47 protein-coding genes (2 of these 47 cut by a window edge) are annotated in these 57,671 nt (G+C 61.2%); 21 read left to right on the top strand and 26 right to left on the bottom strand.

Annotated elements, in window-relative coordinates:
• From B0D71_RS03875 to arnB, 12 genes are all read right to left on the bottom strand, one after another.
• On the bottom strand, positions 1-273 hold the beginning of the coding sequence (locus tag B0D71_RS03875) for a nucleobase:cation symporter-2 family protein (RefSeq protein WP_103393553.1). It extends 1,200 nt beyond the left edge of the window; 273 of the gene's 1,473 nt are visible here — the first part of the coding sequence; the start codon lies at positions 271-273; its stop codon lies beyond the left edge, outside the window.
• A gap of 97 nt (positions 274-370) precedes the next feature.
• Positions 371-1,078: an HPP family protein gene (locus B0D71_RS03870; RefSeq protein WP_103393552.1), complete on the bottom strand. Its 708-nt coding sequence runs from the start codon at positions 1,076-1,078 to the stop codon at positions 371-373.
• Positions 1,079-1,238: 160 nt separating this feature from the next.
• The gene (locus tag B0D71_RS03865) at positions 1,239-2,417 is read right to left on the bottom strand and encodes an MFS transporter (protein WP_103393551.1); all 1,179 of its coding nucleotides are present in this window, start codon (positions 2,415-2,417) and stop codon (positions 1,239-1,241) included.
• An 89-nt stretch (positions 2,418-2,506) separates the two neighbouring features.
• Positions 2,507-4,090 carry an ArnT family glycosyltransferase gene (locus B0D71_RS03860; RefSeq protein WP_103393550.1) on the bottom strand — a complete coding sequence of 528 codons (1,584 nt, stop codon included), beginning with the start codon at positions 4,088-4,090 and terminating at the stop codon, positions 2,507-2,509.
• 5 nt (positions 4,091-4,095) lie between these two features.
• Complete coding sequence (locus tag B0D71_RS03855) at positions 4,096-5,475, bottom strand: UDP-glucose dehydrogenase family protein (protein ID WP_103393549.1); 1,380 nt, start codon at positions 5,473-5,475, stop codon at positions 4,096-4,098.
• Positions 5,472-5,873, bottom strand: a complete 402-nt coding sequence (arnF, locus tag B0D71_RS03850) for a 4-amino-4-deoxy-L-arabinose-phosphoundecaprenol flippase subunit ArnF (protein WP_103393548.1) — start codon at positions 5,871-5,873, stop codon at positions 5,472-5,474. The genes B0D71_RS03855 and arnF overlap by 4 nt, the downstream gene beginning before the upstream one ends.
• Positions 5,870-6,214 carry a 4-amino-4-deoxy-L-arabinose-phosphoundecaprenol flippase subunit ArnE gene (gene arnE / locus B0D71_RS03845; RefSeq protein WP_103393547.1) on the bottom strand — a complete coding sequence of 115 codons (345 nt, stop codon included), beginning with the start codon at positions 6,212-6,214 and terminating at the stop codon, positions 5,870-5,872. The genes arnF and arnE overlap by 4 nt, the downstream gene beginning before the upstream one ends.
• A complete protein-coding gene (gene arnT, locus B0D71_RS03840) occupies positions 6,211-7,860 on the bottom strand; it encodes a lipid IV(A) 4-amino-4-deoxy-L-arabinosyltransferase (protein ID WP_103393546.1) in 1,650 nt (549 codons plus the stop codon). The genes arnE and arnT (B0D71_RS03840) overlap by 4 nt, the downstream gene beginning before the upstream one ends.
• Entirely contained in the window at positions 7,857-8,741 is an 885-nt protein-coding gene (gene arnD / locus B0D71_RS03835) for a 4-deoxy-4-formamido-L-arabinose-phosphoundecaprenol deformylase (protein WP_103393545.1), read from the bottom strand. Before arnD ends, arnT (B0D71_RS03840) begins: the two co-directional genes overlap by 4 nt.
• Positions 8,741-10,732 carry a bifunctional UDP-4-amino-4-deoxy-L-arabinose formyltransferase/UDP-glucuronic acid oxidase ArnA gene (arnA, locus tag B0D71_RS03830; RefSeq protein ID WP_103393544.1) on the bottom strand — a complete coding sequence of 664 codons (1,992 nt, stop codon included), beginning with the start codon at positions 10,730-10,732 and terminating at the stop codon, positions 8,741-8,743. The genes arnD and arnA overlap by 1 nt, the downstream gene beginning before the upstream one ends.
• Positions 10,729-11,748 (bottom strand): undecaprenyl-phosphate 4-deoxy-4-formamido-L-arabinose transferase, encoded by a 1,020-nt coding sequence (gene arnC, locus B0D71_RS03825; RefSeq protein ID WP_103393543.1) that lies wholly within the window; start codon positions 11,746-11,748, stop codon positions 10,729-10,731. Before arnC ends, arnA begins: the two co-directional genes overlap by 4 nt.
• Entirely contained in the window at positions 11,745-12,893 is a 1,149-nt protein-coding gene (gene arnB, locus B0D71_RS03820; RefSeq protein WP_103393542.1) for a UDP-4-amino-4-deoxy-L-arabinose aminotransferase, read from the bottom strand. Before arnB ends, arnC begins: the two co-directional genes overlap by 4 nt.
• Before the next feature lie 389 nt (positions 12,894-13,282).
• Here arnB and B0D71_RS03815 point away from each other — a divergent pair, with 389 nt between their 5' ends.
• Positions 13,283-14,221: a site-specific integrase gene (locus B0D71_RS03815; protein WP_103393541.1), complete on the top strand. Its 939-nt coding sequence runs from the start codon at positions 13,283-13,285 to the stop codon at positions 14,219-14,221.
• Between the two features lie 4 nt (positions 14,222-14,225).
• Here the strand turns inward: B0D71_RS03815 and B0D71_RS03810 are convergent, their stop codons facing one another.
• The 9 genes from B0D71_RS03810 to B0D71_RS03765 form a co-directional block, all read right to left on the bottom strand.
• The gene (locus B0D71_RS03810) at positions 14,226-15,296 is read right to left on the bottom strand and encodes an ABC transporter ATP-binding protein (protein WP_103393540.1); all 1,071 of its coding nucleotides are present in this window, start codon (positions 15,294-15,296) and stop codon (positions 14,226-14,228) included.
• Positions 15,293-16,891 (bottom strand): ABC transporter permease, encoded by a 1,599-nt coding sequence (locus tag B0D71_RS03805; RefSeq protein ID WP_103394019.1) that lies wholly within the window; start codon positions 16,889-16,891, stop codon positions 15,293-15,295. Before B0D71_RS03805 ends, B0D71_RS03810 begins: the two co-directional genes overlap by 4 nt.
• 3 nt (positions 16,892-16,894) lie before the next feature.
• Positions 16,895-17,908 (bottom strand): iron ABC transporter substrate-binding protein, encoded by a 1,014-nt coding sequence (locus tag B0D71_RS03800; protein ID WP_103393539.1) that lies wholly within the window; start codon positions 17,906-17,908, stop codon positions 16,895-16,897.
• Positions 17,909-18,346: 438 nt separating this feature from the next.
• Positions 18,347-20,068, bottom strand: a complete 1,722-nt coding sequence (gene arnT, locus B0D71_RS03790; RefSeq protein WP_103393538.1) for a lipid IV(A) 4-amino-4-deoxy-L-arabinosyltransferase — start codon at positions 20,066-20,068, stop codon at positions 18,347-18,349.
• 120 nt (positions 20,069-20,188) lie between these two features.
• Complete coding sequence (pmrG, locus tag B0D71_RS03785; protein WP_108724259.1) at positions 20,189-20,842, bottom strand: lipopolysaccharide core heptose(II)-phosphate phosphatase PmrG; 654 nt, start codon at positions 20,840-20,842, stop codon at positions 20,189-20,191.
• Between the two features lie 362 nt (positions 20,843-21,204).
• On the bottom strand, positions 21,205-21,762 hold the full coding sequence (locus B0D71_RS03780; protein WP_103393536.1) for a PqiC family protein: 558 nt from the start codon (positions 21,760-21,762) through the stop codon (positions 21,205-21,207).
• Positions 21,763-21,779: 17 nt separating this feature from the next.
• Positions 21,780-23,456 carry a PqiB family protein gene (locus B0D71_RS03775; protein WP_103393535.1) on the bottom strand — a complete coding sequence of 559 codons (1,677 nt, stop codon included), beginning with the start codon at positions 23,454-23,456 and terminating at the stop codon, positions 21,780-21,782.
• Positions 23,437-24,093, bottom strand: coding sequence for a paraquat-inducible protein A (locus B0D71_RS03770; protein WP_103393534.1), 657 nt, complete (start codon positions 24,091-24,093; stop codon positions 23,437-23,439). The genes B0D71_RS03775 and B0D71_RS03770 overlap by 20 nt, the downstream gene beginning before the upstream one ends.
• Complete coding sequence (locus tag B0D71_RS03765) at positions 24,090-24,686, bottom strand: paraquat-inducible protein A (protein WP_103393533.1); 597 nt, start codon at positions 24,684-24,686, stop codon at positions 24,090-24,092. The genes B0D71_RS03770 and B0D71_RS03765 overlap by 4 nt, the downstream gene beginning before the upstream one ends.
• A 419-nt stretch (positions 24,687-25,105) precedes the next feature.
• Between B0D71_RS03765 and B0D71_RS03760 the strand changes: the two genes are divergently transcribed.
• Positions 25,106-26,758 carry an arylsulfatase gene (locus B0D71_RS03760; RefSeq protein ID WP_103393532.1) on the top strand — a complete coding sequence of 551 codons (1,653 nt, stop codon included), beginning with the start codon at positions 25,106-25,108 and terminating at the stop codon, positions 26,756-26,758.
• 51 nt (positions 26,759-26,809) lie between these two features.
• On the opposite strand, the gene B0D71_RS03755 is transcribed toward B0D71_RS03760, so the two are convergent.
• From B0D71_RS03755 to B0D71_RS03745, 3 genes are all read right to left on the bottom strand, one after another.
• Complete coding sequence (locus B0D71_RS03755) at positions 26,810-28,111, bottom strand: NAD(P)/FAD-dependent oxidoreductase (protein ID WP_103393531.1); 1,302 nt, start codon at positions 28,109-28,111, stop codon at positions 26,810-26,812.
• Positions 28,108-29,196: a polyamine ABC transporter substrate-binding protein gene (locus B0D71_RS03750; RefSeq protein ID WP_103393530.1), complete on the bottom strand. Its 1,089-nt coding sequence runs from the start codon at positions 29,194-29,196 to the stop codon at positions 28,108-28,110. The genes B0D71_RS03755 and B0D71_RS03750 overlap by 4 nt, the downstream gene beginning before the upstream one ends.
• Positions 29,197-29,351: 155 nt before the next feature.
• Positions 29,352-30,710, bottom strand: coding sequence for a glutamine synthetase family protein (locus B0D71_RS03745; protein ID WP_103393529.1), 1,359 nt, complete (start codon positions 30,708-30,710; stop codon positions 29,352-29,354).
• Between the two features lie 162 nt (positions 30,711-30,872).
• On the opposite strand from B0D71_RS03745, the gene B0D71_RS03740 reads away from it, so the two are divergent.
• Positions 30,873-31,805 (top strand): helix-turn-helix domain-containing protein, encoded by a 933-nt coding sequence (locus B0D71_RS03740; protein ID WP_103393528.1) that lies wholly within the window; start codon positions 30,873-30,875, stop codon positions 31,803-31,805.
• Here the strand turns inward: B0D71_RS03740 and B0D71_RS03735 are convergent.
• Both B0D71_RS03735 and B0D71_RS03730 read right to left on the bottom strand, forming a co-directional pair.
• Positions 31,802-32,398 (bottom strand): helix-turn-helix domain-containing protein, encoded by a 597-nt coding sequence (locus B0D71_RS03735; RefSeq protein WP_103393527.1) that lies wholly within the window; start codon positions 32,396-32,398, stop codon positions 31,802-31,804. The genes B0D71_RS03740 and B0D71_RS03735 overlap by 4 nt on opposite strands.
• A gap of 177 nt (positions 32,399-32,575) precedes the next feature.
• The gene (locus tag B0D71_RS03730; protein WP_103393526.1) at positions 32,576-34,531 is read right to left on the bottom strand and encodes an oxidoreductase; all 1,956 of its coding nucleotides are present in this window, start codon (positions 34,529-34,531) and stop codon (positions 32,576-32,578) included.
• A 318-nt stretch (positions 34,532-34,849) separates the two neighbouring features.
• Between B0D71_RS03730 and B0D71_RS03725 the strand changes: the two genes are divergently transcribed.
• The 18 genes from B0D71_RS03725 to B0D71_RS03635 form a co-directional block, all read left to right on the top strand.
• Positions 34,850-35,899 carry an ABC transporter substrate-binding protein gene (locus tag B0D71_RS03725; protein ID WP_103393525.1) on the top strand — a complete coding sequence of 350 codons (1,050 nt, stop codon included), beginning with the start codon at positions 34,850-34,852 and terminating at the stop codon, positions 35,897-35,899.
• A gap of 128 nt (positions 35,900-36,027) precedes the next feature.
• Positions 36,028-36,816, top strand: coding sequence for a class II aldolase/adducin family protein (locus tag B0D71_RS03720; RefSeq protein WP_103393524.1), 789 nt, complete (start codon positions 36,028-36,030; stop codon positions 36,814-36,816).
• Between the two features lie 244 nt (positions 36,817-37,060).
• Positions 37,061-37,708: a TetR family transcriptional regulator C-terminal domain-containing protein gene (locus tag B0D71_RS03715; RefSeq protein WP_103393523.1), complete on the top strand. Its 648-nt coding sequence runs from the start codon at positions 37,061-37,063 to the stop codon at positions 37,706-37,708.
• 92 nt (positions 37,709-37,800) lie between these two features.
• Entirely contained in the window at positions 37,801-38,517 is a 717-nt protein-coding gene (locus B0D71_RS03710) for a response regulator (protein ID WP_103393522.1), read from the top strand.
• Between the two features lie 5 nt (positions 38,518-38,522).
• Positions 38,523-39,296 carry a substrate-binding periplasmic protein gene (locus tag B0D71_RS03705; protein ID WP_103393521.1) on the top strand — a complete coding sequence of 258 codons (774 nt, stop codon included), beginning with the start codon at positions 38,523-38,525 and terminating at the stop codon, positions 39,294-39,296.
• Positions 39,293-41,548, top strand: a complete 2,256-nt coding sequence (locus B0D71_RS03700; RefSeq protein WP_103393520.1) for an ATP-binding protein — start codon at positions 39,293-39,295, stop codon at positions 41,546-41,548. The genes B0D71_RS03705 and B0D71_RS03700 overlap by 4 nt, the downstream gene beginning before the upstream one ends.
• 208 nt (positions 41,549-41,756) lie before the next feature.
• Positions 41,757-43,181, top strand: a complete 1,425-nt coding sequence (locus B0D71_RS03695) for an amino acid permease (protein WP_103393519.1) — start codon at positions 41,757-41,759, stop codon at positions 43,179-43,181.
• Positions 43,182-43,614: 433 nt separating this feature from the next.
• The gene (locus tag B0D71_RS03685; RefSeq protein ID WP_103393517.1) at positions 43,615-44,406 is read left to right on the top strand and encodes an enoyl-CoA hydratase/isomerase family protein; all 792 of its coding nucleotides are present in this window, start codon (positions 43,615-43,617) and stop codon (positions 44,404-44,406) included.
• An 81-nt stretch (positions 44,407-44,487) separates the two neighbouring features.
• Entirely contained in the window at positions 44,488-45,648 is a 1,161-nt protein-coding gene (locus B0D71_RS03680; protein ID WP_103393516.1) for an acyl-CoA dehydrogenase family protein, read from the top strand.
• 18 nt (positions 45,649-45,666) lie between these two features.
• Positions 45,667-47,766 (top strand): acetate--CoA ligase family protein, encoded by a 2,100-nt coding sequence (locus tag B0D71_RS03675; protein WP_103393515.1) that lies wholly within the window; start codon positions 45,667-45,669, stop codon positions 47,764-47,766.
• 10 nt (positions 47,767-47,776) lie between these two features.
• Complete coding sequence (locus tag B0D71_RS03670) at positions 47,777-49,384, top strand: 5-guanidino-2-oxopentanoate decarboxylase (protein ID WP_103394018.1); 1,608 nt, start codon at positions 47,777-47,779, stop codon at positions 49,382-49,384.
• A 132-nt stretch (positions 49,385-49,516) separates the two neighbouring features.
• Positions 49,517-50,707, top strand: a complete 1,191-nt coding sequence (locus B0D71_RS03665) for a pyridoxal phosphate-dependent aminotransferase (protein ID WP_103393514.1) — start codon at positions 49,517-49,519, stop codon at positions 50,705-50,707.
• Complete coding sequence (locus tag B0D71_RS03660) at positions 50,700-52,115, top strand: aldehyde dehydrogenase family protein (RefSeq protein ID WP_103393513.1); 1,416 nt, start codon at positions 50,700-50,702, stop codon at positions 52,113-52,115. Before B0D71_RS03665 ends, B0D71_RS03660 begins: the two co-directional genes overlap by 8 nt.
• A gap of 99 nt (positions 52,116-52,214) precedes the next feature.
• Positions 52,215-53,816: an ABC transporter substrate-binding protein gene (locus B0D71_RS03655; protein WP_103393512.1), complete on the top strand. Its 1,602-nt coding sequence runs from the start codon at positions 52,215-52,217 to the stop codon at positions 53,814-53,816.
• Positions 53,817-53,981: 165 nt separating this feature from the next.
• Complete coding sequence (locus B0D71_RS03650) at positions 53,982-54,941, top strand: ABC transporter permease (protein WP_103393511.1); 960 nt, start codon at positions 53,982-53,984, stop codon at positions 54,939-54,941.
• A 3-nt stretch (positions 54,942-54,944) separates the two neighbouring features.
• Positions 54,945-55,772, top strand: coding sequence for an ABC transporter permease (locus tag B0D71_RS03645; protein WP_103393510.1), 828 nt, complete (start codon positions 54,945-54,947; stop codon positions 55,770-55,772).
• Between the two features lie 2 nt (positions 55,773-55,774).
• Positions 55,775-57,421 (top strand): ABC transporter ATP-binding protein, encoded by a 1,647-nt coding sequence (locus tag B0D71_RS03640; protein ID WP_103393509.1) that lies wholly within the window; start codon positions 55,775-55,777, stop codon positions 57,419-57,421.
• Between the two features lie 9 nt (positions 57,422-57,430).
• Positions 57,431-57,671, top strand: partial view of an NAD(P)H-dependent oxidoreductase gene (locus tag B0D71_RS03635; protein WP_103393508.1) — the start only. Its footprint extends 470 nt past the window's final position; only the first 241 of its 711 coding nucleotides appear in the window; the start codon lies at positions 57,431-57,433; its stop codon lies off the right edge, out of view.

Genomic DNA, 57,671 nt, shown 5'->3' with positions numbered 1-57,671 from the left:
GCACAACAGGCCGGAGCCCACCGGGCCAAAACGCCGCGCTTGCACGAAGGTGCCCAGGCCGGAGACGAACAGCGCCATGCTGATCAAGTAAGGAATTTCGCTTTGCAGGCCCAGCGCGCTGCCCATGATCAGCGTCGGGGTGATGATGCCGACAAAACTCGCCAGCACATGTTGCAGGGCCGCGAAGACGGTGGCGGTCAGGTGCGGGCGGTCGTTGAGGCCATAGATCAGGTCATTGTTGCGTGGCGCGAGGGATTTTTCGGAGGCGGTCATGTCGGTTTGCGTGCCAGAAGGCGGGCCGGGTCAGAAAATGGAGGCGCAGGATGCCAGAACCGCCCGGGCGCGGCAAAAAATCCTCTAAAACAGTGGTTTACAGTCGTGGAGCGAACACTTCGCCGACACTGCGGCGTTTGGCGTGCAATTGGCTGGCCTGGATCAACTGTTCAAGGTCCTCGGGCGTGACGTCATAGAACGCCTCCATGTCAGCCAGCGCCAGCTTCAGGTCATCGGCGGTGATGGCCTGACTGTCGACCGGCGGGTGATCGGCAGGAATCCGGGCCACCGGCTCGCTGGCACTCTTGGGGTAACGAACGCGGGTCAGGTTGTTGTAGGCCAGGGCGCAGAGCAGCATCGTCGCCGCGCTGAGCATCACCGGTTCAATGGCTCTCCAGTCCAGGGCAATGGTTGCCGGATCCGCCAGCACCAGGGTCAGGGCCAATGCACCGGCCGGTGGATGCAGGCACCGCAGCCAGCACATCAGGATCAACGCCATGCCCGCCGCCAGGCAAGCGCTACCGAGGGTTCGGCCCAATACATGGGCCACCAGCAAGGCGATCACCCCGGCGCTCAAGTAACCGCCGAGAATCGACCAGGGTTGGGCGAGCGCACCCGAAGACACGGCAAACAACAACACCGCCGATGCCCCCAGCGGACCGATCAGGTGCTGGGCCACCTCAATGCCAAACACCTGGCTACAGAGCCACACGCTGAGCAGCGTCCCCAGGGCCATGCCGATGGCGGCGCGGCTCCATTCGGTGGGGCGGGTATTGATGGCGGCGGGCAACCAGCGAGCAAGCATTCTAAAAAAACTCCAGCGCGGAAAAAACGAGTCAAAAAAAGGGCTTAGCTGGGAAACCCAGAAAGCCCTTGAAGGTGTTCCAACTGTTGGGGGAGGAACGCAGACAGTGTGCCGGTCAATTAAGACGCTGACAAATTCATATTAATGAGCTTTTAGTGCATTAATGTTGATGTAAACCCGATCCACGTCCACTCATGAAGCACAGTATTCCGCCCAAGCCAGCGAGCGCACTCAAGGCATAAAACATCGTCGGTGCGGGTGTGTGCATCAGTAAAAAGCCGCTGATCACCGGGCTCAGGGCGCCACCCAGCGCGGCAAGGTTCTGTGCGCCGTAGTAACTGCCGCGCAGTTCTTCGGGGGCCAGTGTATCGACGAACAGGAACTCGGCCGGGTAAATGATTATTTCACCGAGGGTGAAGATAAACATCGCCACGCACCAGCTCACCAGGCTATCGGCCAGGCTGAAGCCAATCAGGCCAAGGATGAACAGGCCTGTGCCGGCCACAATCCACTGACGCAGTTGCTCGCGTTTGAGAAAGCGTCCGACCTGATATTGCAGAAGGATCACGCTGATGGCATTGCAGGCCAGCAGGGCGGCCATGACATCCATGGTGTGTTTGGAATCACTGGTCACCAGCAAATACTGCGACAGGTAAAACGTGAAGCGTCCGTGCACCACGGTACTGAGCAGGCAACCGGCGGTGAACATGATCAGGGTGCGATCATTTTTCAGGGTGATCAGGGTTTTGAGAAAGCTCTGCGTCTGACCGGCGACAGAGGCACGCGCCGGATCCTTCGCGATCCCGGTCATCAGGAAAATACTGAAAAAAGCGATGGCCGCAGCTAACAGGAACGGCGCGCTGGTAAACAGGCCTGCAATCACTACGCCAAGCATCGGCCCGACAGCGTAGCCAATGTTGGTCAGGGTATAGCTCAAGGAAAACGCCTTGGCGCGCTGACCCATGGGCAGGTTTTCACTGAGAATCGCTTTGGAACCAATCAGGAACAGCGCCGACGCGGTTTCAGTGACGATCAGGGTCATCGTGGTCAGGTAAAGGTTTTCGGCGAATGTCAGCAGCACCAGGCCGATGGCACTGGAGAGCATGGCGAGGATCAGCAGCCGGCGTTTTTCGAAGCGATCAATGATATAGCCGCCATACAGGGAGAGCAGGGTGGCGACGAACACCGCAATGCCGAGCAGCAGGCCAACGTCCTGCTGGTTGAGGCCAAGCTTGTCGCTGACGAACAAGGTGAGTAAAGGGCTGGTGATGGCGCGGCTGACGACGATGGTCAGTGAGCAGATCAGCAGGCGGCGGATGAGGGGGGAGTAGGTGGTCACGGCGTGAATGTCCTTATTCGATCAGGCCGGCATCAGCCCGACCGTGAGCGCTACTCTAGCAGCCGGACACTCGGTCGTTGCTACGGGATTTACTTCAGGTGCAGCAGCACGAAATCATTCTTGTCGAACCGCCCGCTCAGCACTGGCGGTAATGCACCAACAGTCGTGCCTTGTAATGCCTTGTAGGCGTTCAGGTCCATCATCAGCCACGCCGGGCCTTTCAGGGTTTCGAGTTCCGGTGGGGAGTCGGTGAAAACCGGGTGCAGGTCCTGTGGGATGTTGACCATGAACTTGATGGCCTTGGCGTCTTTGCCCATCCCGTGCATGACCAGCGGGGCCGGGTCGTTTTGCACGAGCTCAAACGACTCGTGGCTGAAGGTCCGGGTGTCGTAGAGCTGTCGCTGGACGGGTTCGAATTGCAGGATATAGAACGACCAAAGTGCCAGAACCGCGCAGATAGCCAGTGCCTGCGCGCGCCAGCGGGACCGTTTGAGGACGGCCACGGCGACCACTTGCAGCAAGCCGAGAATGATGAACAAAGAGGTGAGGTGAGCCACTTCTTCGGGAAATTTTTGCCGTATGACCAGCAATGCCACGATCAGCAGGCTCGGGATCAGCAACCACAGTCCCTGCATCAACCCCCGCAGCCAGGCAAACAATCGGTCTTGAGTGGCATAAAACGGATACGCCGCCACGATCGCCGCCATGGGCAACATCGGCAGCAGGTATCGGGCCTTTTTCGCCTGGGGGACGGAAAGGCCGACCATCACGATCAACCCGGCTGCTACGCAGTACTGCAATAGGCGCGAGGCCGGCCCGGCTTCCCGCGGACCGGATAACGCAACAGCCCCAAGCGCCAGCACTGCCAACGGCCAGGCCAGCGCGTAATTGCCCATAGAACTGGTGAAGTAATACAACACACCGCTGCTGCCTTCACTACCGTCCATGCGCCCCATGAACTGCATGCGAATCACGTCTTGCAAGAAGGCCGGGCCGCCGCTGACGTCCGCCAGCCACAACAACAGCCCGACGCACACCGCCAACAGTAGGGATGCCAGTAATCCGAAGATCAGCAACCGCCGCCATTGGCGATTGAGCAGGAAATAGCTGCAGAGCATTCCCGTAGGAATCACCAGGCCAATGGGTCCACGAATCCAGAAGCCCAGCATCAGCAAGGCAAAGATCAACACCCAGCGGCGCGGTGCCGCGAAGTGATCGGCGGCATAGCCCAGGTAGAACACGCCGAAGGCAACGGCCGCGAGCATCAGGTCGAGGGAAACGGCGCGGGTTTCAGTGATGAAGGTGTTGGTCAACAGCAGCAAGGCGATGCTCAGCAGCGCCCAACGTGTGGAGTAGGGTGCCAGCAGGCGGTACATCAAGGTGACGATAATGGCGGCGGCAAAGGCGCTCGGCAGCCACGCGCTCAGGCTGGTGACTTGGTCGAAGGGCAGTGAGAGCAGCCAGATGAATAGTGTTGGAAGTCCTGAATAGTCTGCGTAGGGCTGGCCATAGGTCGTCGGAAAAAACGACGGGCCGTTGCGCAGCATCTCTTGGGCGAACAGCACGAAGCGTGAATCGAAGCCGATGGCCGCTTGCTGATACATCCCGGCGCAGAACAACAGCAGCGCCAACAGACCCAGCGCGAGGGACTGTCGGCGGATTTCGGGGGGCATGAGGTTCAGGCGACCACGGCTTCGGTTAACCATTGCTGGTGGGGCATCGGCAATTTGCGCGATTCGCCACGGCCGATCGGGAAGTAGGTGAAACCGATACGTGCCAGGCGGTCCGAGTCGTACAGGTTGCGGCCATCGAAGATCACCGGTGCGTTGAGTCGCTGGCGGATAAACTCGAAGTCCGGTGCCTTGAACTGTTGCCATTCGGTGCAGATGATCAGTGCATCGGCACCGGACAAGACTGATTCGGGCGTACCCATGAGCATCAGTTTCGACTCATCGGGATACAGCTTCTGGGTTTCCTGCATGGCTTCGGGATCGAATGCGCGGACATTCGCCCCGGCGGCCCACAGCGATTCCAGCAACACCCGGCTCGGTGCATCGCGCATGTCGTCGGTGTTTGGCTTGAACGCCAGGCCCCACAAGGCAAAGGTCTTGCCACTCAAGTCGCCTTTGTAGAACGCGTTGATGCGTTCGAATAACTTGTGTTTCTGTCGCTCGTTGATGGCTTCCACCGCTTGCAGCAGGTCGCTGGAGCAATGGGCCTCTTCGGCGCTGTGGATCAGGGCGCGCATGTCCTTGGGGAAGCATGAGCCACCGTAGCCGCAACCGGGGTAGATAAAGTGGTAGCCGATACGTGAGTCGGCGCCGATGCCCAGGCGTACCGATTCGATGTCGGCACCCAGGTGTTCGGCCAGTTCGGCGATCTGGTTGATGAAGCTGATCTTGGTCGCCAGCATGCAGTTGGCGGCGTATTTGGTCAGCTCGGCGCTGCGCAGGTCCATGAACATGATGCGCTCGTGGTTGCGGTTGAAGGGCGAGTACAGCTCACGCATCACCTCGCGCACTTCTTCGCGCTCGCAACCGACGACGATACGGTCCGGGCGTCGACAGTCGGCCACGGCCGAACCTTCTTTCAAGAATTCCGGGTTGGAGACGATATCGAACTGCAACAAGCGCCCGGCACTGAGCAGGCATTTGTCGATGTGTGCACGCAAAGCGTCGCCAGTGCCGACCGGGACGGTGGATTTCTCCACCAGGATCGCCGGCTGTTCACGATGCCGTGCTACCGCTTCGCCCACCGACATCACGTAACGCAAGTCCGCCGAGCCGTCGTCCCGAGACGGTGTACCGACCGCGATGAACAGCACCTGACCGTGCTGGACCGCAAATTTTTCGTCGTTGGTGAATTGCAACCGTTTGGCGTCAAGACCCTCGCGTACCAGGCTGGCGAGTCCGGGTTCGAAAATACTGACGTGGCCCTGCTGGAGCAGTTCTACTTTTTTCTCGTCAACGTCCATGCAAACCACGTCGTGGCCGACTTCCGCCAATACCGCTGCCTGCACCAGGCCAACATAACCGCTACCAAACACACTGATTTTCATGGGGCACTCCTTTGTTCGGGCGCACGAGCAGGTCGAGAATTGATGATGATCACGCCGAGGATGACCAATGCCACGCCAAGGCTTTTTGTCAGGCTGAACGATTCGTTGAACAGCGGCAGGCTGGCGGCCAGCAGATACACCAGCGCGTAGCTGATGCTCAGCAACGAGTAGGCCCGGCCTAGGGGCAGGTCCCGCAGGGCGGCGAGCCAGCAGAACATCGACAGGGCATAGGCGAAGACGGCCACGAGCACCACGGCAACGGCGCTCAGGTTGATCTGCGCGCTGAGCCATTGTTCGGGTTGTGGCAGGTGACTCATGCTCCAGCGCATGCCCAACTGGGCGGCGCTGACCAGCAATACGCTGCCCAGTGCGAAGGTAATACCGCGAGTCGGGTTCATGCGTGTTGCCCCAGCAATGCCACGCCGCCGATCACCAGTGCCACACCCAGCCAGTGGCGGCGGTCGATGGTTTCGTGGAACACGAAACGCGCAACCAGGGTGATCAGCACGAAATTCAGGCTCAGCATCGGATAGGCAATTCCGACTTCCAGGCGTTGCAGCACCAGCAGCCACACCAGCAGGCCCAGCCCCAAAGAGGCCAGGGCCAGCCAAAGCCAGGGCGAGCGCAGTTTGTCCGTCCACCCGGAAGATTTGCTGCGCCAGCTTTCCACTGCATATTTCTGGGCGATCTGGCCCAGGCAGGTCAGCAGGCAGGCGACCAGTAGCAATAGCAGGCTCATGGTGTCGCCTGAGGAATAATCAAAATCACCAGATTGCCTTGTTCATACCGCTTGCCCTCTTTGGGCAATTGTTCAAGTTCGCGCAACTCTTCTTCGCCCTTGACCCGCATGACCACACCCACCGAGCCTTGCTGGCGGGCATCGTTCATCCACTGTTGCACCTGATCGGGGTCGACGCGCTGTTTAAGCGAGTCAGGATAGGCAAGGCCATATTTCAATTCGCCTATCGTGTTGAAAAAAGCCACTTCTGGCTGTTTCACCCGCCAGGACAACGCCGACGCGGCCCCCAGATCGTTGCTCAACAATTTGGCACTCTGGCCGAGCTCCTGGGCGTGATCGAGGATGAACTGGTCAGGCGTTTTATTGGCGACGACGGAATTGGGCAGTCCGGCCGGTAGCACGCCGACGAACAGCAGGCTGCCGAAAGCTGGGGCAGCCCAGCATTGCAGCGGACGGAAGGCTTGTAGCAGGTTGGCCATGATCCAGCCGATCAAGCCGATGAACACCAACACCAGGTTGTGCAGTTCATGATTGTAAATCGGCTTTTTCAGTTGCAGATAAACCAGGGCCAGCAGGGTGATCACACCCAGCACCAGGTTCAACAGGCCGTTGATGCCCAAGACGCGACCTTGTTCCAGCTTCAATCGGTCAGCCAGTGCATGGCCGAGCAACAATGCCAGAGGCAGCAGGCACGGCAGGATGTAGGCCGGCAACTTGCCCTTGCTCAGACTGAAGAAGAACAACGGCATCCACAGCCACAGCAGCAGGAAGGCGATATTGGACTGGCGCCGGGTTTGCCATGCCTGTTTCAGCGCTGGTGGCAGCAATGCAGCCCAAGGCATGCTGAATGCCACCAGCAACGGCAGGTAGTACCACCATGGTGCGTCATGCTGGGCATCGTCCCCGGCAAAACGGCGGATATGTTCGTGCCAGAAGAAGAACCGCCAGTAGTCCGGCTCCTGGGCGTGCACGGCCAGCGCCCATGGCAGGCTGACGGCAATGGCGACCACGACCGCCACGGGACCGTAGACCAGCAGTTCACGCCAGCGTTTTTGCCAGATCATCCAGGGCAGGGCGATCAGCACCGGCAGCAACCAGGCCAGGAAGCCCTTGGTCATGAAGCCCATGCCGCAGGCCAGGCCCAGCCCCGCCCACGCGATCAGGCGTTGAACGCGTCCGACGCTGTCCAGCGCAAACCACAAGGCAACCAGGCTCAGATTCACCCAGAAGGTGAATTGCGGATCGAGGTTGGCATACCCCGCCATGGCGGCAACGACCGAGAAACTCATGTACAGCAATGCGCAGGCAAAACTCTTGCGCGGTTCGTTCCACATCCGGCGGGCGACCAGGTAGCACAGCAGCACGCTCAAGCCGGTGCTCAGTGCCGAGGCGAAGCGCACCCCAAAGAGGTTCTGGCCAAACAGCGCCTGACCGATGGCAATCATCCAATAGCCGGCCGCGGGTTTTTCGAAATAGCGCACGTCCATGAAATGCGGCGATACCCAGTTACCGCTCAGGAGCATGCCCTGGCTGATCTGGGCGTAGCGGGTTTCGTCAGGAATCCATAAGCCATGACTGCCCATTGGCAGCAGGTAGGCCAGCGCCACCATGGCCAGCAATAACGGCAAAGCCCAGCGTTTGCTCATGCGCCTTGCACTCCCAGCCAGCCTTCGCGACCGTCGAGCGCACCGCGTACCACGCGGCCAATCGGCAAACTGTCAGGGGCCTCGGGCAACAAGTCGCCCAAGGGTTGAAAACGGATGTCGCGCTGAAGTGCATCGGTCAGCAGTTGACGGAAATCGTTGGCCATCAGAATCCCTTCTACCTCGGCATGGATCGTGTAGACATTGAGTTTTCCCGGGGTGAACCGGTCCAGGATGAAGCTGTTGAAATCCTTGGCGGCAACGGTCGGCCCGACCACTTCGTCGAAGGTCGGCAGGTCCACCGGGATTTGTGTTGCACCCAGGCGACCATCGGCCAATCGCGGCTGGAACAGGCTCTGGCCACGACAATCGCTGTTGTAGCGAAAGCCGAACCCCTGCTTGGCTTCGATCACACGCTCGTCGGCACGCCAGCCGGCGGACGCCGAACAGGTGATCTTTTCGCCGAGAATGTCGCTGAGGGTGTCCACGCCACGGCGTATCTGTTCGACCAGTTGCGCGTCGCTCCAGCGCCCCGCATTGGCTTGCCAGCCGTGATGATCCCAGGCGTGCAGGCCAACTTCATGCCCGGCATCCCGGGCCTGGCGCATCAAGTGCCCCAGGTCGCGGCCGATCGGTTTTCCAGGCCATGCGGTGCCGGCCAGCAGAATGTCCCAGCCATATAGGCCGGCTGCGTTGGAACGGAGCATTTTCCAGAGAAACTGTGGACGGATGAGGCGCCACAAGTGGCGCCCCATGTTGTCCGGCCCGACACTGAAGAAGAACGTTGCCTTGACCTGGGCTTCATCAAGGATTTCCAGCAAACGCGGCACCCCCTCACGGGTGCCCCGGTAGGTGTCGACATCGATCCGAAGGCCTGCCTGCATCAACGCTTGTCCGCGATTTCGAGCATGGCTTCACGCAAGAAGAAGTCCAGGGTGTTGCCGATGGTTTCGCTCATCTCAACGGTCGGCGTCCAGTCCAGCAGGCGCTTGGCGTTGGCAATGCTTGGCTTGCGGTGCGACACGTCCTGGTAACCCGTACCGTAGAACGCCTTGCTTTCGATGTCGCGGAAACCGGCGAATGGAGGGAAGTTGGCGCGCAACGGGTGAGCTTCGAACTGACGCAGCAGTTCTTCGCCCAACTGACGGATGCTGGCCTCGTTGTCCGGGTTGCCGATGTTGATGATTTGGCCGTTGCAGACATCGTTGTCGTTGTCGATGATCCGGGCCAGGGCTTCCACGCCGTCGGCGATGTCGGTGAAGCAGCGTTTTTGCTCGCCACCGTCGAACAGGCGAATTGGCGTACCTTCCACCAGGTTCAGGATCAACTGGGTAATCGCCCGGGAGCTGCCGATACGGGCCGAATCCAGGCGATCCAGGCGTGGTCCCATCCAGTTGAATGGACGGAACAGAGTGAAGTTCAGGCCTTTCTGGCCATAAGCCCAGATGACGCGGTCCAGCAGTTGCTTGGAGACCGAGTAGATCCAGCGCTGTTTGTTGATAGGACCGACCACCAGGTTGGAGCTGTCTTCGTCGAAGTTGTTGTCCTGGCACATGCCATAGACTTCCGACGTCGACGGGAAGATCACGCGCTTGTTGTATTTGACGCAGTAGCGAACCAGTTTCAGGTTCTCTTCGAAGTCCAGTTCGAATACACGCAGTGGGTTACGGGTGTATTCGATTGGCGTCGCGATAGCCACCAGCGGCAGCACCACGTCGCACTTCTTGATGTGGTACTCGATCCACTCGGAATGGATGCTGATATCGCCTTCGACGAAGTGGAAGTTCGGGTGGTTGCGCAGGCGCTCGATCGCGTCCGAACCGATATCCAGGCCGTAGACTTCGTAACGGTCGTCGCGCAGCAGGCGCTCGGACAAGTGATTGCCGATGAAGCCATTGACGCCAAGGATCAGCACGCGGGTGCGACGCGGGGCACGACCGGATTCGGCGCCGCGCAGCACGGAACCGTCCACCAGGCCCAGTTCGTTGGCCAGTTGCGGACCGCTCAGGTAGAGACCATTGTCGTTACGTTGGCCGGCGTTGATGATCAGTGAGTCTTGACCGCAGGCGATGCGCAGCGGGTTGACGCTGATGACACGGCCCGGCGCCAGGCCTTCGTTGCCCTTGGCGACTTCAGCGCTCCAGACAATCAGCTTGTGCTCGCCCACGGCGCAGAAGGCGCCCGGGTACGGCTGGGTCACGGCGCGGACCAGGTTGAACAGTTCTTCGGCCGGTCTGGCCCAGACCAGTTTGCCGTCAGCCGGGGTGCGACGACCGAACACGGTGGCTTTGGATTCGTCCTGTGGTGTTTCGCTGATTTTGCCTTGTAGCAGCGCTGGCAAGGTGTCACGCAGCAGGTCAGAGGCTGTCGTGCGCAATTTGCCATGCAGGCTCAGCGCTGTGTCGCTGCGCTCGATCGCGACCTTTTGCTGGGCGACGATGGCGCCCGCATCGGCGCGCTTGACCATGCGGTGCAGGGTCACGCCGGTTTCCGTTTCGCCGTTGACCAGCACCCAGTTGGCCGGTGCGCGACCACGGTAGCGCGGCAACAACGAACCGTGCAGGTTGAACGCGCCTTTGCGCGCCGTGGCCAGCAGCGCTTCGCTCAGCAGGTTGCGGTAGTAGAAGGAGAAGATGTAGTCGGGATCGAGTTTGGCGATGCGCTCGATCCACAGCGGATGGTTGGCATCTTCCGGTGCATGCACGGCAATGCCGTGGCGGGCGCATAGCTGTGCGACGGAACCGTAGAACGCGTTCTCCTTCGGATCGTCGGCGTGGGTGAACACCGCAGTGATCTCAAAACCGGAGGTGAGCAGGGATTCGATGCCGGCACAGCCAATATCGTGGTAGGCGAAGACAACAGCTTTTGCGCTCATGAAGGAACCTGATCTGAAGACGTGGAAGAAAGGCCGTCGACGGTGACAACGGAAGGAGGGGACGCGGGCTGGCTGCGCAGCACCTTTTCAATGAAGAAGCGCGGGCGTGCGCGCACGTCGCTGTACATGCGGCCCAGGTATTCACCCAGCAGGCCCATGCCGATGAATTGGCCACCAGTAAAGACGAACAGCACGGCGAACAATACGAACGTGCCACCACCGGCCCAGCCGGCGCCGAACACCAGGCGCAACAGGATCAGCGCGATGGCGAACAGCATGCCCAGTGCCGCCATGCCGACGCCGACGATGCTCAGCAGTCGCAGTGGCGTGGTAGTCATGCAGGTGACCAGGTCGAACATCAGGTTGATCAGGCGCATCGGGCTGTACTTGGAGTCGCCGTGTTCACGCTCGGCGTGGGTCACGATGATTTCCGTGGTGTGGCGGGCAAAGCTGTTGGCCAGGATCGGAATGAAGGTACTGCGTTCACGGCAGGCGAGCATGGCATCGACGATGGTGCGTCGGTAGGCGCGCAGCATGCAGCCGTAGTCGCTCATGGCTACTCCGGTAGAGCGTTGCACGGCGAGGTTGATCAGCTTCGAAGGCCAGCGGCGCAAGGCCGAGTCCTGGCGATTGTTGCGCACAGTCGCGACGACGTCATAGCCCCGTTCAGCCTGCTCAACCAACCGAGGGATTTCTTCCGGCGGGTTTTGCAGGTCGGCATCGAGGGTGATGACGACATCGCCCTTGCACTGTTCGAAACCGGCCATGATCGCTGCGTGCTGGCCATAGTTGCGGTTGAGGATCACCGCCACCACCGGGCTGCCTTCGCGGGAGGCGGCGTCTTCCAGGATCTGCGCGGAGTCATCACGGCTGCCGTCGTCGACCAGCACGATTTCGTAGGCATGGTGCAACTGCTGACAAGCGGCTTCGGTGCGCCTGAGCAATTCAGGCAGGCTTTCCTGTTCGTTGTAGACCGGAATGACGATCGAAACGAAGTTGATTGGGTAGGGTCTCAAAGGCTTTTGTCCATGCAGTTTTCAATGGCGCCGACGACGCGCTCGACATCATCGGTGGTCATGTCGGGGAATAACGGGATCGAACACAGGCGCGCCGAATTCCATTCGGTGTTGGGCAGGTGCAGGTTGGGGTAACGTTGGCGATAGTAGGTGTGCAGGTGTGTGGCGATGAAGTGAATACCGGTGCCGACATTCTGCTCCTGAAGGGCTTTCATGAACGCTTCGCGATCCAGCCCGCACTGCTCGGCGTCGATGCGCAGGATGAACAGATGCCAGGCATGTTGTTGCGAATAAGCGGGGATGGCCAGCGGTTGTACCGGCAAGCCTTCCAGACGCTGCAAGTAGGTCTGGGCCAGTTGAGTGCGCCTGGCGTTGATCTCGTCCAGGCGCTCCAGCTGCACCAGGGCGATGGCCGCGTTGATGTCGGCCAGGTTGTACTTGAAGCCGGGCTCGACCACCTGGGCCTGGGGCTTGCGGCCGTGGGTCAGGCGATCATAGGCATCCACCCCCAGCCCGTGAAACTTGAGCATGCGCACCCGCGAAGCCAGGGTTTCATCGTCGCTGACGAACATGGCGCCTTCGGCGCAGGTCATGTTCTTGATCGCGTGGAACGAGAATATCGCCGTGCCCCTGGAGCCGACGTGCCGACCTTTGTAAAGAGTACCTGCGGCGTGTGCGGCGTCTTCGATCACGGCAATGCCGTGTTTGTCGGCCAGGGCGTAGAGTGGATCGAGATCGAATGCGGCACCGGCGTAATGCACCGGGATGATGGCTTTGGTGCGCGGCGTGATTGCAGCTTCGATAGTGGCCACGTCGGTCATCAACGTGTTGCGGTCAACGTCGACGAACACCGGCGTGGCACCCAGCAGGGTGATCATGTTGGCGGTGGACACCCAGGTCTGCGACGGCGTAATGACTTCATCGCCGGGACCGATGCCCAATGCCAGCAGGGTGATATGCATTGCGCCGGTGGCCGAGGAAAGTGCTACGGCATGTCGGCAACCGACGTAGTTGGCAAAGTGTTCTTCCAGTGCCTGGTTCTTCGGCCCGGTAGTGATCCACCCGGACCGCAATACTTGCTCTACGGCAGCGATTTCTTCGTCACCGATACTGGGGCGGGAAAATGGGAGAAAAGCCAGACTCATGGGCACCTCGGGGCTGTAAACGTAAATAGCCTTTGAGGCTAAAGGGATCCAGAAATCAGCTTAGACGCTAAATCAGAACCTACATCAAATCAAATAGTTACCGGTTAGCGGTAAAAAACTGCATCGGTTGACTTTTTTCGCCATGGGCGGCAGGTTGGACGTCCGTTCGGGTAGCTTCGACGTTATAGAAGGTTATGCCCGATTTTGTGAAAGGACCATGAAAAAACGGTTGGGAAATCGTTTATCTGAAAGCTATTAAGCTGCTGTTCAGACTTCCGACGTTTATGGTAGTTCCTAGGAAAAATCCTACGACTGTAATGTCTTTTACTTCATCGTTATTTCACTTCTTAGTTGTTTAATTGAACTGTTTTTATTCAAGGCCGTTTCGTTTGATTGACTTACCTGTAGCCGATTCACGCACACCCCTCACCAATCCGCTGACCCTGTATCTGGCGCGACTGGCGCCGTCCAGCCAACTGACCATGCGTTATGTGCTGCAGGATGCCGCTGATCGCCTGGGCTTCGAAGACCAGGATATCGAGGAGATACCCTGGCACAACCTGCGACCCGAGGACGTGATCGCGCTGGTGGCCACTTTGCGCACTGACGGCTACGCGCCGAACACCTCCTCGCTGTATGTCAACGCGGTGCGCGGGGTGATGAACGAGGCGTGGCGCATGAGCCTGATCTCTCAGGAACATCTGCTGAAGATGCGTTCGGTCAAGGGCATTGCCGGTACACGGCTGTCACAGGGGCGCAATCTCAGGCGAACGCTGATCCAGGAGCTGATGGCGGTCTGCGCTGCCGATCCGCGGCCACAAGGCCTGCGGGATGCAGCGATCATCGGGATTCTGTACGGTTCGGGGATGCGCAAGTCCGAATCGGTGAACCTGGAACTGAACCAGGTCGATTTCACCGAGCGCAGCCTGCGGGTGACCGCCAAGGGCAACAAGCAGTTGATCAAGTACGCCCCGGCCTGGGCCTTCGCCAAACTTGAAGCCTGGCTTGAATTGCGCCGTTCGTTGCTCAAGGAAGGGGAGTCGGACGACCCGTTCCTGTTCAACCGCATCCGCCGTGGCAGCCACATCACCCGTGAACGCATCACCAAACATGCGATTTACTACATCGCCCGGCAGCGGGGCGCGCAGGTCGGGGTGAAAATCATGCCCCACGACTTCCGGCGTTCATTCATTACCCGGGTGATCGAGGAGCATGACTTGTCGATTGCACAGAAACTGGCACACCACAGCAACATCCAGACCACGGCCAACTACGATGTGCGCGACGACAACGAGCGACGTCGGGCGGTGGATCGATTCGATCTGTGAACGACTACATCTCGCTCAGTACGTGGGCGTGGCCAATGGTCGAGACCTGAACCGCGCTGCCGGCCGGTGGCGCATACATGCCTGAACTGCGCACCAGCAATGATCGGCCCGGTTGCTCGCGGCTGGTCAATGACTGAAGTTCCACTGTCAGCGTGCAAGTGTTGCCGCTGAAGTCCCGATCGGTGACCACGGCCCGGCAACCACCGGCATCCGGGTCGCTGGGGAGGATGCTGGCCAATTGCAGCTGTTCGGGGCGCAGCATGATCTGCGCCGAGCTGTTGTTGCGGTGGTTGTTGACCGGGATCCGCCCGAGGTCGCAATGGGCCCAGCCGGCCTCGATGCGGGCGGGCATCACCACGGCATCCCCCAGGAACAGGGCGGTCTGTTCGTCTTCGGGATAGCGGTAAAGGTCCAGCGGGTGCCCTGACTGGACCAGGCGGCCATGGCGCATCACCGCCAACTGATCGGCGAACGACAGGGCTTCACTCTGGTCATGGGTGACCAGAATGGTGGTGACGCCCGCGTCCTCCAGCAGCCGCGCAACCATCTTGCGCATCGCGGCGCGCAATCCGGTATCGAGCGCCGAGAACGGCTCGTCCAGCAGCATCAGCCGTGGCTGCTGCGCCAGGGCTCGGGCCAGGGCCACCCGCTGTTGCTGGCCACCGGACAATTCGTGAGGCCAGCGCGCGGCCATCTTCGCGTCCAGCGCCACGCTGTCCATCAGTTCGGCGACGCGCTGGTGTTTCTCGGTGCCCTTGGTCGACAAGCCGAAGCCGATATTCGCAGCCACGGTCATGTGCGGGAACAGTGCGCCGTCCTGCGGTACGTAGCCGATCAGGCGTTGATGGGCCGGCACTTCGTGGGTGCCGTCGACCAGGGTCTGGCCATTGAGCGAAAGACGCCCGGAATCGGGGAATTCGAAGCCGGCAATCATCCGCAGCAAGGTGGTTTTACCGGAGCCGGAAGGGCCGACGATAACCGTGCGGCTGCCGCTGGGCACCGACAGGCTGACGTTGTCCAGGGCGCAATGGGCGCCATAGGACTTGTAGAGGGCATTCAGTTCGAGAGTGTTCATCGGCCAGCCGTTTTTTTCGATTGGTGATAAAGAAGTCCGGTCAACGGAAGCGACAGCACAACCATCAATAAGGCATAAGGCGCTGCGGCCGCGTAGTCGATTTCGCTGGTCAGGGCCCAGAATCCGGTCGCCAGGGTGCGCGTGCCGTTCGGGGCCAGCAGCAGCGTGGCGGTCAGTTCGTTGGTGATCGCCAGGAACACTAGCGCCGCGCCGGCGGCCGCCCCCGGTGCGGCCAGGCGCAAGGTGATCAGCCACAGGGCCCGGGCTGGTGAGCGGCCAAGGCTGCGGGCGATGTTCTCCAGTTCCACCGGGGCCTGGGCAATGCCTGCACGCAGGCTCACCAGGGCACGAGGCAGGAACATCAACAGGTAGGCCAGCAGCACGGTAAAGGTGGTCTGGTAAATCGGTCGGGCGAAATGGATGGTGACGGTCACCAGCGCCAGCGCCACGATAATTCCGGGCAGGGAGCTGGTGATGTAGTTACAGCTTTCCAGCACCCGTTGCAGTCGGCCGGGGTAGCGGATCGACAGCCAGGCAATTGGAATTGCCGCGCAGGTGGTCAGCGCTGCGCCCGCGATACCGAGCAACAGGGTTTGCTCCAGGGCGGGCAACAACTCGGCCATGTCCCAGACTTCCACGCCGCCAGCGATCAGCCATTTGCCCAGGGTGATCAAGGGAACACCGAGGGCCAGGGCGCAGGTCGCGATTTGCAGCGTCAGTGAGAGCAGGGTGGATGCCAATTTCAGTCGCACGACCCGTTGCTCCCGGGCGCTCCCCGAACCGACGCGAGCGTATCGTGCCGAACCCCGGGCGGCGGATTCAGCCGTCAACATCGCCAGGCAGCACAGCGCCAGCACGCTGGCCAGCATGTGCGCTGCCGCACCGTTGAAGGTCGATTTGAACTGATCGAAGATCGCGGTGGTAAAGGTGTCGAAGCGGATCATGGCGTACAGGCCATACTCGGCCAGCAGGTGCAGGCCGACCAGCAAGGCGCCACCGCAGATCGCCAGGCGCAATTGCGGCAGGACCACTCGGAAAAATACCTTCCAGGGTTTGAGTCCCATGGATTCGGCGACGTCTTCGATGGCCGGGTCGAGTCGGCGCAGGGTGGCCGCTACCGGCAAGTACAGGAAGGGGAAGTAGGCGATGACCGAGACCAGGACGCCGGCAAACAAGCCGTGAATCGGCGGCACCAGGCTGACCCAGGCGTAGCTGTGAACGAAGGCGGGCACCGCCAGCGGTGCGGTGGCCAGCAACGACCACCAGCGCCGTCCGGGCAAATTCGTGCGTTCCGTGAGCCAGGCCAGCGTCACTCCCAGCGCCACGCACAAGGGAATCGTCAGCAGCACCAGCAACACGGTGTTGACCAGCAGTTCTCCAACCCGAGGGCGGAACACCAGGGTCACGACGGTCGACCAGCCTGTCTGCAGGGACACGCCAATAACATAAGCGACCGGTAGCAGTGCCAGTAATGAAACCAGCACCGACAAACCGATCACCCATACACCGCCACGTCCCGCAAAGACTCCGCGGGATCGTCGACGCAAATGTGCGGGTGTCGCCTCGGCGACACCTGCAGGCAGGGTTTCAGGCATCAATTAGAGCAGTCCGGCCTGTGTCATCAGCTCTACGGCTTTTTTGCTGTCGAGTTTCGAAGCATCGACAGTCGGCGCATCGAGTTGATTCAGAGGCACCAGTTTAGGGTTGGATTCAGCACCTTTGCCCACGGCGTATTCAAACGACTTGCCGTTCTTGAGGATTGCCTGGCCATCCTTGCCGGTTACGTATTTGAGGAACGCCTGGGCCTGTTCCTTGTGATTGCTGGAAGCGAGGACGCCACCGCCGGAAATGCTGACAAACGCACCCGGATCCTTGTGCTTGAAGTAGTACAGCGCTGTGTTTTTGCTGTTTTCGCCAGTCTTGGATTGATCGACCAGGCTGTAATAGTGGTAGATCACGCCGCTGTCGATCTGTCCGGCATTCACCGCTTTGAGTACCGAGCTGTTGCCACGGTAGTTGGAGTAGTTGGTTTTCATCCCTTTGAGCCATTCCAGCGTGGCGGCTTCACCCTTTTGTTCCAGGATGGCAGCGACAATGGCTTGGAAGTCAGCACCACCTGGCGACGCCCCCCAACGTCCTTTCCAGCTCGGACCGGCCAGGTCCATGATCGATTTCGGCAGGTTTGCTTCCGACAGTTTGCTCGGGTTGTAGACAAACACCGTGGAGCGCGCGGCAATGCCGATCCATTTGCCGTGGGCCGGGCGGTAGGCGGAGTCAACCTGCTCCAGCGTGGTTTTGTCGACCGGCGCAAACAGCCCGGCGTTGTCGACCAGCACCATGGCCGGGGAGTTTTCGGTCAGGAATACGTCCGCGGGGGAGGCGGCACCTTCCTGCACGATCTGGTTGCCCATCTCGGTGTCATCGCCGTTGCGCAAGGTGACGGGAATACCGGTCTCCTGGGTAAAACCCTCGACCCAGGCCTTGGTCAGGCCTTCATGTTGCGCGTTGTACACCACGATGCCGACGGAGTCAGCGGCATAGACCTGGCCAGCGCTCAGCAAAGCGGTGGCCAGCAGGGCTTTTTTCAAGAACGAAGGGATTTTGGGCGTCATTCTGCGGGCTGCTCCTGGTGCATTTTTTGAAAGTCATGCGCATTGAAACGCCAGTTAACCAATGCGAATCATTTGCATGTTTTGAATTGCAGGGAATGTAGAGATCCAAATGAGAAAATAACGTCAAAAAAACCGTTAATACATGTAATTGTCATTCAGATTAGCAGTGCTGTGCCGAATGTGGTTCTACTCGTCGATCAAACGATGTCGTCGATCAGAATATGGCGCTGTCCCCGGCTGTCTTTTGTCGCACCCTCGGCGCACCTGACGGTGCCAGTTGCTGCTGGTCGCCGCTGGGTTCACCAAGGTTGCGAAAGGATAGCTCGGTGATGGCCATTGCGCCGGGGATCTGGTCCATCCGTTTCAACTCGTCGTCGTCAACGGCCCAATCGAGGAGCCTGTAGCGGATGCCTTGCCGGCTTTTTTGCGTCTTGCCTGTCAGGGCTGGCTTTGCGGGAAGATCAGAACCTGCAGGTTGCCGCGCTGATAACGCTTGCCGTCGATGGGCAGCGCTTCGACTTCCTGAATCTCATCGACGCTGTTGACCCGCATCACCACCCCGACCGAGCCCTTTTTACGCGCCTCGGTCATCCACCCCCCGACGTCTTGCAGGCTCACTTTGCGCGAGGTCGCGGCGGGATCCTGAAGGCCGTATTTCATTTCACCGACGACATTGTAGAGCGCCACCTCCGGTCGCCTGGTGAGCCACGACAAGGCCGATGCCGCACCCAGGTCGTTGCTCAGCAACGAGGTGGTCTGGTTCAAGCTGTCCAGATGCTCGGAGATAAACCGGTCGGGCATCTTGCTGTCGACGATCTGGCTCGGCATGGCGGCGGGAAGCAGTGCCACCAGTAGCCAGATGCCGAGGGCCGGCATCGCCCATAACGTCAATGGCCGCAGGATTTGCAGGGCGTTTGCGATGATCCAGCCCAGCAGCACGATGAATGCCAGGGACAGGCTGAACATCTCGGTATTTTCGAAGATTTCCTGGCTCAGTTGCAGGTACAACAAGGCCGCCAGGGCTGTCGTGGCGATGACGACATTGAGCCATCCGTTGAAGCGAATCGTCCGTTCCCTTGCCTGTTGCAGCAGGCCGGTCAGTGCATCGCCCATCAGCAGCGCCAGCGGCAACAGGCACGGCATGATGTAGGTCGGCAACTTGCCGCTGCTCATGCTGAAAATCGCCAATGGCAGCAACAACCAGAGCAGGAGAAAACCGCTGACGGGCTGATGTTTGTGTTTCCAGGCCCGGATGAATGTCGCCGGCAACAACGCCGTCCAGGGCAGGACAGAAACGCCCAGCATCGGCAGGTAGAACCACCACGGACGGGCGTGTTGCGCATTGTCGGCGGCGAAGCGGCGTATGTGCTCGTTCCAGAAGAAGAAATTCCAGAAGTCCGGTTCCTGATAGTGAATGGCCAATGCCCAGGGCAAGCAGACTGCCGCGGCGACCACAACGGCCAGAGGCCCGTAACGCAACAGTTCACCCATGCGTCGCTGCCAGAGCATGTAGGGCAGGGCGATGACCGCCGGCAACAACCAGGCCAGAAAGCCCTTGGTCATGAAGCCCATGCCGCAGGCAATGCCCAGGATTGCCCAGGCACTCATCCGGGCACGCGTGGTGCGGCTGTCGATGGCAAACCACAGGGAAACCAGGCTCAGGTTGACCCACAGGGTGAACTGCGGATCGAGGTTGGCGTACCCGGCCTGGCCGGCAATCAGCCCGAAGCTCATGTACAACAGTGCGCAGGCAAAGCTTTTGCGCGGATCGCCCCAGAACCGGCGGGCAATCAGCCAGGTCAGCCACACGCTCAGCCCGGTACTCAGCGCTGACGCGATACGGACCCCGAACAGATTGTCGCCAAACACCGCCTGGCCGATGGCAATCATCCAGTACCCGGCAATGGGTTTTTCGAAATAACGAAGGCCCATGAAGTGCGGCGAGACCCAGTTCCCGCCCTGCAGCATTTCCTGACTGATCTGGGCATAACGGGTTTCATCGGGAATCCACAGGCCGTGGCTCATCAGCGGCAGCAAGTAGAACGTCATGAACGCCAATACCAGGGCGAACGGCATCCAGCGCTCCTTGGCAGGTGTCGTTGGGTCGTACAGGCGGGAAGAATGGCCAACAAAATCTGGCAGTGGCTGATTTGACGTCATGTCTCGACCTTGGCGCTGAAATGGCTGGTTGAAGAGTGATGTACAACTTGCAAGAGAGAAAAGCGGGATGATATTGAACGGCGAGAAGTTAATTCGTACTTCTCGCTGTTTGTTCAGCTGTTATTCAGTCAACTTCGATGTAACTTGTTGCCAAAGTTGTTGCTGCGTGATGAGCCCGTCTTTTTCTTGTCGCAGGGTATTCCAGTCCTCGGCATTTACAATGCCGAGGACTTGCAGTTGCCCGTTACCATCGATGCGGACAAACAACGCACTACCGTATTCGGCGTCCTTCGTCACATGTTTCAGGCCGGCCTGCTTTTGAAAGTCAGCGATGCAACCGCTGTGGGTCACCAGTATCAGGTTGCGATGGGCCACCTTGTGCGCCACGACATCGTTACGCAGGGTCGTGCCGCAGGTCGCCAGCCACTCCTGGGTACGTGGGTCGCTGTTGAACATGTAATGCGCGGTCTGCACTGTGCGTGTCAGCGGGCTGGTCAGGATGTCAGCCTGCTTCAGGCCCAGGCGTGCCAGGCCTTGGCCAACCCCAGCGGCCGCCTCACTGCCGACACGGGTAATACCGTCAGGCGGGCCCAGGCAAGGATTGCCGGAACGGTCGCACCGCTCGGTATGACGAACCAGCACCGCGATCTCGCCGGCACTCCATTGTTGCAGCAGTTGGGCCCGGACTTGTGCACCTTCCTCGGCCAGGTTGGTCAGGGATTTCGGCCACAGGACAAAGCCGGTGACCAGCGCGGCGACAGTCAGTGCAGCCATGGCGACGATCGATTTAGGCAGGCGCGAAGACGGTTTACGCGAAGCGAAGTTAAACAAGTGTGTTCACCCGTTGGAGCACCAGGGAGTATGCGGTTAAACAAAACCTGGAACAGCGCAATGAATATCCGCCGAATTCAGCTTCGACGAATTAATTGCACCCAAAGTTAAATGTGCGCAGGTGTCGGAACGGTGAACGGAATGTGAAAAAGTTGCTGAGGGGGTTGCGGCGGATAATTAGTCAACTACTGGAAATTGTTATCTTTTGCTCTTGCGTGGGATGGCAGCGCGAAACAGGGAGGACCTGAGGGATAGGATTAACGGCGAACTTGTCGCCGTTAATCCGGGAGGCAGGAAAAAGGCATTCAGGGCGAAGTGCAACTCGGCTGTGATCGGGTGGCAGCCTGGCTGATCAGCGCGGCCAGGCGTTTGACATTGTTTTGCTGGGCCAGTACCAGGTCGTCGATGGTTGCGCCTGACGGCGTTTGCAAGGTGCTGCGGCAAATCACCCGCGCCGTGTCGCCTGTGTCGGCACTGCGCAGACGCCATCGCACGTCCATCAGCGCGTATTGACCGGGGACCGAGTCAAAACGCTGCACATCGACCCGCACCGAGTGTTTGCCTTGTACAGGACTGTTACTCAGTTGATCGGCCAGCGCACTGCGCAATTCGTCCACAAGGGGCGCGCCCCACCATTGGGTTTCCAGGATCGCCAGGCCACCGTTGCCTTCGCGGATGACAATCTGTGCACGATCGACCTGGGGCGGCACGCTGACCGTCTCAATCTGAATCACTCCGACAGTGGCCCTTGAGTGATCACCCACCTGCTCCGGAGTCAGGGTGTGGAATTGAATCGGATCACTGCGGCAAGCGGCGAGCAGCAACAGCGCGGTGACCAGTGTGAACTTCAGCGGAAAAGCCATGGTTGATGCTCCTGTGTTCAATTGCGCGGTGGCCCTTGCAGATCCAGCGGCGCGGCATTGTTCGGACGGCCGCGAATCAGCGACTCCGGATGCCGCCCCAGGTAATCCGAAAGATCACGCAAGGACCTCGACGTGCGTCCCAGTTCATCCAGGGTCTGCCCCAGTTTTTCCCGTTGCGGCGAGTCCTCGGCCAAGGTCGAACTGGCGGATTTCAGGGTCGAGTTGGCGGTCTCCAGGGTCTTGCTGACTTCCGACAGGGTGGATTGCACGCCAGGCAGGATCTTGCCGTTGAATTGCATCATGCCTTTACGCAGTTCGACGAGATTGCCATCGAGATTGCCGGCGATTCGCTCGATCGGCAGTTTGTTGATCTTGTCGACCATGGCTTCGAGTTTTTCTTGCAATTGCTCGAGGCTGCCCGGGATGGTCGGGATCATGACCGGACGCGCTGTTGCATCGAAAGCGACTTTTTCTGCCTTGGGGTAGAAATCCAGGGCGATGTACAACTGGCCGGTCAGGAAATTGCCGGTGCGTGCCTGGGCACGCAAGCCGTTGTCGATAAAGGTGCCCATCAGCCGCACGCCCCCAGCCTCGTCATTGGGGTCATGATTGAGTGCCTTGAGCATTTTTATGTGGGCCTGGCCCAGGCGTTGCGGATAAATCACGATGCCGACGTTGACTGGAAAGCTGCGTTTCTTTTCGTCGTAATCCAGATTGACCGCCACCACCTTGCCGATTTCCACACCGAGGAATTCCACCGGAGCATCGACCTTGAGACCGCGCAATGCCTGGTCGAAGCGCATGGCCAGGTACTGCGGCTTGCCGTTTGGCGGGGCAAGGGCGGTCTGCTGGTCTTCGAACAGTTCGTAGGCGTACTCCGCGGCGGCCGGTTTATCGTCAGGGCTGTAGTCGGGTGCGCGGAAGGCAATGCCGCCCACCAGCAGGGAAGACAACGATTCGGTCTTGACCGCAAAACCGTTGGCGCCGACGTTTACGTCAATGCCGCTGGCGTTCCAGAATCGGGTGTTTTCGGTGACGTACTTGTCATTGGGCGCATGGATGAACAGCTCGATGTTCACGCCCTTGCCATCCGGGTCCAGCGCGTAGGCCACCACCTGGCCCACCGGGATCTTGCGGTAGTAGACCGGGGAGCCGATATCCAGCGATCCCAGGTCCTGGGTGAACAGGGTGAAGCGCTTGCCCGGCTCGCCGTAAGTAATGGGGGGCGGGTTTTCCAGCCCTTTGAAATTTTTTGCCCGGCCATTGGCCTGGCCGATATCGGCACCGATGTAGTCGCCCGACAGCAGGGTATCGATACCGGACACGCCGCCAGCACCAATGCGTGGCCGCACGACCCAGAACTGTGAATCCTCGCGGGTAAAGCTCTCGGCCTGCTTGGCCAGTTTGATGGTGGCGTTGACACTCTTCTGGTCGCCGCTCAGTTCCACGTCCGAGACATGACCAATCACCACATTACGGTATTTGACCTCGGTTTTATTCGCGGTCAGGCCGTCCCCGGTCTTGAACGTGACAACGATGGTCGGGCCTTGCTGCAACATGCTGTGAACCACCAGCGATATACCCACCAGCACCGCTACGATCGGCACGATCCAGACCAGCGAAACGCTGAAACGGCGGGTCTTGATCGGTGCCTGCCCGGGGGCTTGCGGCCCTTCAGTGGCTTGTGACTTCATCCGTGACCTCCTCATTGTGTGGGTTTCCCCGTTCTTTATCCCAGATCATGCGGGGATCGAAACTCATTGCCGAGAGCATGGTGAACACCACGACCAGACCAAAAAACAGAATGCCCGGGCGCGGTTCAATGTCGGCCAGCGCCTGGAATTTCACCAGCGAGGCCACCAGGGCGACCACGATCACATCGAGCATCGACCAGTAGCCGATGACCTCGACGAATCGGTACAGCGTCGAGCGCTCTTTACGTGCCCACTCGCTGTCGCGTTGCACAGTCACCAACAGCAATGTGATGGCGACGAACTTGATGCCCGGCACCGCGATACTGGCAATGAAAATGATCAGGGCGATGTCCCAGGCCCCGGCCTCCCAGAACTCCAGCACGCCGCTCATGATCGTGCTGTCGGCACCGTTGCCGACCATTTGGGTGTTCATCACCGGCAACAGGTTTGCCGGGATGTAGAACACCAGGGCCGCGAGCATGTAGGCCCAGGTGCGGGTCAGCGAATTGGTTTTGCGCCGGTGCAACGGTGCACCGCAACGCTCGCACTCGTGAGGTTCGTCAGTCATGTCGCAGGCGAGCCCGCAGGTATGACACAGGCACAGGTTGAGCTCGTCGGCGTAAGGAGGCGTGCTCATACCATGTCCCACAGTTCGCGAATGTCGCGCCCGGCAATGCGGATCATCATCAGGCTCAGTACCGCCAGGGCGAACAACCCTATGCCGGGCAGCACATCAAGCAGTCCGGCGAGTTTGATCACCGCGACCATGGCGCCCAGCAGGCAGACTTCGAGCATGCTCCAGGGCCTCAAGGTTTCCAGCCAGCGCATGCAGACCTTGAAGCCGGGCGCGCGTTGCCCGCAGAGGGCGAAGCCCAGCACCCAGATCAGCAGCAGCAACTGGAAGATCGGCGCGATGATCATGGCGATCGCTGCCACCATGGCGATGAAGGTGATAGGCCCCATGCTCAGGGCCAGCACCGAGTCCCAGAGTGTTGCGCTGTTTTTTACGCCTTTGAGGTTGATGCTCATCACCGGGTAGAAATTGGCGAAAATCCAGAGCATGAGCGCGGTGAAGGTCAACGCAAGACGTTGCTCCACCGTGAGGCCGTTATAGCGCTGAAGCACGCCGCCGCAGCGTGTGCACAAGGTTTTCTGATGTTTGGCGAGCGTGACTTTGTGGTAAACGCTGTCGCAGTGCTCGCAGATGATCAGCTGATCGGTAGTTGCCATGGGACAAGCTCAACAAGTGGCAGGAAGTTCAGAGCACCCCCTCAATATAGAAGTGACTTGCGATTGAGCAAATAGAAAGTCAAAACAAGGACACAGCAAGCACAACACGCCAGCGGATCAGGTCCGATCGGCAGTTCACATTGTTCGCCTCACGCTTGGCGCAACGACCCACTTGGTGCGTCATGTGACAAAAGCGACGAGCGACCGGGAAATCCACTGTCGGCCCTGCGCGCATCAAAAAATAACGGGCTAGGCTTTTGCGGGTGCCTTGAGTAGTGACGGGAGTTCTATTACCGGGTCAGTTGTCCTCCTTGAACTTTCCAGGGGCATGGTTTGGGGAAAACTCATCAGGGTCCGGTCATTGACTACCTCATGAACAAGTAGTCGACCAGGATTCCGCCGATAAAAGGAAGGTCAACATGAAAAGGCTCCCGCATCGCTCCAGGTTATTCATTGCCTGTTCGTTATTGATAGCACTCAACGGTATCGCTCAAGCCGCACAATCGGAAAAGCCCAATATCCTGTTCATCGTTTCCGATGACACCGGTTACGGTGATCTGGGGCCGTATGGTGGCGGTGTCGGCCGAGGCATGCCGACCCCCAGCATCGACCAACTGGCCGCTGAAGGTACGACCTTCTACTCCTTCTATGCGCAACCGAGCTGCACACCCGGTCGCGCCGCCATGCAGACCGGACGCATCCCCAATCGCAGCGGCATGACCACCGTGGCTTTCCAGGGCCAGGGTGGTGGTTTGCCGGCCGCCGAGTGGACGCTGGCCTCGGTGCTCAAGACCGGCGGCTACGAGACCTACTTCACCGGCAAGTGGCACCTGGGTGAAGCCGACTATGCACTGCCCAATGCCCAGGGCTACGACGTGATGAAGTACGTCGGCCTCTATCACCTCAATGCCTATACCTACGCCGACCCAACCTGGTTCCCCGACATGGACCCGGATACACGGGCAATGTTTGCCCAGGTGACCAAGGGTGCACTCTCGGGCAAGGCCGGGGAGAAGCCGGTCGAAGAGTTCAAGATCAACGGCCAGTATGTCGATACACCTGTCGTCGACGGCAAGCCCGGTGTAGTCGGCATTCCGTTCTTCGACAGCTATGTCGAGAAGGCCGCACTGGAATTCCTCGACACCGCCGCCAAATCCGACAAGCCCTTCTTCATCAACGTCAACTTCATGAAAGTGCACCAACCGAACCTGCCCGCACCGGAGTTCGTCCACAAGTCGATCTCCAAGTCCAAGTACGCCGATTCGGTGGTCGAACTGGATACGCGCATCGGCCATATCCTGGACAAGCTCAGGGCACTGGGCCTGGATAAGAACACGCTGGTGGTCTACACCACTGACAACGGTGCCTGGCAGGACGTTTACCCGGATGCCGGCTACACGCCATTTCGTGGCACCAAGGGTACCGTGCGCGAGGGCGGTAACCGGGTCCCGGCGATCATGGCCTGGCCCGGAAAAATCAAGCCAAACGCCAAGAACCACGACATTCTCGGCGGTCTCGATCTGATGGCGACCTTCGCCTCGGTGGCCGGTATCAAGTTGCCGGAGAAGGATCGCGAAGGTCAGCCGATCATGTTCGACAGCTACGACATGACCCCTGTGATCACCGGCACTGGCCCCGACCCACGTAAAGAGTGGTTCTACTTCACCGAAAACGAGTTGTCGCCGGGGGCGGCCCGCGTAGGCAACTACAAGGCCGTGTTCAACCTGCGTGGCGACAATGGTGTACCGACCGGCGGCTTGGCCGTGGACACCAACCTGGGCTGGAAAGGGGAGTCGAAGTACGTGGCAGTCGTACCGCAAGTCTTTGACTTGTTGCAAGATCCACAGGAGCGCTACGACATCTTCATGAGTAACGTTACCGAGCGCACCTGGACCATGGTGCCGATCAGCCTGGCGATCAACAAGCTGATGCAGACCTACATCAAATACCCGCCACGCAAGCTGCAAAGCATGGGCTATGACGGGCCGATCGAATTGTCCAAGTATCAGAAATTCCAGTCGGTTCGGGAGGATTTGCAGAAGGAGGGCGTTAACATTCCGATGCCGCAATAGGCCCTACGGGACACCTGAGGCGAGGGTCGACTCGTCTCAGGCGCCCGCTGGTCAACCCAGCATTTCCCGCATCCGATACCAGAACATGCCAAGGGCCAGCAACGGCGAGCGCAGGGCGCGTCCGCCGGGGAAGGTCATGTGCGGCACGGCGCTGAACACGTCGAAGCCTTTGCTGTGTCCGGCATGGATCGCTTCGCCCAACAACTTCGCGCACCAGTGGGTTACGTTCAGGCCATGGCCGGAATAGCCCTGGGCGTAGAACACGTTGGGGTGCTGGCTCAAGCGCCCGACCTGCGGGAAGCGGTTGGCCGAGATGCCGATCATGCCGCCCCACTGATAGTCGATGCGCGCATCGGCCAGTTGCGGGAACACCTTGAGCATTTGCGGGCGCATGTAGGCAGCGATGTCCGCCGGGTCGCGCCCGGAGTAATGACAGGCACCGCCGAACAACAGGCGCCGATCCGCCGAGAGCCGGTAATAATCAAGTCCGACTTTCTGGTCGCACAGCGCGACGTTGTGCGGGATCAGTTTTGCAGCGGCTTCTTCTGACAAGGGTTCGGTGGCGATGATGTAGCTGCCCGCCGGGAGCACCTTGCCACTGAGCTTCGGTTCCAGCTCTTCCAGATGCGCATTGCAAGCGAGCACCAACGTACCGGCACGCACGGTGCCACCGGCGCAGCGCACTTGCACGGTGCTGCCATGGATCAGTTCCAGTACCGGGCTCTGCTCGAAGATCTGCACGCCAAGGGACTCGGCGACTTGCGCTTCGCCCAGTGCCAGGTTCAGCGGATGCAAATGCCCCGAGCCCATGTCCACCAGGCCGCCGGCGTAAACGCCGGAGTTCACCACCTGCTCACGGATCTGGCCAGGTTCGATCAAGCGGGTTTCATGGGCATAACCGGACTCAAGCAGTTCGGCGTGCTCGGCCTTCAACCCGGCAAAGTGTGCCGGGGTGTTGGCCAGCTCGCAGAAGCCCCAGCGCAGGTCGCAATCGATGCCGTGCTCGCGGATGCGATTGGCCACCACTTGCACCGACTCGGTCCCGGCGTACTCAAGGTACTGCACGCCATCGGCGCCGATGTGTTTGGCGAAACCACTGACATCATGGCCGATACCCCGAATCAACTGGCCGCCGTTGCGCCCACTGGCGCCCCAGCCAATCCGCCGGGCCTCCAGCAGGACCACCGAGAGCCCGCGCTGGGCCAGCTCGATGGCGGTGTTGATGCCGGTGAAACCCGCGCCGACCACGCAGACATCGGCCACAAGGTCCGAGGCCAGCGCGGGGCGCTGTCTCATGCCCTTGGCGGACGCCGCGTAATAGGAGTGGGTATGTTCCTTGGTGTACTGGTTCATTTGTTGGACTTCACTTTGCTCCACGAGCGGGTCATCAGGCGCATGATCGACTGCGGCGGCGTGGTGGAGATGTAGAGTTTGTCGAGGACTTCCTGGGACGGATAAACCTCGGGGTTGCTGACCAGCTCAGGGTCCATGTACTGCTTGGCGGCCGGGTTCGGGTTGGCGTAGCCGACCGACGCACTGACCTTGGCAATCACTTGCGGGTCCAGCAGGTAGTTGATGAAGGCGTGGGCTTCCTTCGGATTGCTGGCGTCGGCGGGGATGGCCAGCAGGTCGAACCACAGGTTGGCGCCTTCCTTGGGAATGGCATAGGCGATGTTCACGCCGTTCTTGGCTTCCTTGGCGCGGTTGGCGGCCTGGAATACGTCGCCCGAATAACCGAACGCCACGCAGATGTCGCCGTTGGCCAGGTCCGAGACGTACTTGGAGGAGTGGAAGTAAGTGATGTAAGGACGGATCTGCAGCAACTTGGCTTCGGCCTTCTTGAAGTCCTCAGGGTTTTCGCTGCGCGGGTCCATGCCCATGTAGTTGAGAACTGCAGGGAATACTTCGTCCGCCGAGTCCATCATCGACACGCCGCAGGCGCTGAGCTTCTTGATGTTTTCCGGTTCGAACAGCACGGCCCAGGAGTCGATCTTGTCGATGCCCAGCACAGCCTTGACCTTTTCGACGTTGTAGCCGATGCCGTTGGTGCCCCACAGGTACGGCACCGAGTGCGCGTTGCCCGGATCGTTTTTCTCCAGCAGCGTCAGCAGTTTCGGGTCGAGGTTCTTGAAGTTCGGCAGTTGCTCGCGATCGAGCTTGAGGAACGCGCCGGCCTTTACCTGGCGGGCGAGGAAGTGGTTGGACGGCACCACCACGTCATACCCGGTACGACCGGCAAGCAGCTTGCCTTCCAGGGTTTCGTTGGAATCGAATACGTCGTAGATCACCTTGATCCCGGTCTTGGCCTGGAAGTCGGCGAGGGTGGTTTCGCCGATGTAGTCGGTCCAGTTGTAGACGCTGACCTGTGGCTGAGCCTGGGCAACGGCGCTGAACAAGGCTGCCAGGGCGAGCGGGACGACGGATTTCAATAGACGCATATCGATACCTTCTTGGAATTATTGGGATCTATAGGAATTCACCACACCCCTGTAGGAGCTGGCTTACCAGCGATGGCGGCCTGTCAGGCAACAACAATGTTGGATGTGCCGGCCTCATCGCTGGCAAGCCAGCTCCTACAGAGGATGTCGGGGACTCAGACGCTGAGCATCAGGAACTCACGCTCCCACGAACTGATCACGCGCTTGAAGTTCTCGTGCTCGGCGCGTTTGACCGCGACATAGCCCCGCACGAACTTGCTGCCCAAGTAGCGGCTGATGGTGTCGCATTCTTCCATCTGGGTCAGGGCGTCCTCGATGGTGATCGGCAGGCGCAGGTTGCGACGCTCATAGGCGCGGCCCTGTACCGCGGCACTCGGCTCGATGCGCTCGACCATGCCCAGGTAACCGCACAGCAGGCTGGCGGCGATGGCCAGGTACGGGTTGGCGTCGGCGCCTGGCAGACGGTTTTCCACGCGCATCGCGTCCGGACTGGAGGTCGGCACGCGCAGGCCGACGGTGCGGTTTTCTTCGCCCCATTCGACGTTCACCGGTGCCGAGGTGTCCGGCAGGAAGCGGCGGAACGAGTTGACGTTCGGCGCGAACATCGGCAGCACTTTCGGGATGTATTTCTGCAAGCCGCCGATGTGATGCAAGAACAGCTCGCTCATGTTGCCATTGGCATCGGCAAAGATCGGCTGGCCGGTGGCAATGTCCACCACGCTCTGGTGAATGTGCATGGCGCTGCCTGGCTCGTCGCCGACCGGCTTGGCCATGAAGGTGGCCGCCACGTTGTGCTTGAGCGCCGCTTCACGCATGGTGCGCTTGAACACGGTGATCTGGTCAGCCAGGTCCAGTGCGTTGCCATGACGGAAGTTGATTTCCATCTGCGCCGGGCCGTCTTCGTGGATCAGCGTGTCGAGGTCCAGGCCTTGCAGTTCGCACCAGTCGTAGACGTCTTCGAACAGCGGGTCGAATTCGTTGGCCGCGTCGATGGAGAACGACTGGCGACCGCTTTCGGCACGGCCCGAACGGCCCATCGGTGCCTTGAGCGGCAGATCAGGGTCTTCGCAGCGCTGGGTCAGGTAGAACTCCATTTCCGGCGCGACAATCGGCCGCCAGCCTTTGTCGGTGTACAGCTGCAGGACTTTTTTCAGCACGTTGCGCGGCGACAGTTCGATCGGGTTGCCGAACTTGTCGAAGGTGTCGTGGATCACGATGGCGGTCGGCTCGATGGCCCACGGCACCACATAAACGGCGTCGGCATCCGGCTTGCAGACCATGTCGATATCGGCCGGGTCGAGCAGGTCGTAGTAGATGTCGTCGTCGACAAAGTCCCCGGTTACCGTTTGCAGAAGGACACTTTCCGGCAGGCGCATGCCTCGCTCATGCAGGAACTTGTTGGTCGGTGCAATTTTGCCGCGTGCAATGCCGGTCAGGTCGCTGACGACGCACTCGACTTCGGTAATCTTGTGATCTTTCAGCCAAGTGAACAGCTGATCGAAAGGGACATTCATAAAGACCTCGTTATTGGTTTTATTAACGCCAGGAGAGACCGGTTTCATCCGCCGGACACTTCCCCTGTAGCGCGTTGAGGTCTATCTTGGGCGAGCCTTGCGGTTCCATCTATCCACTTTAAGCAGCACAAAGCGCACCAAAAGAGTGCGTAAGGTCGTCCCATGACAGGTTCCAATTCACTCCAGGTCCAAGCGTTCAACACCGCCGATGTCGCCGAGCAAATCCGCGCCACACCGGGCTGGACACAGCATTACCAACAGATGTCGCCGGGGCATTTCGCGGGTTTGGTGCGTTATCTGGATCTGCAGGGCGTGGAGATTTACGAAGAGTCGATGAACACCCGCGTCGAGCAGAATTTCAGTGCGCCCCAGGGTTCGCTGTCGTTCTGTTTCGATCGCGGCGACAACGCGCTGTACGTGTTGAATGGCGAAAGCCGCAACATCTGGATCACCCCGGAGAACTACCAGGAAATCGCCGTGGTGTTCGGTCCGGAGTTCGTAAAGCGTCATAGCCTGGACATCGCCCGGCTCGAAGGGCTGTTCCTGGCGCCGCTCAACTCCCAGCAGAACGCGCTGTTCTGCCGTTGGCTCAGCGGAACCTTGACGCGGCTGTCGCAGACCTTCGATCCGCCGAGCCGCGAAGCGCTGACCCAGCAACTGCTGGAAGATTGCCTGTTCATCCTCGACAACGCCTGTGTCGGCCTCGACCAGGGCGCATTGCAGCGCCGTGCCGGAGAGCGGGCGATCATGAAACGGGTGGGGGAATGGGCGGCAGATACGCCGGAAGAACACCTCAACCTGCTGGAACTGTCCCAGGTTGCCGGGGTTTCACTGCGCCAGTTGCAGCACGCGTTCAAGACCTACACCGGCATGGCGCCAACCCAATGGCTGCGCCTGCGCCGGCTCAACAGCGCCCACCGCGAATTGCTCAGCCGCACGCCGACGCAAACCACTGTGGCTGAAGTGGCCATGCACTGGTCGTTCTGGCACCTGGGGCGATTCTCCAGCAGCTATCGCGCGCTGTTCAAGGAATTGCCGAGCGACACCCTCAAGCGTGCGAGCGTCTCGCAGCCAACCGGGCGCGGCCGACGTTAAAACGTCGGCGGCGTAATCACCCAGATCACCACCGCATCCACCTCGCCGGGATTGCCGTAGCGGTGCGGTTGCTGGCTGGAAAAGCTGAAACTGTCGCCTTCATTGAGCTGGAAATGGCGTTCGCCGACCCACAACTCGAAGCTGCCGGACAGCAGGTAACCGGCTTCTTCACCGTCGTGGCTGTAGCTTTGCTGGCTGTAAGTGCCTGGCGGGAAACGCGAGTGGAGCATTTCCAGTTGGCGATTGGCTTGCGGGGTCAGCAACTGGTCGACGATGCCGTCTTCGTAATGCACGTTCAGGCGGCTGTGCTTGCGTACCACGATGCCGTCGTCTTCAGGTGCGGTGACCGCTTCACTGGCGAAGAACCACTGGATGGTGACGCCGAGACTGCGGGCAATGTTGAACAGCGCCGGGATCGATGGATAAGCGAGGTTGCGTTCCAGCTGGCTGATGTAGCCGGCGGTGAGTTCGCTCTGTTGCGCCAGCTCCGCCAGAGTCATGCCCCGGCGTTTGCGCAGGCCGCGAATGCGCGTGCCGAGGAAATGCGGTTCGGCGCTGCCTGATGCGGGCTGGGTCTTGCTGTTGGTGCTCATGAAGGATTCCGAACCGGGAAGGGGACCAGACCCCCTGTAGGAGCGAGCCTGCTCGCGATGGTCGCTAACGATAACGCTGGAAGCCTGACACCCAGCGGTGTTCTCGGGTCCATCGCGAGCAGGCTCGCTCCTACAGGGGGTGGTGTTAGCCGTTAAGACCCCGGAGTATAAACAGCCTCAGAGCTCCCACGCGACCTTCAGACCTTCATAAATCGCTTCTTCGGCGGTGCGCGGCGCCAGGCAGTCGCCGATGCGGCGAAACTCCACCAATCCTTGCAACTCGGCGCCCAAGGTATCCAACGGTTGGTGCCCCTGGCACAGCACCAGCGTATCGATGTTCTCCATCAGCATCGGTTCGCCACTGGCGGTGTGTTGCAGGTAGACCGTGTTGTCATCGCAGCCATACAGCCGCGCGTATGGCGTGATCGGCACGCCCAGCTTGTGCAGCTCGCCGGCCAGTTGATCGCGCACGTACAGCGGCAGGTTTTCCCCGCAATGGGTGCCGTTGACCGCCAGTTGCACCTGATGTCCGGCACGAACCAGACGCTCGGCGATGCCGGGGCCGATCCAGTCGCAGCGCCAGTCGACCACCACCACTGAACGGCCGATCTGTACCTCGTCGCGCAACACCTGCCAGGCATCCACCACCTGCAATTCACCGCCGCGCTCGAAGGCTGGCCAGTACGGCTCCGCACCGGTAGCGACGATCACCATGTCCGGTTTTTCCTGCTCCACCAGCGCGCGGTCGACCCGGGTGTTGCGGACCACGCGCACGCCGGCCAGTTGCATTTCCCGCTGCAGGTTGGTGCTGGCACCGCCGAACTCGCTGCGTCGTGGCAGCAACTGCGCGAGCAACACCTGGCCGCCCAGTTGCGAACTGGCTTCGTACAGGGTCACGTCATGGCCGCGCTGGGCCGCGACGGTGGCGGCTTTCATCCCGGCCGGGCCGCCGCCTGCAATCATGATGCGTTTGCGCTGTGGCGCTTGTCGGCGTTCGCCGAAGATCAGCTCGCGCCCGGTTTCCGGGTGCTGGATGCAGGAAATCGGCAAGCCTTTGTGGAAGTGGCCGATGCAGGCCTGGTTGCAGGCAATGCACGCCCGCACGTCTTCGACGTGGCCGGTGTCGGTCTTGTTGGGCATTTGTGGATCGCAGATCAGCGCCCGGGTCATGCCACATACATCGGCCTGGCCGCGAGCCAGGATCAGCTCGGCTTCCTGGGGTTGGTTGATGCGCCCGGTGACGAACAATGGAATGTCCAGACAGGCCTTGAATGTCCCGGCTTCCTTGGCCAGGTAGGCCGCTTCGATCGCCATCGGTGGCACGATGTGCACCGCGCCGCCAAGGGATGCCGAGGTGCCGGCGACGATGTGCACGTAATCGAGCTGCGTTTGCAGCAGCTGTACGGCGGCCAGGGATTCGTCTTCGGTCAGGCCTTCCGGGTCGCGCTCGTCGGCGGAGATGCGCAGGCCGACGATGAACTGCTCGTCCGTCGCCGCACGCACAGCGGCGATGACTTCGCGCAGAAACCGCAAACGCTGTTCCAGCTCACCGTTGTAGCCGTCCGTACGCCGGTTGACCCGTGGATTGATGAATTGCGCTGGCAGGTAACCATGGCTGGCGACCACTTCAACGCCATCGATCCCGGCCTGATGCAGGCGTCGGGCGGCAGCGGCGTATCCGCCGACAATCTCGTCGATCATCGCCTGATCCAGCGCGCGGGGCATCACCCGGAAGCGTTCGTTGGGCACCGACGAGGCGGAGTAGGCCACCGCCAGCAGGCCATCGCTGGACTCCATGATTTCCCGCCCCGGATGGAACACCTGGGACAACACCACGGTGCCGTGGGCATGGCAGGTTTGCGCCAGTTTGCGGTAACCCTCGATGCACGCATCGTCGGTGGCCATCAGCACGTGGGAGGTGTAGCGCGCACTGTCGTGCACGCCGGCCACTTGCAGCACGATCAGCCCGGCACCGCCTTCGGCACGCGCCCGGTGATAGGCGATCAATTGCTCATTGACCAGGTTGTCGGTGGGCATCGACGTGTCGTGACCGCTGGACATGATGCGGTTTTTCAGGCGCTTGCCACGGATCTCCAGGGGTTCGAACAGGTGCGCGAAGGCGGGTGTTGTCATGGTACGGGTACTCCAGGCGGGCCGACCTCGACCTCTTGTAGGAGCAAGCATGCTCGCGATGAACGTGAAAGCGTCGCGGGCACTCAGGCCCCCCGCGTTTTCGTTAACGTCCATCGCGAGCATGCTCGCTCCTACAGAGATGCACAGGTGTTGTTATTATTGCCCTATAGAAATTTACCTTCAGTAAAAAATCAACTTGTTTTTTTACTGTGTCTTGCAGTAATTTCGTCTCGAGCCCGCTCCCGGGGCTTACCTCACAACAATAAAAAAGGGCTGCGCGGGCCTTGGGTCCCGTGGCACCTGCAAGAGGAACCACTGATGAAATCGCACACGCTCAAGCACGGTTTTTATCCCTTGGTGTTGTCTGTGGCCATGGGCCTGGGCAGCGCTCAGGCAGCATCGGACATGGTGGTGGTCGGATACGGCGGAGCCGGACAAAAAGCCCAGGACGTGGCGTTCTTTCAACCGTTCGCCGCCGTGGATCAAAGCAAGGTGATCCAGAGCGAATACAACGGCGAGATGGCCAAGATCAAAGTGATGGTCGACACCGGCAACGTCGACTGGGACGTGGTGCAGATCGAAGGTCCCGACCTGATGCGCGGCTGCGAAGAGGGCATGTACGAGCGCCTGGACTGGACACGTCTGGGCCACGCCGACCAGTTGATCCCCGACGCGGCCCAGGAATGCGGTTCCGCAGCCTTGGTATGGAGTGTGGCGATTGCCTACGACACCGACAAACTGGCCCAGGCCCCGACCTCGTGGGCAGACTTTTGGGACGTGAAGAAAACCCCCGGCAAGCGTGGGCTGCGTAAACGCGCGGTGTACAACCTGGAATTCGCCTTGCTGGCGGACGGGGTGAAAACCGAAGACGTCTACAAGGTACTCAGTACCCCGCAGGGTGTGGACCGGGCATTTGCCAAACTCACTGAACTCAAGCCCTACATCCAGTGGTGGGAGGCCGGTGCACAACCGCCGCAATGGCTGACCGCCGGTGACGTAGTGATGACCTCGACCTACAGCGGACGCATCGCCGACGCCGCGCAGAAAGGCAGCCATCTCGGCCTGGTCTGGCCCGGCAGCCTGTACGGCATGGACTACTGGGCGATCATCAAAGGCTCCCGGCACGTGGATCAGGCCAAGCGCTTTATCGCCTTCGCCAATCAGCCGGACGCCCAGGTCAACTACGTGCAGCAGATCCCCTACGGCCCGACCAACACCCAGGCCGCCGCACGACTGGACGACAAACTGGCGCAATGGGTGCCCACTGCGCCGCAGAACCTCAAGGGCGCGCTGTCGATGAACGTCGGTTTCTGGGTCGATCATGGCGAAGAGCTCGAAGAGCGCTTCAACGCCTGGGCCAGCAAATAACCTGGCTTTGCCGGAACTGGCTTTTGTAGGAGCTGGCTTGCCGGCTCCTACGGAGATAGTTGGCTGGACGTATACACGCGTCCAGCCTTAAGGTCTGCCGTAGTCGATCAGCCTGGAGAACCCCAATAATGAACAAAATCGCCACTCACCTGGCTCCCGAGCGCAGCGCCACCGAACAGCGCCTGCGTGAGGAATTGGCGGCCTGCTACCGCTTGATTGCGCACTTTCGCATGACCGATTTGATCTTCACCCACATCTCGGTGCGCATTCCGGGGCCGGAGCATCACTTTTTGATCAACCCTTACGGGCTGATGTTCGATGAAATCACCGCGTCCAATCTGGTCAAGATCGACCTCGATGGCCACGCGGTCGAGCCGTCGCCGTACCCGGTCAACCCTGCCGGTTTCGTGATCCACAGCGCCATCCATGGTGCCCGTGACGATGCGCAATGCGTGCTGCATACCCACACCAAGTCCGGTTGCGCGGTGGCAGCGTTGAAGTGCGGGTTGTTGCCGGTGAACCAGATTTCCATGGAGTTCTATGGCCGGGTCGCTTACCACGACTATGAAGGTGTGGCGCTGGATTTGAGCGAGCAACAACGGCTGGTGGCGGACCTGGGCGATAAATCGGTATTGATGCTGCGCAACCATGGTCTGCTGACCGTTGGCGAGACGGTGAGCCAGGCGTTCCTGCGCATGTACTACCTGGAAAAGGCCTGTGAGATTCAGTTGGCGGCCCAGGCTGCCGGTGAAGTTGTGCTGCCTTCGCACGCGGTCTGCGCGCATACCGAACGGCAGTTCAATGATCCGGGGCGGCCGCTGGAAGAAGGCGAACTCGCCGATCCGGATGCCATGCAACTGGCCTGGGCGGCGTTGTTGAGAATGCTGGAGCGCATTGCACCGGGTTACCGCGACTGATCCGGATTTTGTGTTGTATGGACTGACGTCATCGCGAGCAAGCTCGCTCCCACAGTGGTTGGGGTTGTTCGCAGATCTTGCGTACAGCCGTTGACCCTGTGGGAGCGAGCCTGCTCGCGAAGGGCGCGCCTCGGTTCCCAAACTTACACCCGACTAGAGAAAAGGCCCGCTCTTGCTGTACAGTCGTTCAGCTCGCCGCTAACCCGCGCGGGCCTAAACGATTGAACCAAGGAGCGTGTCGCCCATGAATCAGGAAGCCCGTTTTTCCCGCATGGAACCGGAGTTGCGCAAAGCCAACCTGATCGAGGCGACGCTGGTGTGCCTCAAGCGTCACGGCTTCCAGGGCGCGTCGATCCGCAAGATTTCCGCCGAGGCCGGCGTCTCGGTGGGGCTGATCAGCCATCACTATTCCGGCAAGGACGAACTGGTGGCCGAGGCCTACATGGCGATCACCGGACGGGTCATGACCTTGCTGCGCGACGCCATGGAGCAAGCCGCACCGAATGCCCGGGAGCGCTTGTCGGCGTTTTTCCGTGGTTCGTTTTCCGCCGAACTGCTCGACCCGCAACTGATCGATGCATGGCTGGCGTTCTGGGGCGCGGTGAAAACCGCCGAGGCCATCAACCAGGCCCACGATCATTCCTATGGCGAGTATCGCGGCATCCTGCGCAAGGTGCTGGCGGAACTGGCCCAGGAGGAGGGCTGGGAACACTTCGATGCCGACCTCGCTGCCATCAGCCTCAGCGCGTTGCTCGACGGTTTGTGGCTGGAGTCCGGGCTCAACCCCGGCACCTTCACCCCGGAGCAGGGCATCCAGATTTGCGAGGCCTGGGTCGACGGTTTGCAGGCCGGCGGCCGCCAGCGCTTTTGCGTGCAGACGAGCGACTGTTGATCAGTCGTTCAGCAATGGATACTCTCTGGCGCCGATGCAGGAAAACACTCTAATAAGAAACTGGCCTTCGGGCCTATGCCGGACACCAAGCGATGACTCCTCGGGTATTGATCGTCGATGACGATCCGCTGATTCGCGATCTGCTGCAGGCCTACCTGTCCCAGGAAGGCTACGACGTCCATTGCGCCGCCACGGCGGAGCTGGCGGAAACCTTCCTGGCCAGCCAGACCGTGGACCTGGTGATGCTCGACATCCGCCTGCCGGGCAAGGACGGCCTGACCCTGACCCGCGAGCTGCGGGTGCGCTCGGAAGTCGGGATCATCCTGATCACCGGGCGCAACGACGAAATCGACCGCATCGTCGGCCTCGAATGCGGCGCCGATGACTACGTGATCAAGCCTCTCAATCCACGGGAATTGGTGTCCCGGGCGAAAAACCTGATTCGCCGGGTACGTCACGCGCAAACGCCAGCGCCTGCCGTGGCGGTGGCCAAGCCGGTCAAGCAGTTCGCCGACTGGGCGCTGGACACCGACCGCCGACGCCTGATCGATCCTTCCGGCAGCGAAACCCTGTTGACCCACGGTGAGTACCAGTTGCTCAGCGTATTCCTGCGCAACAGCGGCCACACCCTCAGCCGCGACCAGTTGATGGACCAGATCCGCAACCGCGAATGGGTGCCCAACGACCGCTCCATCGACGTACTGGTCGGGCGTCTGCGCCGCAAGTTGCACGACGATCCGGCCGAACCGCAGTTGATCATCACCATCCACGGCGCCGGTTATCTGTTCACCGCTGGTGTAGCGGCCTGAAGCTGATGACACGATGGGTTTGCCTGCTGGCGTTGCTGGTGGCCGGTCATGCCGCCGCAGCGGACAAGGTTCGCTATTGCGATTACCCGGTGTACCCGCCGATCTCCTGGAGCGACGGCAAGCAAGTGCGTGGCCTGGCACCGAGCGTGGTGAAAAACCTGTTCGGCCAGTTGGGTTACGAGGTCGAGATCGTGGTGCTGGGCAACTGGAAACGCTGCCTGCTGGACGCCGCCGAAGGCCGGGTCGATGTCGTGCTGGCCTACAGCACCGCGCAACGGGAACAGAGCATGTCGTTCTCGACAGTGCCGGTGTTGCGCGAAGAAGTGGCGCTGTTCATCAACCGTCAGCACCCGGTGACATTCGAACAGCTGGACGACCTGGCCCATTACCGCGGTGGCCTGTTGTTCGGCGAAAGCTACGGCGTGGAGTTTGATCGCATGGTCGCGCGCAACAACAACATCGAATGGGTTTCCGACAGCCACCAGAACTTCGGCAAGCTGGTTCGCGGGCGCATCGACTTCATCACCCAGGAGCGGCGTACCGGCCAGTTGTACGTGGAAAACCTGCCAGGCGGCCAGGACATCGTCGCCTTGCCCAAGGCATTGAGCGTGGACTACCTGCGGGTCGCCGTGTCGCGGCGCTCGCCCTTGGCCACTCGCATGCCCGATATCAATGCACAGTTGCAGCGCATGGTCGATGCCGGCGACATCGAGCGCTGGCTCAACGAGAGTGAAGTGACCTACCGCGACATGATCAACCTGCCGGCGGATGCGCAATGATTCGCGCCCGTCCCGGTGGACTGTTGCGGCGCCTGTTGCTGTTCATTCTGTTGTTCAGCCTGTGCTTCACCGTGCTGGCCAGCAGCGTGCAGTTGTACATCGAGTACCGGCGGGAAATGCGCGACATCGACTCGCGCATGGAATTGATCCGCGCTGGCTATCTGGCCAGCCTGGAACGCAGCCTCTGGGACTTGAACCAGGAACAGCTGAACGTGCAGTTGCGCGGCCTGGTGGACTTCTCCGATGTCGCCCGGGTGCGCTTGACCAGCGCCGATTTCGACCTGTTGCAGGGTAATTCCGAGCCGGTCGGGCCGCTGCGCATCGAGCGCTTTGCCCTGGACTATCAACCGCCGTCCGGCCCGTTGCGCAACCTTGGCGAACTGGAAGTCAGTACCGATCTGGGAGCGGTGTACCAACGTCTCTACGCCACCGGGTTGACCAGCCTGTTGTGGATGGCGGTGTTTCTCTGCGGCTTGGCCGTGGCATTGTCCGGGCTGTTTTATCGACTGGTGACCCGGCACCTGAAAGTCATGGCCGAGTTTGCCCGGCGCATCGCCGCCGGTGAATGGCAGGAACCCCTGCACTTGGACAAGCGTCGCGGCAATGACGAAATCGACACCGTGGCCCACGCACTGGACGACATGCGCCGGGCGATCCTGCGGGACATCGAGCGACGGGAAACCGATCGCCTGGCCTTGCAGGACAACCGCGACGAGCTGCTGAAAATGGTCGAGCGCCGGACCGCCAGCCTGATGCGCGCCAAAGACGAAGCGGAAGCCGCCAACCTCGCCAAATCGCGGTTTCTGGCGACCATGAGCCACGAGCTGCGCACGCCCCTCAATGGCATCCTCGGCATGGCCGAACTGTTGCGCGGCGCGCGTCTGGATGCCCAGGATGGCAAACGCCTGGATGCCTTGCACAAGGCCGGCGAAGGCTTGCTGACGATCCTCAACGAAGTGCTGTACTTCGCCAAGCTGGAGGAGGGCGTCAGCCATCCCGAACCGGTGGATTTCTCGCTGCGCCAGTTGCTCGACGAGGTGCTGACACTGCTGGAACCGCGAGCGTTGAACAACGACACGATCCTCAGTTGCCGGGTTGACCGGCGGATTGCCGAGCATCACCACGGCGCCGAGCAGTTCTTGCGCCAAGTGCTGAGCAACCTGTTGGCCAACGCGATCAAGTTCACCGAAGGCGGCGAAGTCAGCGTCGAGGTGGCGCTTCTCAGCGAAACGGGTGGACAGACCGGGCAGCGCCTGCGGGTCAGTGTCACGGACGACGGCATCGGCATTGCCCCGGCGATGCAGGCGAAGATTTTCGAGCGCTTCACCCAGGCCAGCGAAGAAATCGCGCAACGTTTTGGCGGCACCGGGTTGGGATTGGCGATCTGCAAACATCTGGTGGAACAGATGGGCGGCTGCATCGGCGTGGACAGTGAAGTGGGGCGCGGCAGCTGCTTCTGGTTCGAGCTGGCCTTGCAACCGGCCAGCGGCGTGGTTGAGGCGGAACCGGTGCGGGCGGTGGGGCCGGCACTGAACATCCTGGTGGTTGAAGACGTGGCGCTCAACCGCGAAGTGGCCAAGGGCTTGCTGCAACGGGACGGCCACCGGGTGTGGCTGGCCGAAGAGGCGCAACAGGCGCTGGAACATTGCGCGTCGCAGGCGTTCGACCTGCTGTTGCTGGATGTGCATCTGCCGGGTATCAGCGGTGTCGAGTTATGCCGACAGATCCGCAGCAGCGACGGGCCGAATCGCCGCACCCGCATCTTCGCCCTGACCGCCAGCGTGCAGCCGGCGCTGGTGCGCGGTTACCTGGAGGCTGGCATGGACGGTGTCCTGGCCAAGCCCTTGAAGCTGGAAAACCTGCGCCAGGTGCTGGAAGGGCATGCGCCCGTCGCCGAGTCGCTGCTGAGCGATGAGGCAATGGACTGGCCGTTGCTGCAGACCCATCGAAACTTGCTGGGCGAGCAAAAGGTCCAGGGCCTGCTGGCGGTGCTGCGCGACTCGATTGTTCAGCACCGTGATGCGCTGCATGAAGCCATGTCCGCCGAGGACTGCACCGAGGTCGCGCAACTGGCTCACCGTCTGGCCGGCAGCTGCGATTCCCTGGGGTTTCGTGCCTTGGCCATCACCTTGAGAGCACTGGAGACCTTGGCGCTGGCAAACGATGAATCGGCTATCCAGCGCATGAGCCTCGCGCTGGATGAACAATTGCAGCACGCGCTGACGACCCTCAAAGGCCTGTTGCAGAGCTGACGTACAAGTTTGTTACGACTTTGTACAACTTCGATCTTTACGGTCAACGCGAACTTACATGGCTTTCCAATAATCGACGCAACCGCCGCAGCGCGGTCTTCGAAGCTTATTGGAGATAATAATAATGAATTGCCGTAAAGCTGATCCCTCCCTGCGCCGTGACGTCCTGTCGCGCGCTGCACACCTCACCGACTGCTGAGGTGCCGACATGAACGAAAACACTGATAGCAGCACTGATCGCAAAGGCATCCAACTGACCCGTGCCCTCAAGAGCCGGCACATTTTCATGCTGTCCCTGGGCGGCGTCATCGGCACCGGGCTGTTCATGGGCTCCGGCGTGACCATCAATCAGGGCGGCCCGGTCGGGGCGATCCTGGCTTACCTGGTCGCGGGTTTCCTGATGTACCTGGTGATGGTTTGCCTGGGCGAACTGTCGGTGCAGATGCCGGTGTCCGGTTCGTTCCAGACCCACGCCACCCAATACATCGGCCCGGCCACCGGGTTCATGATCGGCTGGGTGTACTGGATGAGCTGGGCCACCACCGTCGGCCTGGAATTCACCGCCGCCGGCATGCTGATGACGCGCTGGTTCCCGACGGTGCCGATCTGGTACTGGTCGGCGCTGTTCGTGGTGGTGCTGTTCGGTATCAATGCCATGGCGACCCGCGCCTTTGGTGAAGCCGAATACTGGTTCTCGGGGATCAAGGTCGCGGCAATTCTCGGTTTCATCGTGGTCGGCGTGCTGGTGATCTTTGGCGTTATGCCCTTGAGCAGCGGCGCACCGGCGCCGATGGCGACCAACCTGATTGGCGATTCGCTGTTCCCCAACGGTCTGTCGGCGGTGTTCGCGGTGATGATGACCGTGGTCTACGCGTTCCAGGGTTGCGAGATCATGGGCGTGGCTGCCGGTGAAACCGATCAGCCGGAAAAGAGCATTCCCCGCGCCGTGCGCAACGTGGTGTTCCGCGTGCTGATCTTCTACGTGCTGGCAATCATCGTGCTGTCGGCCATTGTGCCGTGGCAGCAGGCGGGCCTGATGGAAAGCCCGTTTGTGCAGGTGTTCGACATGGTCGGCATCCCCTACGCCGCTGACCTGATGAACTTCGTGATCCTGACTGCGATCCTGTCGGTGGGCAACTCCGGCCTGTACGCCTCGACGCGCATTCTGTGGGCGATGTCGAAAACCGGCATGGCGCCAAAGAGCCTGTCGACGTTGAGCAAGCGTGGCGTGCCGCTGCGTGCCTTGAGCATCACTTTGTGCTTCGCGTTGGTGTCGCTGATGACCAGTTTCGTCGCCGCCGACACCTTGTTCATGGTGTTGATGGCAGTGAGCGGCATGTCCGGCACCGTGACCTGGATTGTCATTGCGCTGGCGCAGTACAAGTTCCGCAAGGCGTATCTGCGCGATGGCGGCAAACTCAGCGACCTGAAATACCGCGCGCCGTGGTTCCCGGTGTTGCCGCTGATGTGCATCACATTGTGCTGCTCGCTGTTCGTGTTCCTGGCCCTGGATGAAACCCAGCGTCCATCGCTGTATTGGGGCTTTGGCTTCATTGCGCTGTGCTATGGCGCGTACTTCCTGATCCATCGCAAGCGCCAGGGCGTGTTGGCACCGAGCTTGCCGGCTGCATAACACCTCCAGCCAACCACTTCCCCTGTAGGAGCGAGCCTGCTCGCGATAGCGGTGGATCAGTCAACAGAGATGTTGAATGTGATTCCCTCATCGCGAGCAGGCTCGCTCCTACAGTTGTTTTATGGCGCATTGAAGATCCCTGTAGGAGCTGGCTTGCCAGCGATAGCGGCCTCGAGTCATGCCTCTGCATTGAAAACACCTTCGCCGGCGAGCCGGCTCCTACAGATTGTGCGTTGCCGTTTGTTCGAAGTTGTAACAGTCATCCGCGCAGCAAACTGGATTCTTCGAATAAAACCAATAAAAACAAATAGATAAGAAACTTTTCAGGCTGTTACACGCTGATTTGGTACCAATTGCCGCCTTACTGAACACTCGTTTAGTATGGCCGCAAGTCGCATCACCTCAGACCAATCACAATAATTCGAGGATTCCCATGACCACTCAATCGTCGCTGCTCAGCCAGGTCGAAGCAGGCGTTGCCTGGATCACCCTCAATCGCACTGCCCAGCGCAATGCGCTGGACATTCCGACGCTGAAAAACCTGCACACCTTGCTCGACGGTTTCAACGCTGATCCGGCGGTGCGCGTGGTGGTGTTGACCGGTAGCGGCCGCAGCTTCTGCGCCGGTGCCGACCTCGATGAATGGGCTGATGCCGAAGCCCGGGGCGCGCTGGAAACCTACGGCTGGACTGAAACCGCCCACGCGCTGATGACCCGCCTGCACAGCCTGGAAAAACCGACCATCGCCGCCATCAACGGCACCGCCGTCGGTGCCGGGATGGACCTGACCTTGTGCTGCGACCTGCGCATCGCCGGGCAATCGGCGCGCTTCAAGGCTGGATACACCAGCATGGCCTACTCGCCGGACGCCGGCGCCAGTTGGCACCTGCCGCGTTTGATCGGCAGCGAACAGGCCAAGCGCCTGCTGTTCCTCGACGAACTGTGGGGCGCCGACCGTGCCCTGGCCGCCGGGCTGGTTGGCGAAGTGTGCGCCGACGAGCAATTGCTGACCGTTACCAGCGAACTGGCCGCACGCCTGGCCGCCGGCCCGACCTTCGCCTTCGCCCAGACCAAAAAGCTCATGCGCGAAGGCGCCGAGCGCAGCCTGGCGGAACAACTGCAAGCCGAGCTCGCCGCCGGCCTGTTGTGCGGTCGCAGCGAAGACGGCAACGAAGCCCTGCGCGCCGCCATGGAAAAACGCCCGGCACGTTTCATCGGCCGCTGACACGACCTGTAGGAGCTGGCTTGCCAGCGATCGCCTTCAGCCTCGCACACCATTCTTTGTGAACGAACAACAGGTAGCACCATGAATTTCCAACTGACCCAAGAACAAGAAATGTTGGTGGACTCGGTACGCAGCTTCGTCGAGAAGGAACTGCTGCCCTATGAAGAGCAAGTCGACCGCGCCGACGAGGTCTCCCCGGAACTGGCAGCACAGATTCGCGGCAAGGCGATCGCCGCCGGTTTCTATGCCTTCAACATGCCCGAAGAAGTCGGCGGTGGCGGCCTGGACTACCTGTCCCAGGCGCTGATCGAACGTGAGCTATCCAAGGTGTCCTGGGCATTGCACGTGTTCGTCGCACGGCCGTCGAAAATCCTCATGGCCTGCACCGGCGACCAGATCAACGACTATCTGTTGCCGTCCATCCAGGGCGAAAAAATCGACTGCTTCGCGTTGACCGAGCCGGGTGCCGGCTCCGATGCCAATGCGATCAAGACTCGCGCCGTGCGTGAAGGCGACGACTTCATTCTTAACGGTAGCAAGCACTTCATCAGCCACGCTGGCCATGCTGACTTCGCCATTGTCTTCGCCGTCACCGACACCTACGAACACAACGGCAAAAAGCGAAACGCCGTGACTTCGTTCCTGGTCGACCGCAACACCCCGGGCATGACCATCCGCCGTGGACCGAAGTGCGTGAGCAACCGTGGTTATCACACCTTCGAAATGTTCTTCGACGACTGCCGTGTGCCGGCCAGCAAAGTGCTGGGTGAAGTCGGCAAGGGTTGGGACGTGGCCAACGCCTGGCTGACCGCCGGGCGGGTGATGGTCGCCGCCAACTGCGTCGGTCAGGCCCAACGCGCACTGGACGTGTCGCTGCAATGGGCGGCGGACCGCAAGCAATTCGGCCAGCCGATCGGCACCTACCAGGGCGTGTCGTTCAAATTGGCCGACATGGCCACGCAGATTCGCGCTGCTGAACTGCTGACCCTGCACACCGCGTGGAAAATGGACCAGGGCACCATGACCGATGGCGAGGCCGGCATGGCCAAACTTTTCGCCAGTGAAGTGCTCGGCCGTACTGCCGATGAAGCGGTGCAGATCTTCGGTGGCATGGGCCTGATGGACGAAGGTCCAGTGGAGCGCATCTGGCGTAACGCGCGGATCGAACGGATCTGGGAAGGCACCTCGGAAATCCAGCGCCACATCATTTCCCGCGAGCTGCTGCGGCCGCTGCTGCGCTGATCGCTCCGGAGAATTCCCATGTCCCAAACCATTCGTGACAACCTCAAACGCATGCTCGCGCCACAACACGTGGCGTTTGTCGGCGGCCGCAGCATGGCGCGCGCCCTCAAGCGCTGCGCCGAGGGCGGCTACCAGGGGCAAATGTGGCTGGTCAATCCGCAGCACGACAGCCTTGAAGGTGTGCCGTGCGTGCGCAGCGTGGCCGAGTTGCCTTGCGGCCCGGACGCAGTATTCATCGCCACCAACCGCGAGCTGACCCTGACTTGCGTGGCCGAACTGGCCGCCATCGGCGCGGGCGGGGCGATCTGCTACGCCTCCGGTTTCGCCGAGACCGGCGCCGAGGGTCAGGCCCTGCAACAGCAACTGCTCAAGGCCGCGGGCGACATGGCCTTGCTCGGCCCCAACTGCTACGGCCTGCTCGACTACCTGCACAGCTCCGCGCTGTGGCCGGTGGCACACGGCGGCAAAGCGGTGGAGAAGGGCGTGGCGGTGCTGACCCAGAGCGGCAACTTCGCCTACAACCTGTCCATGAGCGACCGCTCGCTGCCGGTGGCCTACATGGCCTCGGTGGGCAATCAGGCGCAACTGGGCGTGGCTGAATTGATGGACGTGTTGCTCGACGAGCCGCGCGTCACGGCCATCGGTCTGCACCTCGAAGGCCTGAAGAACGTGCCGGGTTTTGCCCGCGCCGCGCACAAGGCGTTGGAGAAGGGCATCCCGATCGTCGCGCTGAAAACCGGCGTGTCGCAGATCGGCGCCGAACTGGCCTTGAGTCATACCAGTTCGCTGTCCGGTTCCGATGCACTGTACGACGCGCTGTTTGATCGCCTTGGGGTGATCCGCGTCAGTGGCCCGGTGAGTTTTGTCGAAACCCTCAAAGCCGCTGCCTGCGGCAACCTGCCGGCGGGCAACAGCCTGATCGCGCTGGCCTGTTCCGGTGGCGATGCGGGGCTGATTGCCGACTACGCCGAACGCAATGACCTGAGCTTGCCCAAGCTCGATCAAGGACAAGTCGGTGAACTCGCGCAAGTGCTGCCGAGCTACGCCAACCTGGTCAACCCGCTGGATTTCACCACGGCCATCTGGGGCGACGGCGAAGCCTTGAACCGCATGCTCGACAGTGCGCTGCGAACCGAAGCCGACGCGGCGATGCTGGTGCTCGACTACCCGGCGGAATTCACCGGCGAGCGCAAGGAATGCGACCTGCTGCTGGAACTGTACTGCGCGGCGCTGCAACGTCATGGCAAGACCGGTTTCGTCACCTCGGCTTTCCCCGAGTTGCTGCCGGCCCATGCCCGTGAGCGTCTGCACGCACAAGGCGTTGCGGCATTGCAGGGCGTTGAAGACGGACTGGCCGCGTGGGGCCGCATCGCCGGTTATCAGCGCAAGCGCCAGGCGTTGTTGGCCCTGGGTGAATCGACGCTGGTCCCGCTGTGCCCGCAAGCGCTGGAAGGCGAGGGGCGTTTGCTCAATGAATGGGATTCCAAGCAGGCGTTGAAAGCTTTTGGCCTGCCGATTCCGAACGGTGTTTTGAGTCGCCCGGATCAGGCCCTGAAGGACGCCGAATCACTGGGCTATCCGCTGGTACTCAAAGCGGTCAGCGCTCAACTGCCGCACAAGACCGAGGCCGGCGCCGTGGCGCTGAACCTCAAGGACGGCGCGGCATTGAACGCTGCACTGGAGAAGATGCGCGCCAGCATTGCCGCTTACGCACCGGGCGTGCCCTTCGATCAGCTGTTGCTGGAACCGATGGCCAAGCCGCCACTGGCTGAGCTGATCGTAGGCATCAAACGCGAAAACGATTTTGGCCTCGCCCTGGTGATCGGTGCCGGCGGCGTTCTGGTGGAGCTGCTCAAGGACAGTCGCAGCCTGCTGCTGCCGACCACCGACGGCGCCATCCGCAATGCTGTGCTCAGTCTGCGCAGCGCCTCGTTGCTGCAAGGTTTCCGTGGTCGCGAGTCCGCCGATCTCGACGCCTTGGTGACGGCGATCCGCGCCGTGGCCGATTACGCCTGCGAAAACGCCGCGCAACTGCTCGAACTGGATGTGAACCCATTGTTGGTCGGTGCCCATGGCACGACTGCGGTCGATGCGTTGATTCGCCTCGGCCACGAGTGAGGACATGAATATGCAAAGCAAAACCTTGACCGGCGGCCAGGCCCTGGTGCGCCTGTTGGCCAACTACGGTGTCGATACCGTGTTCGGCATCCCCGGCGTACACACCCTGGAGCTGTACCGCGGCTTGCCCGGCAGCGGCATTCGCCACGTGCTGACCCGCCATGAGCAGGGCGCCAGCTTCATGGCCGACGGTTATGCCCGGGTCAGCGGCAAACCCGGCGTGTGTTTTGTCATCACCGGCCCCGGCGTGACCAACGCCGCCACCGGCATTGGCCAGGCCTACGCCGACTCGATTCCAATGCTGGTGATTTCCAGCGTCAACCACAGCGCCAGCCTCGGCAAGGGTTGGGGCAGCTTGCACGAGTGTCAAGATCAGCGGGCGATGACCGCGCCGATCACTGCGTTCTCGGCTGTGGCGCTGACCGCTGAAGACCTGCCGGAACTGATCGCCCGTGCCTACGCGGTGTTCGACAGCGAACGGCCGCGTCCGGTGCACATCTCGGTGCCGCTGGATGTGCTGTCGGCGCCGATCGCCCGTGACTGGAGCAATGACGTGGTGCGTCGTCCGGGTCGTGGTCCGGCATCCGCCACTGCGCTGGACCAGGCCGTGGCCAGACTCAACGCTGCCAAGCGCCCGATGATCATTGCCGGTGGCGGTGCGCTGAATGCCATTTCCGAGCTGCAGGACATCAGCACCCGGCTCGCTGCGCCGCTGTTCACCAGCGTCGCTGGCAAAGGCCTGCTGCCACCGGGCGCACCGCTCAACGCCGGTTCCTCCCTGTGTGTAGAGCCGGGATGGAACCTCATCGCCGAGGCCGACGTGGTGCTGGCGGTCGGCACCGAAATGGCCGACACCGACTTCTGGCGCGAGCGTTTGCCGCTCAATGCCGAGCTGCTGCGCGTCGACATCGACCCACGCAAGTTCAATGACTTTTACCCATGCGCAGTGGCCCTGCATGGTGATGCCCAACAAACCCTCAGCGGTTTGCTTGAGCGACTGCCGAGCGACGTGCGCGATGCCAGCGCAGCGGTTGCCTCGGTCGCCGCCCTGCGTGAAGCGGTCAAGGCCAGCCATGGTCCGTTGCAGTCGATCCATCAATCGATCCTCGACCGTATCGCCGCGGAACTGCCGGACAACGCCTTCATCAGCACCGACATGACCCAGCTTGCGTATACGGGTAACTACGCCTTTGACAGCCTGGCCATCCGCAGCTGGTTGCACCCGACCGGCTACGGCACCTTGGGTTATGGCCTGCCAGCGGGGATCGGCGCCAAGTTCGGCGCACCGCAGCGTCCGGGACTGGTGCTGGTCGGCGACGGTGGTTTCCTCTACACCGCCCAGGAGCTGGCCACGGCCGTTGAAGAACTGGACAGCCCGCTGGTGGTGCTGCTGTGGAACAACGATGCCCTGGGGCAGATCCGCGACGACATGCTCGGCCTGGACATCGAGCCCATCGGTGTACTGCCGCGCAACCCGGATTTTGCCGCCCTCGCTCGTGCGTTCGGCTGCACCGTGACTCAGCCGCAGAACCTCGCGGAACTGCAAACCGACCTGCGCCATGGCTTCACTCGCAATGGCGTCACCCTGATTGAGCTCAAGCATGCTTGCGTTCGCTGAGTTCACTGTAGGAGCGAGCACGCTCGCGATGGACGTCAACGATTACGCGCGCTGTCTGAATGACCGGGTTGCCCTAACGTTTTTCGCGAGCATGCTCGCTCCTACAGGGATCATGTTTATAGGAGGAAGGCCATGCGCTTTTCCGATCTGACTCAACGAATCGCCGGCGACGGCGCCGCCGCGTGGGACATTCACTACCGCGCCCTGGCGCTGCGCGAGCAGGGCGAAGACATATTGTTGTTGTCCGTGGGCGACCCGGATTTCGACACGCCACAGCCTATCGTGCAGGGCGCCATCGACAGCCTGCTCAATGGCAACACCCATTACGCCGAAGTGCGCGGCAAGCGTGCCCTGCGCGAAGCCATCGCCAGGCGCCATCAACAGCGCAGCGGCCAATCCGTTTCGGCGGATCAGGTCACCGTGCTGGCCGGGGCGCAATGTGCGCTGTTCAGCGTGGCCCAATGCGTGCTCAATCCCGGTGACGAGGTGATCGTCGCCGAACCGATGTACGTCACCTACGAAGCCGTATTCGGTGCCTGCGGTGCCGTGGTGGTGCCGGTGCCGGTGCGCTCGGAAAACGGCTTTCGCGTGCTGCCCGAAGATGTCGCCGCGCGCATCACCCCACGCACCCGGGCACTGGCGCTGAACAGCCCGCACAACCCGTCCGGCGCCAGTCTGCCGCGCAGCACCTGGGCCGCGTTGGCTGAGCTGTGCATCGCTCACGACCTGTGGCTGATTTCCGACGAGGTCTACAGCGAATTGCTGTTCGAAGGCGAACACGTCAGCCCGGCGAGCCTTCCGGGCATGGCTGAGCGCACCGCGACCCTCAACAGCCTGTCGAAATCCCACGCCATGACTGGTTGGCGCGTGGGTTGGGTGGTGGCGCCGCCATCCCTGGCCGCGCACCTGGAAAACCTCGCGTTGTGCATGCTCTACGGTTCGCCGGATTTCATTCAGGACGCCGCCGTCATTGCCCTGGAAAGCAACTTGCCGGAACTGGAGGCGATGCGTGATGCCTATCGCCAGCGTCGCGATCTGGTGTGCGACAGCCTGGCCGATTGCGCCGGCGTGCGGGCGTTGAAACCCGACGGTGGGATGTTCGTGATGCTCGATATCCGCGAGACCGGGCTCAGCGCCCAAGCGTTCGCCGACCGTTTGCTGGATCGTCACGGCGTGTCGGTATTGGCTGGCGAGGCCTTTGGTCCGAGCGCGGCGGGGCATATTCGACTCGGTCTGGTGGTCGGCGCCGAGCCGCTGCGCGATGCCTGCCAGCGCATTACCCGTTGTGCTCAAGAACTGATGGAGGCCCAGGTTCATGCTTAACCACAAGGCGTTGTTTATTGATGGTCGCTGGCAAAAACCGTCGGGGCTGGGCATCGCCGAGGTGATCAACCCGGCCACCGAGCAGGTGTGCGGCAGTGTTCCGCTGGGTGATGAGCTCGATGTCGAACACGCCGTGGCGGCTGCACGTCGGGCCTTCGCTTCATGGTCGCGTACGCCGTCCAGCGTACGCGCCGGTTACATCCGTGCACTGGCAGAACAACTGCGCAAACGTGCCGATGAGATGGCCGCCGTCATCACCTCGGAACTGGGCATGCCGGTGCAATGGTGCCGATCGGTGCAGGTCGACGGGCCAATCGTTGGCCTTGAGCAGTACGTCGAACTTGCCGGCTTGATGGACGAAGTGCGAGAAGTCGGCAATTCGCTGGTGATCCGTGAAGCGGTGGGCGTCTGTGCCTTCATCAACCCGTGGAATTACCCGCTGCACCAGTTGATCGGCAAACTCGCCCCGGCCCTGGCCGCCGGTTGCACGGTGGTGATCAAGCCGAGCCAGGAAACCCCGCTGCACGCGTTCCTGCTGGCACAAATGATCGAGGACATCGGCCTGCCTGCCGGCGTGTTCAATCTGGTCAGTGGGCCGGGCTCGAAAGTCGGCGAAGCGCTGGCCAAGCACCCGGACGTGGACATGGTGTCGTTCACCGGTTCCACCGGCGCCGGCGTTCGCGTGGCGCAGGCAGCGGCACCTTCGGTCAAGCGCGTGTGCCTGGAGCTGGGTGGCAAGTCGCCGTTGCTGATCGCCGAGGATGCGGATCTCGCCGCAGCCGTGCGCTACGGCGTGCAGGACGTGATGATCAACTCCGGCCAGACCTGCACCGCGTTGACCCGCATGCTGCTGCCGGCCAGCCGCTACGCCGAGGCCGTCGAACTGGCATTGGCGCAAACCTTGAGCCTGCGCATGGGCGATCCACTCGACCCGCAAAGCTTCCTCGGCCCGATGTGTTCGGCCGGGCAAAAACGCACCGTGCTCGACTACATCAACGTTGGCCAGCAGGAAGGCGCACGGCTGCTGTGCGGCGGTGACACACCGTCGGCTTTCGAACGCGGCTTCTATGTCAGCCCGACGCTGTTCGCCGATGTCGACAACCGCATGCGCATCGCCCAGGAAGAAATCTTCGGCCCGGTGCTGTGCCTGATCCCTTACGCCGATGAAGCACAGGCGATACAGATGGCCAACGACTCGCCGTTCGGCCTGTCCAGCGGTGTCTGGGCCGGCAGTGCCGAACGCGCCTTGCACCTGGGGCGGCAGATGCGCGCCGGCCAGTGCTTCCTCAATGGTGCGGCATTCAATTATCAGGCGCCGTTCGGCGGCTACAAGCAGTCGGGTAACGGTCGCGAATGGGGTGAGGAGGGGCTCAACGAGTTCGTCGAAGTGAAGGCGATCCAGGTGTGACGGCTGGCGATTCAAACGTTGTATGCACCGGGCCCTGGCCCGGTGTCTTGCGTGGTTTTGAACCGGTAATTCATTAGCTTTTTGATCAGGGGCAATGCAATGAGCGATAACAAAAACAAGATTACTCAAGCGAACCATGAATTCAGCTTCCCGCGTAGGGACTTCCTCAAGTACAGCGCTGCCGCCGCTGCCGTGGCCGGTGCGTTTTCCATGGGGCTGCCGCTGGGCGCGTTTGCCGCAGAGGCCACGCCCAAACCGGGTGGAGTCCTGCGCCTCGGCCTGGCGGGGGGCAGCACTACCGACTCCAAGGACCCCGGCTCCTGGGCCGACACCTTCACCTTCGTCGGCTTTTCGGCGGTCTATAACACCCTGACCGAAATTGCCGTCGACGGCACGGCCATCCCCGAACTGGCTGAAAGCTGGAGTTCGACCCCGGACGCGCGCATCTGGACCTTCAAAATCCGTCAGGGCGTGACCTTCCACAACGGCAAGACCCTGACCGCCGACGACGTGGTGGCGTCGATCCAGCATCACCTCGGCGAGAAATCCACCTCGGCCGCCAAGACCGTGCTGGGCGACGTGGCCAAGGTCAGCGCCAATGGCAGTGACAGCGTGGTGTTCGAGTTGCACTCGGGCAACGCCGATTTCTCCTATGTGGTTGCCGATTACCACCTGGCGATCATGCCGAGCAAGGACGGCGCGGCGGACTGGCAGGCCGGCGCCGGCACCGGTGGCTATCGCCTCAAGGACTTCGAACCGGGTGTGCGCATGACCCTGGAACGCAGCCCGGATTACTGGAAACCGGGGCGGGCGCACTTCGCCAGTGCCGAGCTGATTGCTATCTCTGACGGCGCGGCACGGGTCAATGCGCTGGTCACCGGGCAGGTGGACGTGATCAACAAGGTCGACCTGAAAACCGTGGCGCTGCTCAAACGCAACCCGAACCTGGTCATCGAAGAAACCAAGGGCGCCCAGCACTACACCTTCCCGATGCTCACCGACAGCCAGGTGTTCCTGAACAACGACGTGCGCCTGGCGATGAAGCACGCGATCAACCGCGAAACCCTGCTGGCCTCGGTGCTGCACGGCTATGGCCTGGTGGGTAACGACCACCCGATCCAGCCCGGCAGCCGCTTCATCAACACCGCGCTGGAACAGCGCACCTACGATCCGGACAAGTCGCGCTTCTACCTGAAGAAGGCCGGTCTGGACTCGCTCAAGGTCCGCCTGCAAGCCTCCGACGCCGCCTACACCGGCGCCGTGGACGCCTCGGTGCTGTTCAAGGAGCAGGCCCGCGCGGCGGGGATCGACATCGACGTGGTGCGCGAGCCGGCCGATGGGTTCTTCTCCAACGTGTGGATGAAGCAACCGTTCACTACCTCGTTCTGGTACAGCAGCCTGACCGCCGACCGCATGTTCAGCATCGGTTATGCCAAAGGCGCAGCGTGGAACGAGACCCACTGGGACAACGCGCGTTTCAATCAACTGCTCAACGCCGCTCGCGGCGAGATGAACGACCCGCTGCGCCGCGAGATGTACAACGAAATGCAGGCACTGTGCCGGGACGAGGGCGGGGCGATCGTGCCGCTGTTCGCCAGTTCCGTGGCGGCGCGTTCCAACAAGGTCGTCCATGGTGGGCAGACGGCGCCCTATGGCGAGCTGGATGGGTTGCGGGTGATCGAGCGGTGGTGGCAGGCGTAATGCCCGGATCCGTCAAACAATGAAGACCCCCTGTAGGAGCTGGCTTGCCAGCGATGGCGGCCTTGAGGCTTGTGTCGCCCATGGGGGCGCGATCGCCGGCAAGGCGGCTCCTACAGTTTGTCATTCGCAGTCTTCTAAAGCGTGCCCAATTCAAGGAACCGCACGATGAGAAGTATTTTCAAGCTGTTGGGGCAGCGCCTTGCTTTAGGCCTGCTCTCGCTGTTCGCCGTATCGGTAATCATCTTCCTGGCCGTCGGCATGCTCCCGGGCGATATCGCCCAGGCCATGCTCGGCCAGTCGGCTACCCCGGAAACCGTGGCGGCCTACCGCGCGCAACTGGGCCTGGACTTGCCGCCGCTGACCCGTTTCGGCCACTGGATCTGGCAGTTGCTGCACGGTGATCTTGGTGTGTCGCTGGCCAACCAGCGGCCCATCGCCGATCTGGTCAGCTCGCGCCTGGGCAACACCTTCAGTCTCGCTTTGCTGGCCGCATTGGTGTCGGTGCCGCTGGCCTTGCTGCTGGGAATGCTCGCGGCGTTGTACCGCAACAGCTGGTTCGACCGGTTGCTCAACACCTCGGCCCTGAGCGCGGTGTCGTTCCCCGAGTTCTTCGTCGCCTACATCCTGATCCTGGTGTTCGCGGTGAAGCTCAACTGGTTCCCGAGCATTTCCAACCTGGCGCCGGACGCGTCCCTGGGCACGATCCTGGAACGTTCGATACTGCCGGTGGCGACCCTGAGCCTGGTGGTGATCGCGCAGATGATGCGCATGACCCGCGCATCCTTGATCAACCTGTTGGCCAGTCCCTACATCGAAATGGCCCGGCTCAAGGGCATCAGCCAGTCGCGGATCATCTTTCGCCACGCCTTGCCCAACGCCTTGGCGCCGATCGTCAACGTGGTGGCGCTGAACCTGGCGTACCTGGTGGTCGGCGTGGTGGTGGTCGAAGTGGTGTTCGTTTATCCGGGCCTCGGCCAGTTGCTGGTGGACTCGGTGGCCAAGCGCGATATCCCGGTGGTGCAGGCCTGCAGCCTGATCTTCGCCGCGACCTACATCCTGCTCAACACCAGTGCCGATGTGCTGTCGATTGCCAGCAACCCACGCTTGATGCATCCGAAGGGGTAGACCATGAGCCTGTTGAAACAAGTGTGGCGGGCGCCCCTGAGCGCCAAGTTCGGTTTGTTGATGATCCTGCTGTATGTGCTGGTGGCGGTATTCGCACCGGTTTTGGCGCCGTTCGGCGAAACCCAGGTGGTGGGCGGGGGATTTGAGCCATGGGGCGGGCAGTACCTGTTGGGCACCGATAACCTGGGGCGCGACATGTTCAGTCGCCTGGTCTATGGCGCGCGCAACACCCTGGGCATCGCCTTCCTGACCACGGTGCTGGCGTTTCTGCTCGGCGGCTTGAGTGGCCTGATCGCGGCGATCAAGGGCGGCTGGGTCGACCAGGGATTGTCGCGGGTGGTGGACATCCTGATGGCCATCCCGCAACTGATCTTTGCCTTGCTGATCCTCAGCGTGGTCGGCACCAACGCCACGTCGCTGGTTCTGGTGATTGCGCTGCTGGATGCGACGCGGGTGTTCCGGCTGTCTCGTGCCGTGGCGATGAACGTGGTGGTGCAGGACTTCGTCGAAGCCGCGCGCTTGCGCGGTGAAGGTTTGTGGTGGCTGGTCACCCGTGAAGTCTTGCCGAATGCGGCGGCACCGCTGATTGCCGAGTTCGGCCTGCGCTTCTGCTTTGTGTTCCTGTTCATCAGTGCGTTGTCGTTCCTCGGCCTGGGCATTCAACCGCCTACCGCCGACTGGGGCAGCATGGTGCGCGACAACGCCGTGCTGATCACTTTTGGCGACATCAGTCCGCTGTTGCCTGCCCTGGCCGTGGCCTTGATCACGGTCAGCGTCAACTTCGTCGTCGACTGGATGCTGCACAAATCCAGCGGCCTCAAGGAATGCTGAACATGACCACTACAAAACCTTTGCTGGAAATTCGCGACCTGCACATCGAAGGCCATTACGAAGACGCCTGGCATCCGCTGATCAAGGGCATCGACCTGACCCTGCAACGGGGCGAGGTGCTGGGGCTGATCGGCGAGTCTGGCGCGGGCAAGTCGACCCTCGGCCTGTCGGCCATGGGCTACACCCGCGACGGTTGCCGGATCACCGGCGGTTCGGTGCATTTCGACGGCATTGACCTGCTCAAGGCCAAGCCTGAAGCCCTGCGCAAACTTCGCGGTTTGCGGATCGCCTATGTCGCACAGAGCGCGGCGGCCTCGTTCAACCCGGCTCATCGACTGATCGACCAGCACGTCGAAACCGCCGTGAAGAACGGTGGCATGAGCCGCGAAGAGGCCATGCGCGACGCGGTGGAATTGTACCGAGTACTACGTTTGCCCAATCCCGAGACCATCGGCCAGCGTTATCCGCACCAGGTGTCCGGCGGTCAGTTGCAGCGGGTCATGACCGCCATGGCCATGGCTTGTCATCCGGACCTGATCATCTTCGACGAACCGACCACGGCGCTGGACGTTACCACCCAGATCGAAGTGCTCGCCGCCATTCGCGATGCGGTAGCCACCTACGGCAGCGCCGCCATCTATATCAGCCACGACCTGGCGGTGGTGGCGCAGATGGCCGACCGCATCATGGTGTTGCGCCACGGTAAACTGGTGGAAGAGGCCGAGACGCGCAAGATGCTGGGTGACCCGCAGGAGGACTACACCAAGTCGCTGTGGGCGGTGCGCAGTTTTCGCACCGAGCCCAAAGCCTGTCCGCACCAGGAACAACCCTTGCTGGAACTGCGCAACAGTTGCGCCAGTTACGGCCAGCAGCCGGTGTTGCACGACGTTTCCCTGAAGCTGTATCGCGGCCAGACTCTGGCGGTGATCGGCGAGTCGGGCAGTGGCAAAAGCTCGACGGCGCGGCTGATCACCGGATTGCTGCCGCCAACTTACGGCCAGGTGCTGTACGACGGCGCGCCCTTGCCAGCGGACTTCCGCCAGCGCAGCAAGGAACAACTGCGGCGCATCCAGATGATCTACCAGATCCCCGACACGGCGCTCAATCCGCGTCAGCGCATCGTCGACATCATCGGCCGGCCGCTGACGTTCTACCTTGGCCTGAAGGGCAAGGCCATGCGTGCCCGGGTCGCCGAATTGCTGGAGATGATCGAACTCGACCCGGCGACCTTCATGGAGCGTCAGCCCCGGGAACTGTCTGGCGGGCAGAAACAACGCATCTGCATCGCCCGGGCCCTGGCGGCCGATCCGCAACTGATCATCTGCGACGAAGTGACCTCGGCCCTCGACCAACTGGTGGCCGAAGGCGTACTGAAATTGCTCAACCGCATCCAGCAACAGCTGGGTGTCGCCTACCTGTTCATCACCCACGATGTTGCTACAGTGCGGGCCATTGCCGATGAGGTATTGGTGATGCAACGGGGCAGGGTGGTGGACCACGGCTCGCGCAGCCAGATCTTCACCCCGCCGCATCAGGACTACACCGGGCTGCTGTTTTCTTCCGAACCGCAAATGGACCCTGACTGGCTCGACCGGTTGCTGGCCACGCGCGCTTCCACACCTTCAACCGATACGCTGGAAAAAGTCTAAGGAACCACCATGAAAGTACTGATCGTCCACGCACACCCGGAGCCGAAATCCTTCACCGCCGCCCTGCGGGACCAGGCCGTTGCCACACTCGAAGCCCAGGGCCACGAAGTGCAGGTCAGCGACCTGTACAAAATGAACTGGAACCCGGTGGCCAGCGACGCGGACTTCTCGAATCGGGAAAACCCCGAGTACCTGGTCTATGCCCTGGAACAACGCCTGGGCGTGAAGAGCCAGTCGCTGGCGGCGGACA

Origin of the sequence: Pseudomonas laurylsulfativorans (assembly GCF_002906155.1) — a bacterium.
Lineage (GTDB): Bacteria > Pseudomonadota > Gammaproteobacteria > Pseudomonadales > Pseudomonadaceae > Aquipseudomonas > Aquipseudomonas laurylsulfativorans.
Note: the sequence above shows the minus strand (reverse complement) of the source record. Positions and strands in the feature narration are given on the sequence as shown.

Excerpts from the sequence above, each read along its gene's own strand:
- B0D71_RS03720 (WP_103393524.1), top strand. The coding sequence starts at position 36,028 with ATGAACAAAATCGCCACTCACCTGGCTCCCGAGCGCAGCGCCACCGAA.
- arnA (WP_103393544.1), bottom strand. The coding sequence starts at position 10,732 with ATGAGCGCAAAAGCTGTTGTCTTCGCCTACCACGATATTGGCTGTGCC.
- B0D71_RS03810 (WP_103393540.1), bottom strand. The coding sequence starts at position 15,296 with ATGAACACTCTCGAACTGAATGCCCTCTACAAGTCCTATGGCGCCCAT.
- B0D71_RS03700 (WP_103393520.1), top strand. The coding sequence starts at position 39,293 with ATGATTCGCGCCCGTCCCGGTGGACTGTTGCGGCGCCTGTTGCTGTTC.
- B0D71_RS03680 (WP_103393516.1), top strand. The coding sequence starts at position 44,488 with ATGAATTTCCAACTGACCCAAGAACAAGAAATGTTGGTGGACTCGGTA.
- arnE (WP_103393547.1), bottom strand. The coding sequence starts at position 6,214 with ATGAGCCTGCTATTGCTACTGGTCGCCTGCCTGCTGACCTGCCTGGGC.
- arnT (WP_103393538.1), bottom strand. The coding sequence starts at position 20,068 with ATGACGTCAAATCAGCCACTGCCAGATTTTGTTGGCCATTCTTCCCGC.
- B0D71_RS03695 (WP_103393519.1), top strand. The coding sequence starts at position 41,757 with ATGAACGAAAACACTGATAGCAGCACTGATCGCAAAGGCATCCAACTG.
- B0D71_RS03660 (WP_103393513.1), top strand. The coding sequence starts at position 50,700 with ATGCTTAACCACAAGGCGTTGTTTATTGATGGTCGCTGGCAAAAACCG.
- B0D71_RS03670 (WP_103394018.1), top strand. The coding sequence starts at position 47,777 with ATGCAAAGCAAAACCTTGACCGGCGGCCAGGCCCTGGTGCGCCTGTTG.
- arnT (WP_103393546.1), bottom strand. The coding sequence starts at position 7,860 with ATGAGCAAACGCTGGGCTTTGCCGTTATTGCTGGCCATGGTGGCGCTG.
- arnB (WP_103393542.1), bottom strand. The coding sequence starts at position 12,893 with ATGAGTCTGGCTTTTCTCCCATTTTCCCGCCCCAGTATCGGTGACGAA.
- B0D71_RS03710 (WP_103393522.1), top strand. The coding sequence starts at position 37,801 with ATGACTCCTCGGGTATTGATCGTCGATGACGATCCGCTGATTCGCGAT.
- B0D71_RS03740 (WP_103393528.1), top strand. The coding sequence starts at position 30,873 with ATGACAGGTTCCAATTCACTCCAGGTCCAAGCGTTCAACACCGCCGAT.
- B0D71_RS03780 (WP_103393536.1), bottom strand. The coding sequence starts at position 21,762 with ATGGCTTTTCCGCTGAAGTTCACACTGGTCACCGCGCTGTTGCTGCTC.
- B0D71_RS03675 (WP_103393515.1), top strand. The coding sequence starts at position 45,667 with ATGTCCCAAACCATTCGTGACAACCTCAAACGCATGCTCGCGCCACAA.
- B0D71_RS03650 (WP_103393511.1), top strand. The coding sequence starts at position 53,982 with ATGAGAAGTATTTTCAAGCTGTTGGGGCAGCGCCTTGCTTTAGGCCTG.
- B0D71_RS03870 (WP_103393552.1), bottom strand. The coding sequence starts at position 1,078 with ATGCTTGCTCGCTGGTTGCCCGCCGCCATCAATACCCGCCCCACCGAA.
- B0D71_RS03750 (WP_103393530.1), bottom strand. The coding sequence starts at position 29,196 with ATGCGTCTATTGAAATCCGTCGTCCCGCTCGCCCTGGCAGCCTTGTTC.
- B0D71_RS03725 (WP_103393525.1), top strand. The coding sequence starts at position 34,850 with ATGAAATCGCACACGCTCAAGCACGGTTTTTATCCCTTGGTGTTGTCT.
- B0D71_RS03755 (WP_103393531.1), bottom strand. The coding sequence starts at position 28,111 with ATGAACCAGTACACCAAGGAACATACCCACTCCTATTACGCGGCGTCC.
- B0D71_RS03640 (WP_103393509.1), top strand. The coding sequence starts at position 55,775 with ATGACCACTACAAAACCTTTGCTGGAAATTCGCGACCTGCACATCGAA.
- B0D71_RS03645 (WP_103393510.1), top strand. The coding sequence starts at position 54,945 with ATGAGCCTGTTGAAACAAGTGTGGCGGGCGCCCCTGAGCGCCAAGTTC.
- B0D71_RS03735 (WP_103393527.1), bottom strand. The coding sequence starts at position 32,398 with ATGAGCACCAACAGCAAGACCCAGCCCGCATCAGGCAGCGCCGAACCG.
- B0D71_RS03760 (WP_103393532.1), top strand. The coding sequence starts at position 25,106 with ATGAAAAGGCTCCCGCATCGCTCCAGGTTATTCATTGCCTGTTCGTTA.
- B0D71_RS03765 (WP_103393533.1), bottom strand. The coding sequence starts at position 24,686 with ATGGCAACTACCGATCAGCTGATCATCTGCGAGCACTGCGACAGCGTT.
- B0D71_RS03715 (WP_103393523.1), top strand. The coding sequence starts at position 37,061 with ATGAATCAGGAAGCCCGTTTTTCCCGCATGGAACCGGAGTTGCGCAAA.
- B0D71_RS03805 (WP_103394019.1), bottom strand. The coding sequence starts at position 16,891 with ATGCCTGAAACCCTGCCTGCAGGTGTCGCCGAGGCGACACCCGCACAT.
- B0D71_RS03860 (WP_103393550.1), bottom strand. The coding sequence starts at position 4,090 with ATGCCCCCCGAAATCCGCCGACAGTCCCTCGCGCTGGGTCTGTTGGCG.
- B0D71_RS03730 (WP_103393526.1), bottom strand. The coding sequence starts at position 34,531 with ATGACAACACCCGCCTTCGCGCACCTGTTCGAACCCCTGGAGATCCGT.
- arnF (WP_103393548.1), bottom strand. The coding sequence starts at position 5,873 with ATGAACCCGACTCGCGGTATTACCTTCGCACTGGGCAGCGTATTGCTG.
- B0D71_RS03745 (WP_103393529.1), bottom strand. The coding sequence starts at position 30,710 with ATGAATGTCCCTTTCGATCAGCTGTTCACTTGGCTGAAAGATCACAAG.
- B0D71_RS03775 (WP_103393535.1), bottom strand. The coding sequence starts at position 23,456 with ATGAAGTCACAAGCCACTGAAGGGCCGCAAGCCCCCGGGCAGGCACCG.
- B0D71_RS03655 (WP_103393512.1), top strand. The coding sequence starts at position 52,215 with ATGAGCGATAACAAAAACAAGATTACTCAAGCGAACCATGAATTCAGC.
- B0D71_RS03770 (WP_103393534.1), bottom strand. The coding sequence starts at position 24,093 with ATGAGCACGCCTCCTTACGCCGACGAGCTCAACCTGTGCCTGTGTCAT.
- B0D71_RS03705 (WP_103393521.1), top strand. The coding sequence starts at position 38,523 with ATGACACGATGGGTTTGCCTGCTGGCGTTGCTGGTGGCCGGTCATGCC.
- B0D71_RS03665 (WP_103393514.1), top strand. The coding sequence starts at position 49,517 with ATGCGCTTTTCCGATCTGACTCAACGAATCGCCGGCGACGGCGCCGCC.
- B0D71_RS03685 (WP_103393517.1), top strand. The coding sequence starts at position 43,615 with ATGACCACTCAATCGTCGCTGCTCAGCCAGGTCGAAGCAGGCGTTGCC.
- arnD (WP_103393545.1), bottom strand. The coding sequence starts at position 8,741 with ATGCAGGCAGGCCTTCGGATCGATGTCGACACCTACCGGGGCACCCGT.
- pmrG (WP_108724259.1), bottom strand. The coding sequence starts at position 20,842 with ATGGCTGCACTGACTGTCGCCGCGCTGGTCACCGGCTTTGTCCTGTGG.
- B0D71_RS03855 (WP_103393549.1), bottom strand. The coding sequence starts at position 5,475 with ATGAAAATCAGTGTGTTTGGTAGCGGTTATGTTGGCCTGGTGCAGGCA.
- B0D71_RS03800 (WP_103393539.1), bottom strand. The coding sequence starts at position 17,908 with ATGACGCCCAAAATCCCTTCGTTCTTGAAAAAAGCCCTGCTGGCCACC.